Raw genomic sequence first — 55,693 nt, 5'->3', positions numbered from 1 at the left:
GGCGAAGACATTGCCAAAGCGCTCGAAGACGGCTGGTTGCCGATTCGCGAAGTGGCGCGCCAGACCGGCGTCAACGCCGTGACCCTGCGCGCCTGGGAGCGCCGCTATGGCCTGATCGTGCCCCAGCGCACGCCCAAGGGGCATCGGCTGTTCAGCGTCGAGCATGTTCAACGTATCCACGCCATTCTGACGTGGCTCAATCGCGGCGTGCCGGTCAGCCAGGTGAAAAGCCTGATCGACTCCGCGCAGGCCTTCCCCGACGCCGTTGAAAATGAATGGCATGCCTTGCGCCAGAACCTGGTGACCGCCATCAGCGAACTGGCCGAGCGCCGGGTCGACGACGCCTTCAACCAGGCCATGGCGCTGTACCCGCCGCGCACCTTGTGCGAGCAACTGATGCTGCCGCTGCTTCAGGAACTGGAGCAACGCTGGCAAGGCCAGTTCGGCGCGCAGATGGAGCGGGTGTTTTTCCTGTCCTGGCTGCGCAGCAAGTTCGGCGCACGCATTTACCACAACAACCGCCAGCTTCAAGGCGCGCCGCTGTTGCTGGTCAATCATTCGGACCTGCCCCTGGAGCCCCACCTGTGGCTCAGCGCCTGGCTGGCGAGCAGCGCCGACTGCCCGGTGGAAGTCTTCGATTGGCCGTTACCGGTGGGCGAGTTGGCCCTGGCGGTGGAGCACCTGCAACCCCGCGCAGTGTTGTTGTACTCAAGCAAGGCCCTCCACCTGTCGGCACTGGCCAAACTGTTCGGCGGCGTGAGTTGCCCAAAACTGATAACCGGACCAACGGTATGCATCCACAAGGCCGAGCTGGCCGTATTAACCCGTGACATCCCCGAATTGTTCGTGGCCGAAGACCCGTTGTCGGCTCATCAGTTACTGATCCAGCGTGGAATCGTTTAAATGCATTTGATCTGGCTGCGCACCGACCTGCGCCTACACGACAACACCGCCCTGGCCGCCGCGAGCCAGCGGGGCCCGATCGCGGCCGTGTACCTGATCACGCCCGAACAATGGCTGGCCCACGATGATGCCCCGTGCAAAGTGGACTTCTGGCTGCGCAACCTGGCGCACTTGAGCCAGGCGCTCGGTGCACTGAATATTCCGTTGCTGATCCGTACCTGCGCCACCTGGGACCAGGCGCCCGGTGTGCTGAGCAGACTGTGCCGCGAGTTGTCGGTGACATCGGTGCACGTCAACGAGGAATACGGCATTCACGAGAGTCGCCGTGATGCCGCCGTGGCCAAGACGCTGGAAGCCGACGGTGTGACATTCCACAGCTACCTGGACCAACTGTTTTTCCAACCCGGCAGCGTGTTGACCAAAACCGGCACCTATTTCCAGGTGTTCAGCCAGTTCCGCAAAGTCTGCTACACCCGCCTGCACAGCGCCTTGCCACGCTTGGTGGCCACGCCAAAGGCCCAGGCAAAAACCGCCATCCACAGCGACCCGGTGCCTGAAACCGTCGACGGCTTCGAACCGCCCAGCGACACCTTGCGCGCCCTCTGGCCGGCCGGTGAAGACGAAGCCCGCCGCCGCCTCGACGCCTTCGCCGACCAACAGATCAGCTACTACAAGGACGAACGCGACTTCCCGGCCAAGCCCGGCACCAGCCAGCTCTCGGCGTACCTGGCTGCTGGCGTGGTGTCGCCACGCCAATGCCTGCACGCTGCATTGCAGACCAATCAGGGTGAATTCGAAAGCGGCGATATGGGCGCCATCACCTGGATCAACGAACTGCTGTGGCGTGAGTTCTACAAGCACATCCTCGTGGGCTACCCACGGGTGTCGCGCCACCGTGCGTTCCGCCCCGAGACCGAAGCCGTGGCCTGGCGTAATGCCCCCAAGGACCTCGCCGCCTGGCAGGAGGCGCGCACCGGCTTGCCGATCATCGACGCCGCCATGCGCCAGTTGCTCGAAACCGGCTGGATGCATAACCGCCTGCGCATGGTGGTGGCGATGTTCCTGACCAAGAACCTGCTGATCGACTGGCGCGAAGGTGAGCGTTTCTTCATGCGCCACCTGATCGACGGCGACCTGGCGGCGAATAACGGCGGCTGGCAATGGAGCTCGTCCACCGGCACTGACTCGGCGCCTTACTTCCGCATCTTCAGCCCACTGAGCCAGTCGGAGAAATTCGACAGCGAAGGCGTTTTCATCAAGCGCTGGCTGCCAGAACTGGCCGCGCTGAATAAAAAGGAAGTGCACAACCCCGAGGCGGTCGGCGGCCTGTTCGGCGTGGCGGATTACCCGCGCGCAATCGTCGACCTGAAGAAATCACGGGAGCGGGCATTGGCGGCCTTCCGCAGCCTGCCTTCACGTGAAGCGGTCGGAGGTGCTCATGAGTGACTTCCTGCGCCGGTTTGCCCAGGCGTTTTCCACGCTGGACAAGCACAACCTGCACCTGCTCGACAGCCTGTACAGCCAGGACATCGCCTTCGCCGACCCACTGCATGAAGTGCACGGCCTGCCCGCGATGCATCGCTACTTTGCCGACCTGTACAGCAACGTCAGCCAGTTGCGCTTCGACTTCCACGGCTTCGACCAGGTGGCGGAAGGCGAAGGCTACCTGCGCTGGAAAATGAGTTTTTGTCACCCGCGCCTGGCCAATGGCAAGGTGATCCGGGTGGAAGGTTGTTCGCACCTGATGTGGCGCGACAAGGTGTACCGCCATCGCGATTATTTCGATGCCGGCGCGATGCTCTACGAACACTTGCCCGTGCTGGGCAGTGTGGTCAGCTGGCTGAAAAGGAGAATGGGATGAGCCTTACACCGCCCCGTCGTTATTGGCTGACCGGCGCCAGCAGTGGCATCGGTGCCGCGCTGGCCGTGGAACTGCTCAACAGCGGCGCCCACGTGGCGCTCAGCTCGCGCACCAAAGGCCCGCTGGAAGCCCTCGCCCAACGCTACCCGGGGCAGGTGTTGGTGGTGGCCGGCGACCTGACGAACAGCCAGACCGTGCGCGAAATCGGCGAGCGCATCGGCGCGGCCTGGGGCTCGCTCGACACGGTGATCCTCAACGCCGGCACCTGTGAATACGTGGACGCCCGGCAGTTTGACTCATCGATCATCGAGCACGTGGTGCGCACCAACCTGCTGGCCAGCAGTTACTGCATCGAAGCCGCGCTGCCCCTGTTGCGCGCCGGGCAAACGCCGCATTTGGTAGGCGTTGCCAGTGCCGTGACCTACCTGCCGATGCCGCGCGCCGAAGCCTATGGTGCGTCCAAGGCGGGGCTGCGTTACCTGTTTGAATCGCTGCGTATCAGCCTGTCGCCGGAAAACATCGACGTCACGGTGATCAGCCCGGGCTTTGTCGACACGCCACTGACCGAGCGCAATGACTTCCCCATGCCCCTGAGCTGGCCTGCCGGCAAGGCCGCGAGGCACATCTTTACCAAGCTGGAAAAACGCCCGCTGGAAATCGCCTTCCCGGCCCTTTTCATCGCCACGCTGTGGCCACTGTCGAAATTGCCCAACCGCGCGCAATTGATCATCGGCAAACGCATGCTGCGCAGCCCGCCGCCGCAGAAGGACGACCTGTGAAGATCGCGATTGTTGGCAGCGGGATTGCCGGGTTGACCAGTGCTTACCTGCTCAACCGTAACCACGACATCACGCTGTTCGAAGCGGGCGAGCGCATCGGCGGGCATACCCACACGGTCAACGTGACCGTGGAGGATAAAAGCTACGCGGTGGACACAGGCTTTATCGTGTTCAACGACTGGACCTATCCCAACTTCATTCGCCTGTTGGGGCAGATCGGGGTGACCTTCAAACCCACCGAGATGAGCTTTTCGGTGTGTGACCAGAACGAAGGCTTCGAGTACAACGGCAACAACCTCAACAGCCTGTTCGCCCAGCGCAGCAATATTTTGTCTCCGGGGTTCTGGGGCATGTTGCGCGACATCCTGCGCTTCAATCGCCAGGCGCCACTGGACCTGCAAGAGCAACGCATCAGTGCCGAGATGACCCTGGGCGATTACCTGCAGGCCGGAGGCTACGGTCCGCGATTTATCCGACATTACATCGTACCGATGGGCGCGGCGATCTGGTCGATGTCCCTGGCCGACATGCTGGGGTTTCCGTTGCAGTTCTTCGTACGCTTCTTCAAAAACCACGGCTTGCTCTCGGTGAACAATCGGCCGCAGTGGTGCGTGATCGACGGCGGCTCCAGCAGCTACATCGAACCGCTCACCCGCAGCTTTCGTGAACACGTTCGGCTCAATTGCCCTGTGCATAACGTGGAGCGCACAGAGGATGGCGTGGTTATCCACAGCCCGGCCGGCCGCGAAACCTTTGATCGGGTGGTGTTTGCCTGCCACAGCGACCAGGCCCTGGCGTTGCTCGCCGACCCAAGCCAGGCCGAACAGGAAATCCTGGGCGCCCTGCCCTACGCCGACAATGACGTGGTGCTGCACACCGACACCCGCCTGCTGCCGGACCGCAAACTGGCCTGGGCCAGCTGGAACTACCGGCTGACCGGCAGCGAGCAGACCCAGGCGGCCGTGACCTACGACATGAACATCTTGCAAGGCATCGACAGCGCCACCACCTTTTGCGTCAGCCTCAACCAGACGCCAATGATCAACCCGCTGAAGATCCTTGCCCGCTACACCTACGCACACCCGCAATACAGCCTGGCGGCCGTGGCTGCCCAAGCGCGCTGGCAAGAGTTGCACGGCACGCGCAATACCTTTTATTGCGGTGCCTACTGGGCCAACGGTTTCCACGAAGACGGCGTGACCAGCGCCTTGCGTGTGGCCGAAGCCTTTGGAGAGCGCCTGTGAACAGTGCCCTGTACAGCGGCTGGATCGCCCATCGGCGGTTCGCGCCCAAGGCCCATGCGTTTCGTTACCGCATCGGCCTGCTGTACCTGGATTTGAGCGAACAAGACGAAGTGCTCGGGCTCTCGCCCCTGGCCGGCGCGAGTCGCCTGGCGCCCTTCGGCTTTCGCCAGCAGGACTACCTGCGTGAATTGACGCGCCACGGCATGAGCTTGACCGATGCCGTGCGCCACGAAGTCGGCAAGGCACTGGGGCGTACACCCCAGGGCGTAATCTGCCTACTGACCCAGGCCCGCAGTTGGGGCCTGGCTTTTAACCCTGTGAGTTTCTTCTACTGTTTCGAGGCCGACGGACAACTGGCCGCGATCCTGTGTGAAGTGACCAACACCCCCTGGCGCGAGCGCTATCACTACGTGCTGCCCGCCCAGGCGCTGGGTTCCGATGAGCACCAGCATTTTGCCGTGGCCAAGGCTTTTCATGTGTCGCCGTTTTTGCCGCGCGAGCTGGAATACCGCATGAGCTTCAGCCCGCCCGCTGCCAAGCTGGGTGTGCACATGGCCGACTGGCAAGGCGACTTTAAAGTCTTCGACGCCACCCTGAACCTGCAAAAAGAAGCCCTGAGCCGCGCCAGTCTGCACCGCTACCTGTGGCGCTTTCCGTGGATGACCGCCAAGACCTGCCTGGCGATTTACTGGCAGGCCCTGCGCCTGTTGCTCAAACGCACACCGATTTTTTCCCACCGGGCCGCCGATGGCGCCTCTCGCACCGCAGTCGGGTATACCAAGGATCGCCGCCATGAAAACCCCTAGCTTATCGGTCAAGGCCAACCGCCTGAACGTCAACGGCATGACCACCGCGCTGCTGCGCAAGGCGGTACTGCGCCAACTCAGCCAGTTGCGCCATGGCCAGTTGGTGGTGATCGAGGACGGCGAACGCCAAGTGTTCGGTGCCCGGGAAGCGCACCTGTTGGGGGAAATCCAGATCCTCGATTCGGCCGTGTGGGGCCTGGTGGCGGCCAACGGCTCCATCGGTGCGGGCGAGGCGTTTATCCACGGTTATTGGAGCAGCCCGGACCTCACCGCCGTGGTGCGGGTGATGGTCAGCAACCTGGATGTTCTGGATGCGATGGAGGGCGGCCTGGCGCGACTGGCTCGCCCGTTCACCCAAGGCCTGCACTGGCTCAACCGCAACACGCGCAAGGGCTCACAGAAAAACATCGCCGCTCACTACGACCTGGGCAATGACCTGTTCGAAGAATTCCTCGACCCGACGATGATGTATTCGGCGGCGCAATTCCTGACCCCCGACGACACCCTGGAACAGGCGCAGTTGAACAAACTGGAGCGCATCTGCCAGAAGCTCGCGCTCAAACCGACTGACCACTTGCTGGAAATCGGCACCGGCTGGGGCAGCATGGCGCTGTATGCGGCCCAGCACTATGGCTGTAAGGTCACCACCACGACCTTGTCCAAGGAGCAGTTTGCCTACACCGAAAAACGCATCGACGCCCTGGGCCTGAACGACCAGGTGACCCTGTTGCTGCAAGACTATCGCGACCTCACCGGCCAATACGACAAGTTGGTTTCGATCGAGATGATCGAGGCCGTGGGCCACCGGTTTCTGCCGACCTACTTCAAGCAATGCGCGCACCTGCTCAAGGCCGACGGCCTGATGTTGCTGCAAGCCATCACCATTCGGGAACAGCGCTTCGAGCAGGCCAAGAACAGTGTCGACTTCATTCAGCGCTATATCTTCCCCGGTGGCGCCCTGCCGTGCGTGCAAAACATGCTGCACATCGTCAGTCGCGACACCGACATGAACCTGCTGCACATGGAGGATTTCGGCCTGCACTACGCGCGAACCCTGCGCCTGTGGCATGAGAACTTTCGCCGCGCCCACGGCCGCCTCGCCGAGTTGGGCTACGATGAGTACTTCCTGCGCTTGTGGGAGTTCTACTTGTGCTACTGCGAAGGGGGGTTCATGGAACGAACGATTGGTACCGCACAGTTGCTGCTGGCCAAGCCTGCGGCGATCAACCCGCCGCTGCTCGGGCGCTTCAGTGCTTAAACCGCTGGTCAATGCCGCGCTGTTCCAGTGCGGCTGGTTTGCCTGTGTACTCGGTGGCGACAGCCGCTGGCTGCTGGTGGGGTTCGCCGCGCTGGCCCTTCATTTGCTGTGGACAAGTTCCTGGGCCGAGGAAGGCCAAGTGATCCTCGCCGTGACCTTGCTCGGCACAGTGATCGACACCTCGTTGCGCACCTTTGGTGTGTTTCATTTCAGCCTGCCCGGGCCGCTGATTCCGTTCTGGCTGGTACTGCTGTGGGCATTGCTCGCGACTACCTTGCGCCATTGCCTGGCGTGGACCGCACGCCCTTGGTGGCGCGCCAGCGTGCTGGGCGCGGTGGCCGGGCCCTTGTCCTATTACGCAGGTAGCCAATTGGCCGGGGTGAGTTTCGGCTACGCCACGGCGCCTACGCTGATCGGCCTCGCGCTGCTGTGGGCCGTGGTGTTCCCGGTGCTGCATTGGGTTGCGCGGCAGCTGGGGCACTGACGTCTGTCAGAGCAATCACACGCGCCTGACGCGCTTGCCTTACACTGCGCGCCTATGACAGACATCCCCCACGTTCAGATCCCCGAACCCGCCGTCACCTGCTCGACGTGCGCGGCCTGCTGCTGCCAGCTGGAAGTGATGCTGATCACCGACACCGGCGTGCCGGAGCGCTATATCGATACCGACGATTGGGGCGGCGAAGTGATGTTGCGCCTGGACGATGGCTGGTGCGCGGCGCTGGATCGGGACACGATGATGTGCACGATCTATGAGCGACGGCCGCTGATTTGCCGGGAGTTCGAAATGGGGGCACCGGAGTGCCTGGAAGAGCGACAGGGCATTGCCACCGCTTACCGCTGATTGAAATACATCGTGTAGGAGCCCGGCTTGCCGGCGATGAGGCCCTTGAAACCACTGCAAGCCTCAAGGTTGCTATCGCCGGCAAGCCGGCTCCTACAAGGATTTGCGTGGTTACAGCGGCAAGGTGTAGTGCAGCGAGTAGCTCTCTACGCCGTCGTTGTTGCTGCTGATGCCCGCGTTGGAATAGTGCGTGGCGCGAATGCCCACTTCATGTCCACCGGCAAAGCGCAGGCCGAAGCCCAAGCGGTCTTCGAACTGGAAGGCCTGGCCGATGTTGTTGTCCTCGACCCGCGTGCGGGAGAACACCGCCACACCAATCCCTGCCTCGATGTACGGCTTGACCTTTTCCCCGGCAAACTCATACACAAACACCGGCGAGAACGACAGGCTGCTGACACTGGCGCGCTTGTCGCCGTCCCAGTAGGTGTAGGCGCCGCTCCAGTAACCGGTCAACCGCCCGGTATCGCTCTGCCACCAGCTTTTATCCCAATCCGACGTCAACCCCAACCGGTAGGTCATGGTTGAATCGCTGGTACTCCCCACCCCGAATTCAAGGCCAGCGGCCTGTGCCGAAACCGAGTGTCCCACCACGACGGCCGCAATCGCGGCCAAACAGAACAAGCGCTTCATAAGAAACAATCCTTTGAGAACGACGTTATTTGGTTTTGTGCAGGCTAACTCGCTATAGAAGCTGGCGTGTAGACAGAAGTTCAGCTTCTAACCCCGGTATTTCACGAATTTTTCACGAGCCAAAACTACGCACAACGCCGGGAGATTTCCATAGTGTCGGTAGGATATTTCTGAGGTGGTCGGCGTCGCCGCTGGTCCAGAACTGTGCAGGCTCTGGATGACCGGTGGCCAACAGGTCGCGCTCACTCAGCAAGCGCTTGAGCTGACGCGCCACGGCGGCGCCGGTGTCGATCAGGATGATGCTGGGGGGCAGCATCTGCGCCAGCAGCGGCTTGAGGAAGGGGTAATGGGTGCAGCCAAGAATAATGGTGTCGCAACCGGCGCTGAGCAGCGGCTCGACATAACCCTGCAACATCTGGCGTAACGCGGGGCTGCACAAGTCGCCGGTTTCAATCAGCTCCACCAGGCCCGGGCAGGGTTGGGTGATCACCCGCACGTCGGTGGCGAAGCGGTCGAGCAACGCGGCGAACTTGGCGCTTTGCAGGGTGCCGGTGGTCGCCAGTACACCGACCACACCGCTGCGGGTAGCGGCAGCGGCCGGCTTGACCGCAGGCTCCATGCCCACCAACGGCCAGTCGGGATAGTCCAGGCGCAAATCCCCAACGGCGGCGACGGTCGCGGTGTTGCAGGCGATCACAAACGCCTTGGCACCGTGGCCTCGGAAAAACTCCGCCACCAACCGCGAGCGCTCAAGAATATAACCTGGGGTTTTCTCGCCATAGGGGATATGCCCGCAGTCCGCCACATACAACAGCGATTCATGGGGCAACAGCTGCTGGATTTCGTCGAGCACCGTCAGCCCGCCGATGCCGGAATCGAACACACCGATGGGCGCGTCCTTAACCATGCTGCGCTCCACACACGCTGCAGCCGGGATCACGCTTGACACGCAATTCGCGAAAACGCGTGGTCAATGCATCAATCAACAGCAGCCGGCCTACCAGCGGCTCACCAAACCCGGCCAGCAGTTTCAACGCTTCCAGGGCTTGCAGGCTGCCGACCACGCCCACCAGCGGGCCGACCACGCCGGCCTCGCTGCAGGTCAGTTCGGTGTCGCTGCCGTGCCCATATAAACAGTGGTAGCACGGGCTCTCGGCGCGGCGCGGGTCGAATACCGACAACTGACCTTCAAGGCGAATCGCGGCGCCGCTGACCAAGGGTTTACCGGCCGCCACACACGCGGCATTCACGGATTCGCGGGTGGAGAAGTTGTCACTGCAATCAAGCACCACGTCCACCGCCGTGACGGCGGCGGCCAGGGAGTCGGCGTCCAGCGCGCCGCGATGGGCGACCAACGTGATCTCGGGGTTGATGCCCGCCAGGCGTTGCAATGCCGAGTCGACCTTGGTCTGCCCCACGCTGTGGGTGTCATGGATGATCTGGCGTTGCAGGTTGGTCAGGTCGACAGTATCGAAGTCCGCCAGGTGCAACTCACCCACGCCGGCGGCTGCCAGGTACAACGCCACCGGCGCGCCCAGGCCTCCGAGGCCGATGATCAGGGCACGGCCGTTTTTCAGGCGCAACTGGCCGTCGATGTCGACCTGCTGCAACAGGATCTGCCGGCTATAGCGCAACAGCTCCTGATCGGTCAGCACGGGCGGCGCCCCAGGGTGATGCGTTCGTGGCTGCCGAGGTCGATGCGGCTGTGGACCTCCTCAAAGCCTTCGCCCGACAACAAGTCACGCACGGCCGCAGCCTGGTCATAACCGTGTTCGAGCAACAACCAGCCACCGGCATTCAGGTGCGCGGGTGACTGCGTGATGATCAACCGCAGGTCGTCCAGGCCGTCATGGCCCGCGACCAGTGCGCTGGCCGGCTCAAAGCGCACATCGCCCGCCACCAAGTGCGGGTCGTTGGCGGCAATGTACGGCGGGTTGCTGATGATCAGGTCGTACGTACGGCCTTGCAAGGCACTGAACCAATGGCTGTTCAGCACCGTCGCGTTATTGAGGTGCAGCCGCTGGCGGTTGCGCTCGGCCAGGGCCACGGCTTCGAGCACGCGGTCGACCGCCGTTACCTGCCAGGCCGGACGCTCGCTGGCCAAGGCCAGGGCGATGGCGCCACTGCCGGTGCCCAGGTCAAGGACGTGGGTGGGCGTGGCCGGCAACAATTCCAGTGCCGCTTCCACCAGCAATTCGGTGTCCGGACGCGGGATCAGGGTGTGGGGCGCGACTTCCAGGTCGAGCTTCCAGAAACCTTGCTGGCCGAGAATATAGGCCACCGGCTCACCACCACGGCGGCGCTGCAGGTAACCGGCGAAGGTCAAGGCATCTTCGCTGCTGACGATTTTTTCCGGCCAGGTGTGCAGATAGCTGCGAGGCTTGCCCAGGGCGGCGGCCAGCAACAACTCGGCATCCAGGCGCGCGGTAGGCGAGTCTGGCAGGTCGGCGGCGCGCAACAGGCTGGCGATGATGGTCATTTATTCACCGATCGCTGCGAGTTGGTCGGCCTGGTATTCGGCGAGCAACGGCTCGATCACCGCTTCGACGCCACCGGCGAGGATCTCGTCCAGGGAATAAAGGGTGAGGTTGACCCGGTGGTCGGTGACCCGGCCTTGGGCAAAGTTGTAGGTACGGATGCGTTCGGAGCGGTCGCCCGACCCCACCAGCAACTTGCGCTCGCTGGCAATCGCATTGGCGGCGGCACTGGTCTGCTGGTCGTTGAGTTTGGCCGACAACCACGACATCGCCCGCGCACGGTTCTTGTGCTGGGAACGTTCTTCCTGGCATTCCACCACGATGCCCGACGGCAAGTGGGTGATGCGGATGGCGGAGTCGGTCTTGTTCACGTGCTGACCACCGGCGCCCGACGAGCGGTAAGTGTCGATGCGCAAGTCGGCCGGGTTGATCTCGATGGCTTCCTGTTCATCCGGCTCGGGCAACACGGCCACGGTACACGCGGAGGTGTGGATGCGGCCCTGGGATTCAGTCGCCGGCACACGCTGTACGCGGTGTGCGCCGGATTCGAACTTCAGCTTGCCGTAGACGTTGTCGCCTTCGACCCGCGCGATGACTTCTTTATAGCCGCCGTGCTCACCCTCGTTTTCCGAGAGGATTTCCACGCGCCAGCCGCGGCGCTCGGCGTAACGCGAATACATGCGGAACAGGTCGCCGGAGAAAATCGCCGCCTCGTCACCACCGGTGCCGGCGCGAATTTCGAGGAACACGTTGCGCCCGTCGTTAGGGTCCTTGGGCAACAGCATGCGCTGCAGGTCGCCTTCCAGCTCGGCGAGTTTTTCCTTGGCCTCGCGGACTTCTTCCACGGCCATTTCGCGCATATCTGGGTCGCTGTCCTTGAGCAGCGCCTGGGCGCCTTCGAGGTCGGCCTGCACTTTCAGCAGGTTTTTGTAGGTGGCGACAACCGGTTCGACTTCGGCGTATTCCTTGGAATAGGCGCGGAACTTGGTCTGATCGGCAATGACTTCGCCGTCGCCGAGCAAGGCGGTCAGTTCTTCGAAACGATCCTGGAGCACGTCCAGTTTATTGAGCAGTGACGCTTTCATTGCGATTTTTTATCCGAAGAGCTATCTGACGCGCCCTCACCGAGGGCAAAGAGTTCCTGGGCCATGGCCAGCGCATCGAGGCGGCCTTCGGCGGTAAGCTTTTTCAACTGTACGCTGGGGGCGTGGAGCAACTTGTTGGTCAAGCCACGGGCCAGCTGCATCAACACCTCTTCGGCGCTGCTGCCGTTGGCCAGCAAGCGCTGGGCCTTGCTCAACTCCTCGTCGCGCAGGCGTTCGCCCTGCTGACGATACGCCTTGAGCACGTCCACCGCCGCCAGTTCACGCAGGCGCACCATGAAGTCTTCGGCGCCGGTGCTGACCATTTCCTCGGCGGCCTGGGCAGCGCCCTGGCGGCTCTTGAGGTTTTCGGCGACCACCTCGTGCAGGTCGTCGACGCTGTAGAGGTAAACGTCGTCCAACTCGCCGACTTCTGGCTCGATATCCCGGGGAACGGCAATGTCCACCATGAAGATCGGTTTGTGCTTGCGCAGCTTCAGCGCACTCTCCACCGCGCCTTTGCCCAGGATCGGCAACTGGCTGGCGGTGGAGCTGATCACGATATCGCTGCGCACCAGCTCGGCCGGGATGTCCGACAGCAACACCGCATGGGCACCGAACTGTTCGGCCAGGATGCTCGCGCGCTCCAATGTACGGTTGGCGACCACGATGCGCTTCACACCCAGGTCATGCAGGTGACGGGCGACCAGGGTGATGGTTTCACCGGCGCCGATCAGCAGGGCCTGGCTGCGCTGCAGGTCGCTGAAAATCTGTTTGGCCAGGCTGACGGCGGCAAACGCCACGGACACCGGGTTCTCACCGATGGCGGTGTCGGTGCGCACTTGCTTGGCGGAATTGAATGTGGCCTGGAACAGGCGGCCCAGCAACGGCCCCACGGTACCGGCCTCGCGGGCCACGGCGTAGGCGGATTTCATCTGGCCCAGGATCTGCGGTTCGCCCAGCACCAGCGAGTCGAGCCCTGCGGCGACGCGCATCATGTGACGAACTGCCGCATCTTCTTCGTGCACATAAGCGCTGGCGCGCAGGTCGTCGAGGCTCAAATGGTGGTAATCGGCCAGCCAGCGCAGCACCCCATCCGCCGAAAGATGTTCCTGCTCTATATAGAGCTCGCTGCGATTGCAGGTCGAAAGGATCGCAGCTTCGCGGCTGTCGGTGAGCCGGCAGAGCTGCTGCAAGGCCTCAACCAACTGCTCTGGCGTGAACGCAACGCGCTCGCGCACGTCTACGGTAGCAGTCTTGTGGTTAATACCGAGTGCGAGGAAGGCCATTCAATATCGCTGATGATGTCGGGAAGCCGACAATTGTCCTACTTCGAATGATTCAGAACAACCACCGTAGGCTATTGTCCTAATGCCTTGTGTCTATAAAGGCACCAACTGAGACTCGGTTATGTTTGGCCGAAGGCTTGTGTCATGATGATCCGACCGCAGGTTAGTCGTCCTCTTCCTATATGAATAGATCTTCCGCGTTGCTCCTTGCTTTTGTCTTCCTCAGCGGCTGCCAGGCCTTGGCCCCCGTGTCGCCGGACGGTACGCCGCCGGTCGAAGACAGCACCCCCGCCCCTGAAAAGCCCAAGGTTTATTCCTCGTTCAAGGAAGAAACGATCTACAGCCTACTGACCGCGGAACTCGCCGGCCAGCGCAATCGTTTCGATATTGCCCTGGATAACTACGTGACCCAGGCCATCAATACCCAGGACCCGGGCATTTCGGAGCGCGCGTTTCGCATTGCCGAATACCTGGGAGCCGACCAGGCCGCGCTGGATACCTCGCTGATCTGGGCAAAAAACGCCCCGGACGACCTGGAAGCGCAGCGGGCGGCGGCGGTACAACTGGCACGTGCCGGGCGGTATGACGACTCCATGGTCTATATGGAGAAAGTCCTGCAGGGCAAGGGCGACACCCATTTCGATTTCCTCGCGCTGTCGGCCGCCGACACTGACCAGGACACACGCAATGGCCTGATGAAGAGTTTCGACCGCCTGCTGCAAAAGCATCCGAAGAACAGCCAGCTGATTTTCGGCAAGGCGCTGCTGCTACAACAGGATGACGAGGCCGACGCAGCACTGAAACTGTTGGAGCAGAACCCGCCGGAAGACGGCGAGATCGCGCCGATCCTGCTGCGTGCTCGCCTGCTGCAGAACCTCAATCGCGGCAAGGAAGCGGTGCCACTGCTGGAAAAAAGCATCAAGAAGTACCCCGATGACAAACGCCTGCGCCTGACGTACGCGCGCACGCTGGTCGAGCAGGACCGCATGGAGGACGCCAAAGTGCAGTTCGCCAACCTGGTCCAGCAATACCCGGACGACGACGAGCTGCGCTATTCCCTGGCACTGGTGTGCCTGGAAGCCAAGGCCTGGGACGAGGCCAAGGGGTACCTGGAAGAGTTGATCCAACGCGAAAGCCATGTGGACTCGGCGCACCTGAACCTCGGTCGTATCGCTGAAGAGCGTAATGACCCGCAGGCGGCTTTGCTCGAATACGCCCAGGTCGGCCCCGGCAATGACTATCTGCCGGCCCAGTTGCGCCAGGCTGACATTTTGATGAGCAACGGCCGCACCGACGAGGCGGAAAAACGCCTGGCCGCTGCACGCGATGCCGAGCCGGATTACGCGATCCAGCTGTACCTGATCCAGGCCGAAACGTTGTCGGCCAATAATCAGGGCGAACGCGCCTGGAAATTGCTGCAACAAGCCTTGCTGCAATACCCGGACGATTTGAACCTGCTCTATACCCGCGCCATGCAGGCGGAAAAGCGCAATGACCTGGCGCAGATGGAAAAAGACCTGCGCCTGATCATCAAGCGCGACCCGGACAACGCCATGGCGCTCAATGCCCTGGGCTACACGCTGTCGGATCGCACGACGCGCTACGCCGAAGCCAAGGTGCTGATCGAACAAGCCCACAAGCTGAACCCGGAAGACCCGGCCGTGCTCGACAGCCTGGGCTGGGTGAATTACCGCCTGGGCAACCTGGATGAAGCCGAACGCTTGCTGCGCCAGGCGCTGGAGCGCTTCCCCGACCAGGAAGTCGCCGCCCACCTGGGCGAAGTGCTGTGGGCCAACGGCAAGCAGCGCGAAGCACGCCAAATCTGGGAAAAATTCCTCAAGGAACAACCCGAAAGCCCCATCCTGCGCGGCACCATCAAGCGCCTGACCGGATCCGAGACCCTTTAAGCTTATGTTCTTGCGCCACGTTGTAGTCTTCAGTTTTATCGCCCTGCTCGCCGGTTGCGCGGGCATAGGCAGCCGTGAATCCGTTGAAGGCCAGGGCAACCCGGCGCAATGGAAACAGCACAAGGACCAGCTCAGCAGCATTGACGGCTGGCAGATCGAAGGCAAGGTCGGGGTTCGTGCGCCGAAGGATTCCGGCAGCGGCACCTTGTTCTGGCTGCAACGCCAGGACTACTACGACATTCGCCTGTCCGGCCCGCTGGGTCGGGGCGCCGCACGTCTGACCGGGCGCCCGGGCCAAGTGAGCCTCGAAGTGGCCAACCAGGGGCGCTACGAAGCGGCCTCGCCGGAAGCGCTGCTGGAAGAACAGATGGGCTGGAAGCTGCCGGTGTCTCACCTGGTCTGGTGGGTACGCGGCTTGCCTGCACCGGATAGCAAAAGTCGCCTTAGCCTCAACGGCGACAGTCGCCTGGCCACCCTGGAGCAGGATGGCTGGCAGGTCGAATACCTGAGCTACGTCGAGCAAGGCGGTTACTGGCTGCCCGAGCGTATCAAGCTGCATGGTACTGACCTTGACGTCACGCTGGTGATCAAGGACTGGCAACCACGCAAGCTGGGGCAATAACGTGACTGTAGAACGCTTGACCCTGCCCTCCCCCGCAAAACTCAATTTGATGCTGCACATTCTGGGTCGCCGTGAAGACGGCTACCACGAGCTGCAGACGCTGTTTCAGTTTCTCGACTACGGCGATGAGTTGACCTTCGCCGTGCGCGAGGACGGCGTGATCCAGCTGCACACCGAATTCGAAGGTGTGCCTCACGACAGCAATCTGATTGTGAGGGCGGCGAAAAAACTTCAGGCGCAATCCGGTTGTTCGCTCGGCATTGATATCTGGATCGATAAAATCTTGCCCATGGGCGGTGGTATCGGTGGCGGTAGCTCGAATGCCGCGACTACATTGCTGGGTCTCAATCATCTGTGGAAGCTGGGCTGGGACCCTGATCGCCTTGCGGCGCTGGGCCTTACGCTGGGGGCGGACGTCCCGGTTTTCGTGCGTGGGCACGCGGCTTTCGCCGAGGGCGTCGGGGAGAAACTCACCCCCGAATACCCCGAAGAGCCGTGGTATGTCGTGCTTGTGCCGCAAGTATCTGTAAGTACAGCAGAAATTTTTTCAGATCCGTTGTTGACACGTAACTCTTCTCCCATTAAAGTGCGCCCCGTTCCCAAGGGAAACAGTCGAAATGACTGCTTACCGGTTGTAGCAAGGCGTTATCCAGAGGTACGTAACGCATTGAATTTGTTAGGTAAATTTACCGAAGCAAAATTAACCGGAACTGGAAGTTGTGTGTTTGGGGGCTTCCCAAGCAAAGCTGAAGCTGATAAAGTCTCGGCCCTTCTTACAGAGACCCTTACAGGGTTTGTAGCAAAGGGAAGCAACGTTTCGATGTTGCATCGCAAGCTGCAAAGTCTGCTCTAAAAGGAACCGAGTGTTAGGCACTCGTTGCAACAGATACAGGGGCGTCGCCAAGCGGTAAGGCAGCAGGTTTTGATCCTGCCATGCGTTGGTTCGAATCCAGCCGCCCCTGCCATTTTCTAATACTCATCCAGGTTACCCTCAGCCTCTAGGTACTGCGCGTGTCCAAGATGATGGTCTTTACGGGGAATGCTAACCCCGATCTGGCTCGGCGTGTCGTACGTCAGCTGCATATCCCTCTCGGTGACATCTCTGTCGGTAAATTCTCCGACGGCGAAATTACAGCCGAGATCAATGAAAACGTCCGCGGTAAAGATGTCTTCATTATTCAGCCGACCTGCGCTCCGACCAACGATAACCTGATGGAACTCGTCGTGATGGCTGATGCCTTCCGCCGCTCCTCAGCGACTCGAATCACAGCTGTAATCCCTTACTTTGGTTATGCCCGTCAGGATCGCCGCCCGCGTTCCGCACGTGTGGCTATCAGCGCGAAAGTCGTTGCTGACATGCTGACCGTGGTAGGCATCGACCGTGTTCTCACGGTTGACCTGCACGCTGACCAAATCCAGGGGTTCTTCGATATTCCGGTAGATAACATCTACGGCTCCCCGGTATTGGTGGATGACATCGAAGACCAGCGCTTTGAAAACCTGATGATCGTGTCCCCGGACATTGGTGGCGTCGTGCGTGCACGGGCTGTTGCCAAATCCCTGGGCGTGGACCTCGGGATCATCGACAAACGCCGTGAAAAAGCCAATCACTCTGAAGTGATGCATATCATCGGTGATGTCGAAGGGCGTACCTGTATTCTGGTTGATGACATGGTCGACACCGCCGGCACCCTGTGCCACGCGGCAAAAGCCTTGAAAGAGCACGGTGCAGCAAAAGTCTTCGCCTACTGCACACACCCTGTGCTGTCGGGCCGAGCGATCGAGAACATCGAGAACTCCATGCTGGACGAACTGGTGGTGACCAACACCATCCCGTTGTCCGCAGCCGCTCAAGCCTGTTCGCGTATCCGTCAACTGGATATCGCACCGGTAGTTGCCGAGGCGGTCCGCCGCATCAGCAATGAAGAATCGATCAGCGCGATGTTCCGTTAAGGGTCAAACCTTCGGTACACCTCACTGACGAAAAGCGCCCCGCCCCAGCATTCTGTTGGGGCGGGGCTTTTTTGCCCATGTCGAGTACGGCGCTGGTCGCAAACGCCCCTCGATGATGGCTATTTTGGAGATACAAAATGACTGACTTTACTCTGAACGCCCAAGCGCGTACTGACCTGGGGAAAGGTGCGAGCCGCCGCCTGCGTCACGCCGCCAACATTCCAGCCGTTGTTTACGGTGGTAACAAGCCTGCTGAGTCCGTGACCATCCTGGCCAAGGAAATCGCCAAGCTGTTCGAAAACGAAGCTGCCTACAGCCACGTTATCGAGCTGAACGTCGACGGCACCAAGCAGAACGTCATCGTTAAAGCGATGCAGCGTCACCCGTCCAAGCAGTTCATCATGCACGCTGACTTCGTTCGCGTTGTTGCTGGCCAGAAGCTGACCGCTATCGTCCCTGTACACTTCATCGGTGAAGAAGCACCGATCAAGAAAGGCGGCGAGATTTCTCACGTTGTGAACGAAATCGAAGTGACCTGCCTGCCGAAAGACCTGCCTGAGTTCATCGAAGTCGACCTGTCGGCCGCTGAAGTTGGCGCCATCATCCACCTGTCCGACCTCAAGGCCCCTAAAGGCGTTGAGTTTGTTGCACTGGCTCACGGTGATGACAAAGCTGTTGCAAACGTACACGCTCCACGCGTTGCACCAGAAGCTGAAGAAGGCGCTGCAGAGTAATTCACTCTGTATTGCCGGAGCTTGAGGAAACATCGCGGACCGGAACGTAGCGAGAAAGCGGGCGATAACGCGACGTTTACTCTTGAGTAAATGAGCTACTGTTGTCCACTTTCGCCGCACCAAGGTCAGGCGATGTTATCCACAACTCCAAAGGAAGGGCCCCTGTCGTGACTGCCATTAAACTGATCGTTGGCCTGGGAAATCCAGGCGCCGAATACGAACAGACCCGGCATAACGCGGGGGCCCTTTTTGTTGAGCGTATCGCCCACGCGCAAGGTGTGAACCTTGCGGCCGATCGCAAATATTTTGGCCTGACCGGACGCTTCTCGCATCAGGGTCAGGATGTTCGTCTGCTGATTCCCACCACCTACATGAACCGCAGCGGCCAGGCTGTCGCGGCGCTTGCGGGCTTCTTCCGGATAAAGCCTGAAGAAATCCTGGTGGCCCATGACGAACTCGACCTGCCACCCGGTGTTGCCAAGCTCAAGCTCGGCGGCGGCCATGGTGGGCACAACGGATTGCGCGACATCATCGCGCAGCTGGGTAATCAGAATAATTTCTACCGTCTGCGGCTTGGCATTGGCCACCCGGGCGTTGCCAGTATGGTTTCAAATTTCGTCCTGGGTCGTGCGCCACGCGCCGAACAGGAAAAACTCGATGCCAGCATCGACTTTGCCCTCGGCGTGCTGCCGGATATCTTCGCCGGTGAATGGAACCGCGCGATGAAAAACCTGCACAGCCAGAAGGCCTGACTCTTACCGAGGGGAAACACCATGGGATTCAATTGCGGCATCGTCGGCCTGCCCAACGTCGGCAAATCCACCCTGTTCAACGCCCTGACCAAGTCAGGTATTGCGGCGGAGAACTTCCCCTTCTGCACCATCGAACCCAACAGCGGTATCGTGCCGATGCCGGATCCACGCCTGGACGCCCTGGCGGCCATCGTCAATCCGAAGCGCATCCTGCCAACCACCATGGAATTCGTCGACATCGCAGGCCTGGTCGCCGGCGCCTCGAAAGGTGAAGGCCTGGGCAACAAGTTCCTCGCCAACATCCGTGAGACCGATGCCATCGCTCACGTGGTCCGCTGCTTTGAAGACGAGAACGTGATTCACGTCTCCAACAGCGTCGACCCGAAACGCGACATCGAGATCATCGACCTGGAACTGATCTTCGCCGACCTCGACAGCTGCGAAAAACAACTGCAGAAAGTCGCGCGTAACGCCAAGGGCGGCGACAAGGACGCAGTGGTCCAGAAAGGCCTGCTGGAGCAACTGATCGCGCATTTCACCGAAGGCAAGCCTGCGCGCAGCCTGATGAAGAACATGGGCGCCGACGAGAAGGCCGTGATCAAGGGCTTCCACCTGCTGACCACCAAGCCGGTGATGTACATCGCCAACGTGGCCGAAGACGGCTTCGAGAACAATCCGCTGCTCGACGTGGTCAAGGCCATTGCCGATGAAGAAGGCGCGATCGTGGTGCCGGTGTGCAACAAAATCGAAGCGGAAATCGCCGAGCTCGAAGACGGCGAAGAAAAGGACATGTTCCTCGAAGCCCTGGGCCTGGAAGAGCCTGGCCTGAACCGTGTGATCCGCGCCGGTTACGAAATGCTCAACCTGCAGACCTACTTCACCGCCGGTGTGGAAGAAGTCCGTGCATGGACCGTCAAGGTCGGCGCAACCGCGCCACAGGCTGCCGGCGTAATCCACACCGACTTCGAAAAAGGCTTTATCCGTGCCGAAGTGATCGCATATAACGACTTCATTCAGTACAAGGGTGAAGCCGGTGCCAAGGAAGCCGGTAAATGGCGCTTGGAAGGTAAGGACTACATCGTTAAAGATGGCGATGTAATGCACTTCCGCTTCAACGTATAAGTGCCTTCCGCGGTTTTCCGCAAACAATAAGCCGATGCATTGCATCGGCTTTTTTGTGGGCGCTCGCCCCGCAAATAACTTTTATCGCAGTCATTACGTCCAACACTTCAGATTAATCCTGTTTTCTTCCGCGCTTTTTACGCCCCTCTTACATATGCATCTCATCCCTCCGGGAATAACTCTTACTTTTCTTACAGAATACTGCTCATTCCTCTCTTACAACCTCAACGAGAAACTTGGTAAGTTACCTTTATCGGCTGATATTGACAGAGCATCAGGCCAACAATGAAGTGACAGCGACAGTGGAGCACCCGCACTATGTCGGCCTTGTTTCAAATAGACACGCCAGTAGATCCACTCTTTATTGAAGGATCTGAAATTGAAGAAACCATCAATACTACTGCCGCCCTTAATATTGACATCCTCTTGATGGGCGAGACCGGTACCGGCAAGGACACCTTGGCGCAACGAGTCCATCATTTGTCGGGACGGCGCGGTAGCTTCATTGCTGTGAATTGCGCAGCCATCCCGGAAAGCCTTGCGGAAAGCCAACTGTTCGGCGTCAACAGCGGCGCCTTTACCGGTGCGATGCAATCACGGGCCGGTTTTGTGGAAGCTGCTCATCTGGGGACACTGTACCTTGATGAAATCGACAGCATGCCGCTAACTCTGCAAGCCAAGCTATTGCGGGTGCTGGAATCCCGCGGCGTAGAGCGCCTGGGCTCAACCCGCTTTATCCCCGTCGATATGCGAGTCATTGCATCGGCCCAACACTCGTTGCACACGATGGTCGAACAAGGCACCTTCAGGCGCGATCTGTACTTTCGCCTGAATGTCGTCAACATCCAACTCCCGGCCTTGCGGGACCGGCGCGAACGCATCATTCCGTTATTCCTGGAAATGATCCGGCAAGAAGCTGCCCATTTCGGTTGTTCGGCCCCGCCGCCGCCTAGCGGACTGCTGCAGCAATTGCTAAGCCATCCCTGGCAGGGCAACGTTCGCGAACTGCGTTCGACAGCCAAACGCTTCGTCCTGGGCTTACCGCTACTCTCCACCTCCTTGAACGTCAGGCAGGAATCCGTGATGAGCCTGAAAGAACGCCTGCGGCAGCTGGAAAAGGCACTGATCGAAGAGTCGTTGCTACGCCACGATTACTGTGTCGATAGCGCCGCAGCGGAGCTAAGCGTGGCCAAGCGCACGCTTTACTACAGAATGAAACAGCTGGATATATCCCTGGCTTAATGCGCTTTCAAACATTTAGAAACATCTGCCACTGAAACATTTGGAACGCCTTGTTGCTAAACACCACACAACTGGAGCCAGGCTCAAGGCGTTATTGAAATGCCAAGGCATAAATATGGCTTGGCCGACGGCGAACGTGTATCCCCTTCAAACATTGCAGCTGGAGTTTATTATGTCCATTCAAGGTTTATCCCCCCTCAATACCAACAGCTTCCTGCCCGGCTCTGGAACAAAACCTGGCACAGGAAATAGCAGTGATGATCTGCTGGATAAAGCGGAGGCCATTGCTCGGGAGGGTTTCGAGCTGAGCCTGAAAGCTAAACAAATCACCAACAAATATGCGGCAGCTAAAGAAGTTCGCTAATACAACCGCCTCCCCGATTTATCCGTCGGGGATGGCTTTCTTGTTCGCTGAAATAGCAACTTTTTATATCAGCCGCCCCAGGCAGGCTGCGTCAAATATCGACATAGCAGGCTTTACATGAAGATAGAAAAACTTGACTTTTCAGTGCGACAAAACGGCCTTGAAGAAGCCGTTAACACACCAAGTCATTCAGCGTCCAATACAGACGTCGACTTTTTCACCGCATCGCTGAACCGCTCAGGAGCGACTACCACTCGGGTAGACAATCCTCCAGGACCTTCGCTGCTGTCAGAGGCCGGACAACACGTCAAGGCCTTGGAAACCCGTCTTGCGCACGCACTCAAGTCAACCAACAAAGGCTCCGATCCAGACGATTTCAAGCAGTACCCACGTGAACTATCCAACGTCGTACTGACCTCCCAACTGTTGGTAAAAAGCCTGGGCAAAGCCACTCAATGCCTCGACAAAATCTGCAACTTGCAATAATGGCCATGAATAATTTCCTGCCTGTCGTGTTACTCCTGGCGGCTGCTCTGATGTTGGGTGGCTGCAGCGATCGTGTCGAACTTCATCGCCAACTTTCCGAGCAAGAGGCCAATGAGGTCATCGCAGAGTTGGCCGACAAACACATTCGCACGCAGAAAATCCCGGCCAAGGATGGCGTCACCGTCGCCGTCAATGCCGTCGACATCGGGCGCGCCGTACGCACGCTGGAAGCCGCCGGATTGCCTCGAGCGGCACGCACTACACTGGGTGACACGTTTCGCAAGGAGGGCGTCATTTCCACGCCGCTGGAAGAGCGCGCGCGCTACATCTATGCCCTGTCCCAAGAGCTTGAGGCCACCCTGTCCAATATTGACGGTGTGATCGTTGCGCGTGTGCACGTGGTGCTGCCGGAACGTATAGCACCGGGTGAACCGGTCCAACCCGCGTCCGCGTCGGTATTCATCAAACATGACCCGCGCCTGGACCCCGATAACATCCGTGCCCGCGTACGCAGGATGGTCGCGAGCAGTATCCCGGGCATGACCGCTGCGGTGGACAACCCGCAAAAGCTAAGCGTGATTTTCGTGACCGCCACTGCTTATCAGGAACAGCAACGCCTGACTTACTTCGGCCCGTTCCTGGTGCCCAACGATGACCTCCCGTTCTGGCGAACCAGCGTAACCCTTTTTCTGCTCAGCCTAGTGGCCGTCACCCTCGCGGCATCATTCCTGTTTGCACGACGCCAGCGTGCGCGGCAAGGGAGGCCTGTAGCTGGCGAATCAATTGGCCCTGCCCATGACGCCTAGCATCGATCAGTCGGCGAGCGAGCATTTGGCCTGGGCCCAATGGTGGGCGTTCCCCTGGAAGTACGCCCACGAAGACTGGCGAGATGACGCTCATCGTGCGATGGATGCGCTCCACTGTAGCGGGGGATGGGCCTCCTGCACGCTCCACGGTGTTGTCGCCTGCCTGCCTCCGGAGCCTCACACCACCGTGCTCCGCCTGGCCCTCGCCTCCACGGAACAACTCGATTTGGCGCTGACACTGGTTCACGACACCTTCAACCCGCAAGCCTCGTCAGCCTTGAGCGACAGTCATCAGCTGTGGTGCACACGACTTTCCAAGGCCCTGCCTCCTGCGCTGCCACTGCGCGATGCCGACCCGTTGCAATTGCTCTACAGCTGGGTAGCGACCTCCACCTGGCAACGCCTGCGATTGCGCTTTCCCCGTGGGCGCGTGCAAGAAGCAGAAAAAAAAAATCTCCGTCGAGGGAGCAACCAGCCAACTGAACACACTCTGGCAAGCCGTCGTCTGGCGGGTGACGACAACGGCAACCGACGCCATCCCCCTCGGCTCGAACGTGTAAGGAGAACGCCGATGCTATGCCGACACTCCCTTGAATTGCCCAGCGGCGCCTCTGGTTTGCCACGCAACCTGATCCTCCGTGAAGAGCTTAAGGACTGGGACCAGGCCAACCATATTTTACGCCACGCCAGTGCCCAGGCCGGCGAGCTGATAAGCCAGGCCGAAAGAAAATGTGAAGCGCTGCAGCAAGAGGCCTCGCTGCAGATCTGGCAGCGCGCAGATACCCAACTCAAGCAGTGGGAACTCGACCGTCAGGCGATGTGTGACAGCCTCGAACACTATGCGACCCGCATCACCCAGCAAGCGATGCGCAGCCTGCTTGACGACATCGCGCCTCCTCAAAGGCTGGCAGCCTTGCTCAAGCAACTACTGGCCAGCCAAGTCCAGGAAATCAACGCGACGCTGCTGTGTCATCCCCATGACGTTGAAGAGATCAAACAGTGCCTCAGCCTTCGCAATGCCACGTATTGGAAGCTTCACACCGACGAAGCAGTCCGGCCTCAGACACTCGTTTTGCAAACCGACGAGGGCGACTTCCGAATCAGTTGGAACTCACTGCTCGAAGCGTTCTTCAACACCAGTAAAGAGTACTTGGATTACGACCTGAAAGTACGCGAGCCAGCGTTTTCATAACGTCTTGCAAGCGGAGCTATCGCGCATTCAAACCCACCGGCATGAAGGAAAAACCATGGATTTTTTTAATGATCTGTCTCGCCAGTTGTTAAGGAACAGCGACGTCGCCCATAAGGCCTACACAGCGAATATCGCTGAAGTTTCAGCCAATGGTTCAGACACAGAGTTCTTCGAACTGGCCATGAAAAAAGCCACGACGCAGATGGCCTACCTGGAACACAACCGGGTGAATCACTTGCTGCTCAAAAGTGCCTTTGAGAGTTTCCAGTAAAAACGAAAGTGCTGGTCGGTGAGTGGCTCAGAGCCTGCGCGGGTCGTGCGATCAGGCCACTCTCTTCGGTTGCCTCCAGGCGCTGCTCAACCAACGCGGCACCTGGCGCTCCACTGCCGCGCGCCCTGTTCGGCCGGCCCTGAACCTCAAACCTATCTCGCTTCGCTCGCCGTCTTACTAATAAGAGAACACCTCATGTTTAACCCCCCCTCCCAGCACACAGGCTTGCGCGTTGACTCAACGCGCTTATCGTCAAAACGAACGGGATGGCGGTGCCTGGTCGCACTGCCCTGCTTGCTGATGCCCGTAGTCAGTACCTACGCCGCCATTCCTTCCGAATGGAAAAATACCGCTTACGCCTACGAGGCCCAACATAAACCGCTGCGAGAAGTGCTCGAAGACTTTGCGCAGACCTTTGGCACGCAACTGCAAGTGGAGGGGCTACTGGAGGGCAACGTCAACGGAAAGATTCGCGCCAACACCCCACAGTCATTGCTTGATCGGCTGGGGGTCGAACATCGCTTCCAGTGGTATCTGTACAACAACACGCTCTATATCAGCTCTCTGGATCAACAGGAATCTGCACGTTTGGAGGTTTCTTCCGAAACCATCGCGGACCTCAAAAAAGCACTCACGGATATTGGCCTGCTCGACAGCCGCTTCGGCTGGGGCGAACTCCCCGAAGATGGCGTCGTCCTGGTCTCCGGCCCGAGGAGCTATATCGAACAGATCAGGCATTTCAGCAGCCAACGCCGCTCACCGGAAGAAAAGCAAAGCGTGCTCAGCTACCCGCTGAAGTTTGCCAACGCAACGGATCGCCAAGTGGAATATCGCGGTGAAAAGCATGCCATTCCCGGCGTTGCTAGCATTTTACGCGGGTTGTTGGAGCCCCGCTCCACCTCGGCCCTTTCGGGGCTTGGCCAACGGCCCCCTGCACAACCCTCCCCCCTTGCGCCAAACATTCCCCGACTGAACAACCCACTGCTCGGGCAAATGATTGGTGTAAACGGCAACCCTGCGCAAATGGAGACAGGCGGCACGCTCACCCCACGCGCACCAGCCCCCTCCAGCCGGATTCGCGTCGAAGCTGACGTGCGCAACAACGCGGTGCTGATCTACGATTTGCCGGAGCGCCAAGCCCTGTACCGCGAGTTGATCGCTCAGCTCGATGTCGCCAGCAAGCTGATAGAGATCGATGCCATTATCCTCGACATCGAGCGCACGCAATTACGCGAGTTCGGCGTGAACTGGGGTTTCCAGAACAGTCGTTTCCGTGGCCTCGGCACCAACCAGGCCCCCGGCACCAGCTCTCAGTTATCGATTGAAAATCGTGATCGCTTCTACGCGGATATACGCGCACTTGAAGCCAAGGGACTGGCAACCATGGTCTCCAACCCCTCGGTCCTCACCCTGGAAAACCAGCCGGCGGTCATCGACTTCAACCGCACTCAGTACCTGACGCCCGGCAGAGAAAACGCAACCATTCTGCCGGTCACCGTGGGGACCAGCTTCCAGGTCGTACCGCGTGTCATCACCAGTCGCGGTGGTCACCAGATCCACTTGGCGGTGGATATTGAAGATGGGAATTTCGACGAGACCAACCCCACGCCAGGCCAGCTGGATGTGCGCCGAGGCAAGGTCAGCACCCAGGCAGTAATAGCCGAAAAACGCTCGCTGGTGGTGGGTGGATTCCATGTCACCGAAAGCACCGACAAGCAGAACAAGGTGCCTCTGCTGGGGGACATTCCGCTGCTGGGCAAGGCGTTGTTTTCCTCGACCGAACGACAGAACAATCGACGTGAGCGCCTGTTTATCCTCACCCCGCGCGTCATCGGCGACCAGTCCGACCCCTCGCGCTATTTGCCCCAGGCCGACCAAGCCGATCTGCAAGCGGCGCTCACACCGCTCGCCAGGCGCTACAGCCCTCACCAGCCGGTGATCAATCGCAACGACGTTATCAGCACCCTGGCGCACCTGGTCAGCGGGCAAGTCCCCCAGGCCTTCAAAGCGGCACCGATGCCACTAGGGCTGCGGACATTATGCAACACGCGCGAATTGCTGGCGCTGAACGAAAATCGCAGCCAATGGTATGCCGGCCCCGAGTACAACGTGGCAGTCGTGGTGCTGCGTAACCAGTTCAACCGCAATGTGCGTATAGACGAAAAAGAATGCAGCAACTCGCAGACACTGGCAGTCAGCGCGTGGCCGCGTGCCTGGCTCAAGCCCGGTGAGGAAGCCGAAGTCTTTATCGCGATGCGCCCGGTGGTAAAGGACGAACACCTCAGCGTACCCCGCCCTTCCTTGATCACTCCAGCTCAGAAGGCCAAGCCATGAATCGCCGCTTGTTGTGCATCACACTGATCAGTGCAGCGTTGTTCGTCACCGGTTGTACCCCCACGTGCAAGGGCGACTCCTGCTCACGCCCACAATCGACCAAGGACCAAATGGTGATCTGGTGGCCGCCACAGATGCGCGTCGAACCCGGCCCCAGTGGTGAGCGGGCGGACTACCAGACCATCTCGCTGGAGCGCTGAGCGCTCGCCAATGCCCGATGATCAACGCCAGGTAATCTTGAAAAATCGGGTGAGCGGCGCGGCCGCTCACCTGTCACTCGCTCCCGCTATCACGGTGTGTGCACCTCACGCCTCTCGCGCAGCCTTGCAAACCGGGTAATCACAACGCGTGTTGGAGCAGCGTTTCGCCCCTTGGCATTCGATGGCTGTTTTGCCTATCTGGATGCCCATGGCGCCCAGGTCAGCGCTGATCAAGCTCGGGGATTTCCAGCGTCTCACGCTTGGCCTCATCGTCCAGCTCACGCAAGGTGCGATAGATCAGCGCCACCGCCTGCAAGGTTTCGCGGGGAATGCTCGCACCCAACTCTTTTGTATAGATCGTGCGCGCCAGCCATATACACTGGATCACTGGTACCTCAGCGGCCTTGGCACGATCGATCAGCCTGCGAGCCTCGTCGTCCGTGCCCTTGCTCACCAGCAGCGGCAGCGGTGTTTTACCAGGGCGGTAATACAAGGCGACCGCATAGTGCGTCGGGTTGACCACCAGCATGTCCGCCTCCTCCAGCTTGGGCAGCTTTACCTTCGGTTCTTCCTGGGCCAATTGCTGCGCCAATGCGCGGCGCTGGCCCTTCACATGCGGGTCGCCCTCCATATCCTTGTACTCTTTGACGACCTCAACCTGGGTCATGCGCATGCGCTTGGCAAAAAAATGCCTCACCATCATCAGGTCGATAAGCGCCAGTATCAACAACAGGCCGAGGCAGGCATGCAGCAAGTGCCGAAACAGCACGATCAACGCCAGGATGTAACTTTGCAGGTCACTGTTGGCCAAGTTGATCAACGCCCCCAAAGAGGGCCAGACCACCAAATACACAGTCATCCCTATCAGAAACGCCTTGGCGATACTCATCAACAGGTTCATCAGCGATTGAGCAGAAAACATCTGCTTGATCTGGCTGACTGGGTTCAGGCGATTGAAGTCGGGCTTGAGGCTCTCTGGCGCAAACAATAATCCGAACTGCATCCAGCTGCTGATGAGCTTCACAGCAATCGCCACCCCTGCCATCAACACAGAGAATGAGAAAAACACAATCAGGCTTTCAACCAGCACCTCCTCCAGAGCCCGTGCAAACGGCTGATTCAGGTCCGAGATCGGCAATATCATCAACTGCTGGAACCGTTGCAGGCTGCTCTCGGCCGTGAACAGTGCGATTTCACTGATCGACGTCAGCACCAGTAACTTACCTACGTCCTGACTTTGGGCGACTTGGCCTTTCTTGCGTTGATCACGCAGCTTCTTGGCTGACGCCGGGTGCTTCTTTTCCCCTGAATCACTCACGGCAGTGACGCCTTGAAGAGCAGCCCCAGCGAATGCCTGAGGTCGCCCAGTTGGCTCATGCGCCCGACGATGAGGTCCTGCAACAACGCAAAGTACACCAGTAAAATGCCGATACCCGCCAGGCACTTGACGGGGGGCGCCAGCGTACTCACCTGTAGCTGCTGGCTGTAAATCCCCAGCAACGCGATACCGAATTCCAGCAACAGCAGCACCGCGATAAAAGGCGCGGCGTAGAGCATCATGTGGCTGAAAGTATCACCCAGCAACCCGACGAATACGCCCATGCCATTCGCCGCCGGCAGCGGAAACCATACGGTGGGCGGCCAGATCAGGTAGCTGTCCCAGATCACCTGGGTCAACGTTCCCAACCCCAGCGTGGCGATCAGCAGATAAATCGCCAACTGCTTGAACAAGTGCCCGATCGGCGTCGCATCCGGGCCCAGTGAAGGATTAAGCTGCCCCCCCGCCAAGGCTCCACGCTGGTTATCGAGCAGCGCTCCCACCGATTCGAACATCCAGAACGGCATCGACAGCAGCACGCCCAACAGGAGGCCCAGGGCCACTTCCTTGAGCACCAGTGCACCAAGCATCAAAGCGGAGTATTCCTCGACCGCCAATACGGCATGAATACCCGGCGCAGGCATCAATGCCATGACCATCACAATGGTGTGCCGTAGCATGCCGCGGATATGTTGAAAGCAGAACGCTGCCACCAAAATGGCACAGGGGTAGATGCGCGACATGCCGATCATCAGGCTGGGCAGGTACTCAAGATAAAGCAGCACAGGCAACGCCTCAGTTCAGGGCCGAGCGGCCAATCATGTCGAAGGTCAGGTTGATCAACTGGATCAGCTCAACCCCAATCCAGCGGCCGGTCAGGATCAGCGTGATACCCACGGCAACCAACTTGATACCAAAGGGCAGTGTCTGATCCTGTATTTGCATCAACGCCTGTACCAGGGACGTCAGCACACCCACCACCACCGCCACAATCAGCGGCGGCGCCGACAGGACGACCACCAACAGCATGCCCTGCTTGAACAACACGATCGGTTCCATAGGGCACTCAGAGGTAGGAAAGGAACAGGCTGTCGAGCAAGCGCGACCACCCCGACACCAGCACGAACAACAGCAACTTGAGCGGCAGTGAAATGGTCATCGGCGAGACCATTTGCATGCCCAGCGCCAGCAGCAGATTGGAGACAATCAGATCAATTACGATGAAGGGAATGTAGATCAGAAAACCGATCTCAAATCCCGCCTGCAATTGTGACAACACAAACGCCGGCACCAGCAGGATCAAGTCCTCGCGCCGCACGTCCTGCGCCATTTGCGCAGGCCAAAGACGTGCGGTGTTGTCCAGCAAGTGCGTCAACGTGTCCGGGTCCACATTGCGCAACATGAAGGCACGCAGCGGTTTGATGGCCTCGCTTCCCGTCTGCAAAAACGTTTGCACATTGCTCATGTCCAGGGGCGAGACCTTGATGCTTTCGGCAATCTCGTAGCCCACTGGAGCCATGATAAAGAGAGTTGCCGCAAGCGCGATGCCGTTGATGGCCATGCTCGGCGGCACCTGCTGCACACCGATGGCGTTGCGGGTAATCATCAGCACAATGACAATTTTCAAGAACGATGTGCAGACGATCAACAACAGGGGCATCAACGAAAGCGCCCCCAGAAACACCGCAAGAATGAGGGGATCCAGCCCCTGGATATTCATCGACCGAACATCACACGGGACAACTGCAACCCCAGGCGCCCATCAACTTCCACCAGTTGCCCCTGAGCAATCGAGCGGTCGCCATAATAGAGACCTGCCATGCCCGGGGCGTAACCGGCAATACCCAGCACTGCACCGGGCGCAAGGTTGCGCAGCTCACCCAAGGTGAGGTTGAGCGTTCCGCAGCGTACCGTCAGAGCCATGCTCAACTCATCGAAAGGCTCGTCACCGAATACATCCACCACCGGCTCATCCTTCTCATGCCCCGAGTAATGGGGAGCAGTAAAATTGTCGTCCACGGACGTCTCCTCGATAGCAGTAAGGGTCATGCACACCGCGCCATTGGCATCGTCAATACACCCCCGCAAGCACCGTCTGCCGGTGCGTACATAGCCCGTCCCGCTGGCCTGAAAAAAGCGCTGCTCAAGCAACAACACATCACCGGTGCGTAGCGCTTGTGCCTGCCTTACCGGCAATTGCAAACGCCCGAGCGTCACGGCAATCGCCAACTGAAACGACGCCGTCATCGGCTCTGCAGTCGGGCGCCACGGGCCGGACGCGTGTAACGCCAGGAAGCTTTCGGCAGCAAGCCACAGGTAGCCCACGACGCGAGATGCCCCCAGGCTCACAGTGATCTGGCAGCCGAACCCGACCGGGCGATCAACCTCCAGCAGTCGCACGGTGCCCAGCAGCGTTCGTACCTGCGGGCTCAGGTGGTGCTGGAATAACGCCCAAAACCAGGGATTTGAATTGTTACCCGCCTGGGCCAACGTGACCGGGCATTCGCCCAGCAAGCTAAGCAGCGGTCCGGCCTGCGCAAGCGCGAGCACACCACACTGGGTTTCAAGGCAGACGATGTCGCCTTCGGTGGGCGGCCGCCTGGGTTCCAAGCGCAGCTCACCGTCTTGCCCCGCCACTTGAAAGGGCATGCACAAGCCACGTCCCAATCGACGGTGAGCAGCAACGATGTCGCTCTTGATCCAGGGCAACACCAGCGACGGCACTATCATGTCAACCTTATGCAAGGTAAATGCAGGCTGACCGGCAGCCCCAGCGCCGCTGCCAAGCGGCCTTCACATCGTTGCCGTACACCACTGAGCCAGCGTGCCGTTGCGTCTTGCTCAGGTTCCAGCTCAATGGCCCAGGCGCCTTGTTCACGACGCACGCTGGCGTTGATCCGCCCAAGCCTGGGCAGGTACAACACCGCCTGAAGCGGCCACTGCCCCCCCATTTGCATACGAGGGAGCAATAGGTCTGTGAGGGCGCCAATCAAGGTGGCATCGGCAATCGGTTTCGCCTTCAGCAGAGACGGTCCCCTCCCTGCGCCCTCGTCCAGGCCCGCGAACAGCTGGGCGAATAATCGCCCTTGCTCCCAAGGCACGACACCGGCGCAGATGGGCTCACGGTCCTCGCGTATTTCACGTAGCCGTGGGTACTCAGTGGGCTTATTGGAAATCTGTTTCACGTTGGCTCCTGCGCCAGTAAAAGGGACAGCTCCTGGAGTTTTTCAACCTGCCGCAGGCGCTCGGTGACCTGTTTTTGGGCGCTGCCAACGCGGGTTGCCTTTTCTTCCTGCTGGCTCTGCAATGCTTCCAGCCGGGCTTTGTCTCGACGGGTATTGGCCGATAAAACACGCTCCTGTGCGCCCCAGGTTTTCAGGGCCTGCAAGGTCATTACCTGGCCCTGGTATTGGCTGAGCAGGTGAGCACTTTCCCGGGCCTCGTCCTGCCGGCTTTCTTCAAGCGTGTCGCTGGCCTGCTCTATTTGGGCAAGCAGCGTTTGCTGAGCTCGCTTCGCTTCACGCAGGCTACGTTCGGCTCGGTCTGCCCGGTGCCTGCGCAGGCGTCGAAGTGTCTCCACATCGCCTGGCAGCAGGTCAGAATGGGACATGTGCGGTCAGCTCCTGAATGTGCTCCAGCGTCATCGCCATGGGCGTGGGCTCACGCAAGTCCTGGCGCAGAAAAGCATCGACCGCCTGGCGGCTGTCCACCGCCAGGTCGGTCAGGGCATCAGTGCCAGGCTGGTATTCCCCCAGCTTGAGCATCAACTCGATCTGCTGGTAAGCCGACAACAAGCGTCGCAATGCGGTGCCGGCGCGAATGTCCGCCGGTGAGACAACGTTACTCAAGATTCGCGACAAGCTCGCCAGCACGTCCACTGCCGGATAGTGCCCGCGCTCGGCCAACTTGCGAGACAACACGATATGACCATCCAGCAGTGAGCGAACCTCATCAGCGACCGGATCGTTCATGGAGTCCTGTTCGATCAGTACCGTGTAGATCGCCGTGATCACCCCCTCATGGGTCAACCCGGCGCGCTCCACTAAACGGGGTAACAGGCTGTAGACCGACGGCGGAAGACCACCGCGGCCCAACGGTTCACCCGCCGCCAGACCGATTTCACGCTGCGCCCTGGCGAAACGGGTCAGTGAGTCGATCAGCAGCAACACCCGCAGCCCCTTGCGTCGAAAACCTTCGGCCAGGGCCGTAGCGGTGAATGCCGCACGCGCACGCTCCATGCTTGAGCGATCGGAGGTAGCGCACACCAATACCGCTTTGGCACGCAGTTGCTCATCCAACTCATGGTCCAGAAACTCACGCAACTCACGGCCCCGTTCACCGATCAGGCCGAACACGATCACATCGCACTCAACGTTACGGGCGATTTCGGCCAGCAAGGTGGTCTTCCCGCAACCCGCCCCGGCAAACAGCCCGACACGCTGGCCTTCACCCAACGTCAACAAGCCATCGATCGAACGGACTCCGGTGGCCAGCGCGCGGTGGATCCTCGGACGTTCAGTGGGCAACGGTGCTTCACACAGCACTGCACTCGTATCCGGCAAGTCCGTCTCGACAAAGGCACTGGCGCCCTCCCCCGTGATGGGCCGGCCGAAACCGTCCAACACCTGGCCCAGCAACGCGTCGCTGACCTTTACCCGATGCGCCACACCCAGGCGTTCAACGCTGGCCCCCACCCGCACGCCTTCCAGGTTACCCAGGGCACTGAGCACCGCATCCTGCTGATCGAAGCCAATGATTTCGGCGAGCATGCAATCACCCGGGGTTTTCTCGACCTGGCACAAGTCTCCAATACGCGCCAGGGGTAGACGGCACTGCAGTAGCATGCCATTGACGCGCTGGATGCGACCGCGCATCGTCACCGGCGCAAAAGCCGCCAGTGACTGAGCCTGGCGTTGCTGCCAGGCCTCTAGACGCGCTTGCAGTTCCAGGCTCACCAGCGCACCTCATACCGCTGAGCACCGTCAAATATCACTTTGCTGTTATCGATCGACACCAGGCGCAGTCCTTCCACCTCATCGCCCACGAACAACCGGGTCCCCTCTTCCAGAACCACATGGCCATTCGGCCCGCCGACGATCTGAACGATCTTGAAGGGCAACGCGCTGTCGCGCGCACGTACACGACTGAGTACCGGTACAGCGCTTTCGAACTGTTCTCCAAAACGGCTGAGCATCCGTGCCACCAGGTCCACATCGTCTTGGGAGACATCCCCACTGAGCGTCACCTGGCCATTGATGACTTGCAGGGAAACGCGCTGGCCCAGCTCACGCTCGCCCAGCATCTTCAACAACTGCTCGCGCACTTCAAACGGCGAGGCCAGTTCACGTTTCTGGACGGCCTGCGGCATCAGGGAAGCCTGGGCCTCGGGCTCCCCTGTAGAGGCCATGCCCACCAGAATGAAGATCACCGTTATCACCAGCACCACAGTAATCAGGCGCTTTTGTTGTGGAGGGGAAATGGACGATAAATTGAGGGTTGGCGTCGGCTCAGTGGCAGGAGCTGACGCCACGGGAGCCTGGGTAGGTGCCGGCGGCCAAGGCTCATCAGCCAAGGTGACACAGAGCCGTACACACCCCACGCAAAACACAGCGTTCGGTGCCAGGCTCGCAATCTGCGCCAAAACCTGCCCATCGGCGCCTTGCAACAGCCCCGCTTCAGCCTGTACCGACCAGTTCGCTCCGACCAGCAGCAGCCGAGCATGCTGCTGGGCAACACCAGGATCATTGAGCATCAGGTCGGCATCGGCATGGGCACCGATGCTCCACTGCTCACCGAACAGCGGCAGTGCAGCCCCTTGACACAAACCGTCCAAAACACGCAGTTCAAACATCACCGGCGCCTCGATCGATTAGTAAATACCCACCGGCTCATGCCTGTGCCCCACGCATCAAATCAACCTGAGCAAGGTCAAAACGCCCCAGTACTTTTACCTTGGAGCTGCTTCCCAGCTCCGCGAACGACAGCACCGGCACGTAGTTGAATTCTTCGAGCAGCAATGTCCGCAGCGGGCTGCGCAAGTCCTGGGCGACCAGCATCACACTTTTGAGTTTGGGCCGAACGGTAAAAGCCTGGTTGAGCAGGTTGATCAGGGCTGAGCTGTGCTCGTCGTCGAGCGCAAAGAAGACACCGGTCTGGGTCTGGCGCAGCGCGTCACGCAACGTGCTTTCGGTTTGAGGCGAGAGCAACCAGGCATGGAGGCCATCCGCTTCACTGTACTGATGCATGATCTGCGCTTTGAGGGCGATACGCGCGTAATCAGCCAGTGCCTCGGGTTCGCGCTCATGCTGGCCAAACTCGATCAGCGACTCCACGATCAGGCGCACGGCACGCAGTGGAACGCCTTCACTCGCCAGGCGTTGCAACACCGCCGAGAACCTCGAGAGAGGCATGATGCGCTGCAGCTCCTGAACGAGTTCCGGCTGGTTATGCTCCAGCCAACTGAGGATCGATTTGCTTTCCTGGATACCCAGGAACTGCGGCCCACTGAGCATCATGGCCTGCTTCATGCGTTGGAGTATCAGGTCCGTTGCAGTGAAGCGCTCCAACTGCGGGTCATCGAGCAGTGGATCATCCGGCGCCAGCCAGAGCCAGCCCTGCTCGTCACGTTCCGCCAGCCCAGGCACGCCGTGTTCGGGTACGACGGTGAACGCGTTACGGTCCACGGCCACCCGAGAAACGACCGAGGCTTTCACCATCGGCACCTCATGGACGCAAAAACGCATTTCATCATCCGCCAGCGCGGCATCGAGCTCGACCTCGAACGGGGGTAGCGTCAGACCAATGTTGGCCACTAGCGCGTTACGGGACTGGCGGATCCCGTGAATCAGGTCCGTCACCTCGGGGGTGCCTCGCAACACCGGCGAAAACTGCAACAGATAAGGCCGCGACGGATCGAACCCGCGCAAATCTTCGCTACCGTTCTCCTCGGGACGAACCGCCTCGGAAGCCTCGTTTGCCGGGCGCTCCTGGCGCTGACGTTGGCGCACCAGGTAATACCCCAGCGTACCGGTGATCAGCGAGATAAAGATAAACACCCCGGTCGGCATGCCGGGCACGACGGCAAACGCGAGCATGCCCACTGAGGCGATGATCCAGCTCTTGGGCTCACTGGTCATTTGCCGGGCGATTTCGGCGCCCATGTTGGTAATGCCCTTGCGCCCATCCGGCGCCACGCGGGTGATGATCATGCCCGCAGTCAGGGAAATCAGCAGCGCCGGAATCTGGGCAATCAAGCCATCACCGATGGTCAGTACCGAGTACAAGGCCATAGACTCGCCAGCGCTCAGGCCGTGCTGGAACATGCCCGTGGAGAAGCCGCCCAGCAGGTTGACCACCACAATGATCAAGCCGGCGATGGCATCCCCTTTGACGAATTTCATGGCCCCGTCCATAGCCCCGAACAACTGGCTTTCCCGAGACAATTGCTCACGCTTGTCCCGCGCCTGAATGCCGTCGATCAGGCCGGCACGCAAGTCGCTGTCGATGGACATCTGCTTGCCGGGCATCGCATCGAGGCTGAAACGCGCCGCGACTTCCGCGACCCGCTCCGAGCCCTTGGTAATCACCAGAAAGTTGACCAGGGTGAGGATCAGAAAGATCACCATCCCTACCGCCAGATTGCCACCCACCACGAAATTGCCAAACGCTTCGACGATGTCACCCGCGTCTTGCTCCAGCAGGATCAGGCGCGTGGTCGCAATCGAAAGCGCCAGGCGAAACATGGTGGTCAACAGCAGAATCGACGGAAACGACGAGAAAGCCAGCGGCCCGGGCAGGTACAACGCCAGCACGATCAACAGGCAGGAGATGCAGATGTTGAGCGCGATCAGGATATCCACCAGCCAGGTGGGCAACGGTACGATAAAAATGAAAACGATCGCCATGACCACCACGGCGCCCAAGACTTCGGCGCGCTGTGCCACTTTGAGCAGCACTGCATTGATGGTCGACAGCACGGTCACGCCAGCGCCCCTGCGCCGAAACGCTGGTTCTCCAATCGCTCGCTCTGGGTCAGTTGGTCCATGACCATCAGCAGGAGTTTCACGCTGTCCTTACGCACGCCCTCATCTGGCCAAACAGCCAGGGGCAACTGTCGGAAAGCAGGGTAAAGACTATTGAGGACCATCAGCCTCTGCGAAGGTTGCTCGCATCGAAGCTCACTCAGCAGGTCCGGGATTTCGTTCCCACCGAGGCCGGTGCTGGTACAGGCCAACAAGCGCTTGAGCAGAGTGACGGGGTCAAACTCGTCATTCAAACGCTGGACCAGGGCCTGGCAACTGGAAAATACGCCGCCCAATTGACTGCAACTTCCCAACCCCTTCAACAGCGAGCGCAATGCCGCCGGGGAAATCGAAGAGGCGCGGGCGGCCATGTCGTCGGCCAATGCCCCGCGCATCACATTCAAGCCGTTCAGGAACCGCTCGCCACCATATGCGTCCAGCAGCGCATGCAACATCACGGTCAGGGATTGGCGATTGACCACGCTGTTGTAATACAACTCGCGCATCGCCTGACGCTCCTTCGGGTCATCGGTGGCAGCCAGCAACGCCACAGCAATGTTGAGGCCCGCCTGGATTTCGCCTTTGAAGCCTTTCTCCAGATCGGCGAGGATCGTCCGCGCCATTTTGGTCTCGGAGGTGTGCACCTGCGCATCCGCCTGTTCGATCACATGCTTGAGCACCACGAATGCACGCGCCGGATCCCCGTCGGTGAGGTCGATCAATTTGCCGACGCTCAATTGCTGCTTCAGCAATTCTGCCCAGATGCGTCGGGAAACAGAGGCCAGTGACGCGTTGGCCGGGTGCCCCAGCTGGTCATACAGCTGGGCAATATGCTGGACAGCCGGAATTTGCACGCCGTTCGACCGCCTGCTCAACTCCCGCGCGGTATCCGCCAACGCCTGGCCAAAGATCGGAATCGACTCATTGCCTCCCGCAGGGGCAGACGGCGCGTGAGCATCTCGAAGACCCGGCTGATCCAGGTGCTGGATCGGTTGCACATCGTTGGAAGATTCGATTTTCATCGGCAGACCCGAACAGGAAGAGTGTGTCCCTGTGTGGCAAGCCACTGTGACCTGGTTCCATCAAAACTTGAGGACCCACCACAGTTGAAAAAACTTGCATGAGCCGTACGCGCCGATTGCAACGCCTTGCACAAATACGCGTCAATTCAAGATATATATGCATGTAAATCAATAGGTTATTCATTAATTCCGCTTGGCATAGCCAGTGCAAAAGGGGTTCCCGACGAAACCATTTCGTCAGCGTTCACCCAGAGGAATAAATCGTGAATATCCCTATTGAAGATTTAGCCCACCTTGTTGGCAGCTCGCCTCAATTCATGCTCCACCTGACAGACGACCAACAAAAAAAGCTGCGCCGCTTCATTCACAAACGCGTGCTCAACCCGGAAGATGCGGACGATCTTCTGCAACTGACCTACCTGGAAGCCTGGCGCAACCGCGAGCGCTTCTGCGGTAATGCCACCCTCAGCACCTGGATGTGCGGTATTGCGCAAAACTTGATCCGCAACCATTTCCGGCGCATGTATGCCAAACCCGTGCATTGCGAATTCGACGAAGCGTTGTGGCACGGCCAGGAGGACAGCCGGAATCTGGACTGGGAATTCGAGGTCAACCGACGCCTGGAGAAAACCCTGAGCGCCATCGACCATCTGCCGGCAGAGATGCGCAGGACGTTGTACGCCTCGCTGGAAACCGACGGCAGCTATCAGGACACTGCGGACGTACTGGACATTCCGATCGGCACCGTGCGCTCACGCCTGTCGCGGGCACGTGAACAACTTAAGCGCGCCACCCACAACACCATGAACCGATAAGCCGGACAACGCGCTGGGCGGCAGGGATATCTGCCCAAGCGCGTCACGCTATCGCAAACGTGCATAAAACCAATGCGAGAGCAGCGCCGCTCGTCGCTGTTTCGCCCGATTTTGCTTAAACAGTTGAAAGCGTAGATAAAAATTCAAAATAAACGCTTGACGCATTGTCGTTCTACGCGAATAATGCGCGCCACTTGGCTACATAGCTCAGTTGGTTAGAGCATAGCATTCATAATGCTGGGGTCCGGGGTTCAAGTCCCTGTGTAGCCACCAAGTACTAAAAACGGCTTACCGAAAGGTAAGCCGTTTTTTTATGCCTGGAGAAAAGTGCTGGGGCATACTCGCAGCGGACCACTCCCCACGACGCTGACTTGAGTCCCACAGGAAACCCGATTCATGAGCCTTGATGTGTTCGCCGTCATCATGCTGGGCGCTTTACTTCACGCCACCTGGAACGCGGTGGTCAAGGGTGGCGGCGACAAGCTGCTGACCACCTGCATGATCACTTCCATCGCATCACTGATCGCTCTGACGGCCCTTCCGCTTCTGCCACTGCCGGCACGGGAAAGCTGGCCGTTCATTGGCGCCTCGGTGATCCTGCAAGTCGCGTACTTCGTCCTGGTCGCCGCGACCTACCGCATTGCCGACATGAGCCAGACCTACCCGATCATGCGAGGCACCGCGCCCTTGCTGGTGGCCATCATCAGTGTATTCCTGCTGGCGGAATCACTGTCAGTGCCGGCTTGGGTCGGCATCGCGATCATTTCCTCCGGCATCTTGAGCATGGCCGTCGCCCCTTCGGCCGGGCATGGCAAAGGGTTGATGCTGGCGCTGGTCAACGCCGGTGTAATTGCCGGCTACACCCTCATCGACGGCTTGGGCGTGCGCAAGTCCGGAGCGCCGGCGGCGTACACACTGTGGATCTTCCTGCTGACCGGCATCCCCCTCGCCGCCTGGGCCCTGGCCGCCAGGCGAACGGCGTTCTGCGAATATTGCGTGCGCCACTGGCGCCAAGGCGTGGTCGGCGGCCTGGGCACCGTGGCGTCCTATGGCCTGGCACTCTGGGCGATGACAGCGGCCCCCATCGCCACCGTCTCAGCCCTTCGGGAAACATCCATCCTGTTTGGCGTAGTGATCTCGGCCCTGGTGCTCAAGGAACACCTGACGCGGGTGCGCGTGATTGCGGCCTGCATCATCGCCGCCGGGGCGATGGTGTTGCGACTGGGCTGAGCCTGCGCACCTGCGCCCGAAAAAAGACCCCATCTGTACGGCGACGCTCCGGAGTACCGCTGTTAGTGTCCAACCTCCCCCTACACGGAGTGCCCCCGATGAAACTGGACATCTACCAAGTCGACGCTTTCAGCAGCCACGCTTTCGGCGGCAACCCGGCAGCCGTCTGCCCGCTCACCGAGTGGCTGCCCAACGAACAACTGCACAACATCGCCGCCGAGAACAATCTCTCGGAAACCGCCTTCTTTGTGCCTCGCGGTGACGTCTACGAACTGCGCTGGTTCACCCCGGAAGTCGAGGTGGACCTGTGCGGCCACGCCACGCTCGCCGCCGCCTGGGTGCTGATCCACAAGCTGGCGGATGCACCCGAGGTGCTGCGCTTTGCCACCCGCAGCGGCGAACTTCGGGTCACGCGCACTGGCGACGAACTGGCCATGGATTTCCCGGCCAAGCAGCCCCAACCGTGTGAACCACCCGCCGGCCTGTTGAGCGCACTGGGGATTGAGAACGCCGACGTCTTCGCCACCGATGACTACATCGTGCTGCTCGACGATGAAGCACAGGTCGCCGCGTTGACGCCGGACTTCGCCCGCCTCAAGGGTTTGCCCAAGCGCGGGATCGCCGTGACCGCCAAAAGCACGCGATTCGATTTCATTTCCCGCTGGTTCGGCCCGAACGTGGGTGTCAATGAAGACCCGGTGACGGGCTCGGCCCACACCTCCCTCGCGCCATTCTGGGCCGAGCGCCTGGGCAAGCAGCAACTCACAGCTGAACAAGGCGGCCGGCGCCGTGGTCAACTGCGTTGCGCGCTCCAGGGCGACCGCGTGATTATCTCGGGCCATGCCGTGCTCTTCCTGCAAGGCACGATTTACCTGTAAAAGGCAGTACCCCAAGGACAACAGATCATTCTCAAAATGAACGGAGTTCAGCGCGTGTTTTCGATTTCTCGCCGGCAGTTGTCGGTCATTGCAGCCGCCCTCACCCTGGTAGCCTGCCATACCCCTGTCAACGATCAGCCACCGGCACCGGAACTGGGTTCGGGCTATCGCACCGACCTCACCACCCGCCATGCCGAGCGCCACATGGCCGCCGCCGCCAACCCGCTGGCGGCCGAAGCCGGGCGTGAAATGCTGCGCCAGGGCGGCTCGGCGATTGACGCCGCCATTGCGATGCAGGCGGTGTTGACCCTGGTGGAGCCACAGTCGTCAGGTATCGGTGGTGGCGCGTTCATCATGCTGTGGGACGGGAAAGCCGTGCACGCCTACGACGGCCGCGAAACCGCCCCCGCCGGCGCAACGGAACGTTTGTTCCTGAAGGCGGACGGCACGCCCATGGCGTTTCCCGACGCACAGATCGGCGGGCGTTCAGTGGGCACCCCCGGGGTACTGCGCGCGCTGGAAATGGCGCACCAGAGAACCGGGCACCTGCAATGGGCCAAACTGTTTGAGCCGGCGATTCGCTTGTCGGAGCAGGGTTTTGCCATTTCGCCGCGCTTGCACGCGCTGATCGCCGCTGACCGCTACATTCCCCAGTCGCCAGAAATGGCGGCGTATTTTCTGAACGCCGATGGCACGCCCAAGGCCACCGGTACGCTGCTGAAAAACCCGGCGCTGGCCGCCGTGTTCAGGCGCATTGCCGAAGATGGACCGGACGCGCTGTACCACGGGCCGATTGCCGATGAGATCGCGCGCAAGGTCCAGGGCCATCGCAACGCGGGTAGCCTGTCCCAGGCGGACCTCAAGGGCTACACCGCCAAGGAGCGTGCACCGCTGTGTACGGACTACAAACAGTGGAAGGTGTGCGGCATGCCGCCTCCGTCCTCCGGCGGGATCGCAGTCGCGCAAATCCTGGGCACCTTGCAAGCACTGGAAGCCCGCGACCCGCGCCTGGCCATCGCGCCGATGACGCCCGTCAAGAGCCCATCACCTGCCGGCCTTGAACCGACGCCTGAGGCCGTTCACCTGCTGGCCGAGGCCGGTCGCCTGGCGTTTGCCGACCGAGGCTTGTACGTGGCCGATGCTGACTTCGTGCCCGTGCCGGTCGCCGGACTCGTCGCACCGGGCTACCTGGCCCAGCGCGCCAGCCTGATCGGCGAACGCAGCATGGGTATCGCCAAGCCGGGCACACCTGCCGGCATCCAGGTGGCCTATGCACCCGACCGCTCGCCGCTGCGCATCTCCACCTCGCAAGTGGTGGCCGTGGATGACGAGGGCGGCGCCGTGTCGATGACCACCACAGTGGAAGCAGCGTTCGGCTCCCATGTGATGGTCCAGGGCTTTTTGCTCAACAACCAGATGACCGACTTTTCCTTCATCCCGCAAGAAAACGGCCAGCCGGTGGCCAACCGAGTCGAACCCGGCAAGCGCCCGCGTTCAGCCATGGCGCCGACGCTGGTGTTCGACCGCAAGAGTGGCGAGCTGCTGGCCACGGTGGGCTCACCCGGTGGTTCGCAGATCATCGAATACGTCAGCAAATCCCTGGTGGCGATGCTTGACTGGAAGCTCGACCCGCAAGCCGCCATCAGCCTGCCCAACTTCGGCAGTCGCAATGGGGCGACCGAGCTGGAACAAGGCCTGTTCAGTCCCGCACTGAAACAGACGCTCAAGGACAAGGGGCACGCGTTGAGCGAGATCGACATGACCAGTGGCATCCAGGCCATCGTTCGCACCCGTGATGCCCAGGGCAAGGCAACGCTGAGCGGCGGTGCCGACCCTCGGCGTGAAGGCGAAGCGGTCGGCGACTGACGGGTTAATCAACGGAGAACGTAACGTGCAGCACGCTACTAATCTCGGCGCCATCCCGGGTGTCGATCACGGTTTTTGTACGATCAATGACCCGCTGCGTCCGGAGGATGTGTTCATCTGCAAACAGGTGCACCGTGCCTCGGTGATCGAGTGGCAGGCGGGCCTGGAGGCCAACACGGTGGAAGCCGACGGCGTGTTTACCCGCGAGCATCCTGCCATCGCGGTGATCACGGCCGACTGCCTGCCGATCCTGATCGCCTCGAACAACGGAGAAAGGGTTGCGGCGGTGCATGGCGGCTGGAAGGGCCTGCGGGCCGGGATCATCGCCAATGCCGTACAGCGTTTTGTCGCCGAGGGGATTGCCGCTGGCCAGTTGCAGGTGGCCATTGGGCCTTCGATCAAACCGTGTTGCTATGAGGTGAGCGAAGGGTTCATTGCACAGTTACAGGCGAACCAAGGGCATTTGTGGCAGGACCGGAAGGCGCCATGGTGCGTTGAGCAGCCGACACCATTACTGTCACCCGAAATCACTCCGCCGTCGGCGCAACAGACGGGCAGTGCCTGGTTTGATTTGAGTGGGTATGGGTTGATCCTGCTGCAGGCAGCCGGGGTTTCCCGTGCGCAAATTGACGTGAGCGAGGTGTGTACCTACTGCACATCACCGGCATTCGCCAGCTACCGCCGAAGGACCCATCACCCGCAAGAGGCAAAGACATTGCTGTATTCGTGGATCGCTCGGACGGGCCGATGAAAGAGGGCTTACGGGCAACTGAGACAGGTCCTACTCATACCACCCGTACTCACGCGCCCTGTCATTTTTTGCGATGAAACGCCTCTTGAATACCTCCATCGCGCCTGCGACTTTCTAGCCCGCCCTTACTTGCCAGAGGCTACGTCATAGACGTAGAATTTCGCGTGCTAACGATCATCGAATCCCCGCTGTTCAGCAGACTATGGCCTGATTACTGGACAGAGGAGGAAAGAGGAATGTTCATGGCTTTTCTAGCCAATCATCCAGAGGCCGGAAAAGTCGTGCCAGGCTCCGGTGGTTGCCGAAAAGTACGCTGGAGCTTGGATGGCCGAGGCAAGAGCGGATCTGTGCGGGTGGTCTATACCACACAGTTGGCATGCGGGGCCCTGGTGGTACTACTGATTTATGGCAAAGGCGCAGCCGAGACTATTCCAGCGCACATCCTGTACAGAATCGCGAAGGAAATGAACCATGCCACTCACTGAAAAACAACTTAAGGAACGAGACGCCAAACGCAATATCGGCGAAGAATTACTGGCGGCCGTTCAGGATGTCAAAGCAGGATATTTCGGTGCTGCACACAAGGTTGAGATCACACAAGCTGCAGAAGCGAGAAGCAAAACAGGGCTGTCGCAACCCAAGTTTGCCGAGCTTCTAGGGGTCTCGGTCAGAACGCTTCAAGAATGGGAACAAGGGCGCCGCTCTCCCTCTGGAGCGGCGCGCTCACTGCTGCACATTGCGGCCAGCAGGCCGGATATTTTTCGAGAAGTCCTCGGTAACCCCTGACGACATATCGGGACTTCGGAAAACTCAGCGGCTAATCTTCAGGCCCTTGCGCCCCGCATGTCGCTCCAGCGCCAGCTCGATCAACCGGCTGACCAACTCGCTGTAGCTCATCCCCGCTGCCTGCCACAGCTTGGGGTACATGCTGATGCGGGTGAAGCCGGGCAGCGAGTTGATTTCGTTGATCAGCACTTCACCGTCTTCGGTGAGAAACACGTCCACACGCGCCAGGCCGGAACAGCCCAGCACTTCAAATGCCTCAATGGCGAGGCGACGGATTCGCTCACTGGCTTGCTGGCTGATGTCCGCCGGCACCACCACTTGGGCGGCCTGGGCATCGATGTATTTGCTGTCGTAGGAATAGAAACCACTGTTCACCACGATCTCGCCGCAGCCACTGGCGATGGGGTTGTCGTTGCCCAGCACGGCGCACTCGATTTCACGGCCCTGTACCGCCGATTCCACCAGCACTTTTTCATCAAAACCCAACGCCAGCTCGACGGCCGCCAGGTATTCGGCTTCGCTACCGACTTTGCTCACCCCCACCGACGAGCCTTGGTTGGCCGGTTTGACGAACATCGGCAAACCGAGCTTATCCACCGCCCTGTCAAAGGACGTGCGCGCCGCGTTGCCACGGGTCAGGGTGATGAACGGCGTGACGGCAATACCCGCATCGCGCAGCAGGCGCTTGCTGATGTCCTTGTCCATGCACACTGCCGAGCCCAGCACATCGGAGCCCACGAATGGCAGGTCGGCCATGCGCAGCAAACCTTGCAGGCAACCGTCTTCGCCCAGAGTGCCGTGGACGATCGGGAAGATCACGTCGATATGTTCGAGCAAGCCGTTGCCGGTGGTTTCCACCACCTGCTGGCTGGCTTTGCCGGGCACCACCGCCAATTCTCGGTTGGACTGGTTGAGGGCAATCAAGGCCGGGTTTTCCTGATTGATCAGGAAGTTCGAGGTGTCGTTGAGGTGCCAGTGGCCGGCCTTGTCGATACCGATCAGCACCGGCTCGAAACGTGTGCGATCGAGGGCGTCGACAATGTTGCGCGCCGATTGCAGCGAGACTTCGTGCTCGGCCGAACGGCCACCAAAAATAATACCTACCCGCACCTTGCTCATGACCCGGCCTCACTGTTGAAAGTAAGGCTTCTTACCATGGCAGGTCAGCGGCTCGCTACCAGGTGTGCGCCGAACAACACGTAACAGCCACCGGCGAAGCGGTCGAGCCACTTGCGCGAACGGCTGTAGAGACTGGCCATGCGCTCGCTGGAAAACACCAACGCCACGGCGCAGTACCAACTGAACGACAGGGTGGCCATGACGGTCACCGCCAGAGTCAACAACATCGGCGACGGCGAGGGCGGCATGGTCGATGCAAAAATTGTCGCGACAAACAACGCCGACTTGGGGTTGGACACGTTGCCGAGCAGCCCCAGGCGCCAGGCTGAAAACATCGAGCGCCGAGGCTCAACCGGCTGCTGGTCCGGGCCGGCGGCAGGCGCCGAGCGTTTGAAAAGCTTGAGTCCCAGGTAGATCAGGTAGCAGCCGCCGACAATCTTGAAGGCCAGGTACAGCATGGGCGCGGCGGTGAACAGCGACTTGATCCCCAAGCCCCCTGCCAGCCCCCACAGGATCGTTCCAGAAGCCACGCCAGCCGAAGCCGCCACACCATGGCGACGCGAACCGTTGGCGGCCAGTTGGGCAATATTGAAGAAGTTCGGCCCGGGGGTGACGACGGCAACGATCCAGAGCAAGCCCAGTGAAACCAGAGGGGCCAGGTAGGCAAGCTTGAAAAAATCCATGGGGCAGCTCCGTCAACGCAACACATAAGCGGTGATCATAGGCCCCGCCCCCACCCTGCACAATCGTACAAGACCCCGGCAGACAAGGAATGCAGACTGGGTTAACGTGTTTCCACCTCTATTTTGTGACAAGCCACCATGGGCACTCCCACTCGCACCCTCGACTGGCTGCACCGAGCGCCGCATGCCAGCGGCCTGGACCGCATCGAGGCGTACTTTGCCGGCTTCGCCTTCGACCCGCATCGCCATGACACCTACGCCATTGGGCGAACCTTGTCCGGCGTGCAGAGCTTTCACTACCGTGGTGACATGATCCACAGCGTGCCGGGCACCACCATGGTGCTTCACCCGGATGAAACCCACGACGGCCACGCCGGCAGCGAGGACGGTTTCAAGTACCGGATGATTTACGTCGAGCCGTCGCTGATCCAGCAGATCCTCGGCGGAAAGCCGTTGCCGTTCATCCCCAATGGCTTGTCCACCGACCCGAGGCTGTTTCGCGCCAGCGAAGTGCTGCTGCAAAACCTGGACAGCCCCATCGACCCTTTGCAGGAGCAGGACGCCCTGTTCGACCTGGCTCACGCACTGAGCAACGTCTCGGGAGGGATCGTAAGCCGCAAGAGCTTCGACTACGTGGCTGCCGAACGCGCCCGGGAATTTATCCACAGCGCCCTGGGCCGCAGCATCACCCTGGAAGAAATGGCCGACCACGCCGGCCGCGACCGCTGGGCCTTGTCGCGGGATTTTCGCCTGCTGTTCGGCACCAGCCCCTACCGTTACCTGACGATGCGCCGCCTGGACCTGGTGCGCAGCCTGTTGGCCCAAGGCCAATCGTTGGTGGATGCGGCGATGACGGCCGGCTTTACCGACCAGAGTCACATGACCCGGCAATTTCGCAGCACCTACGGCATGCCGCCGTCGCGCTGGGTGAAGATGCTCGGGCGCTGAAACACGCCCTCGTAGGCGCCGGCTTGCCGGCGATGAGGCCCGCGAAATGAGCGCTTGTCTCAAAGCTGCTATCGCCGGCAAGCCGGCTCCTACAATTGCGCTATCGGGATGGGTTTGGGACTGCGGGTCTGGAGCCTCAACGCTAACACCGCTCCCGTCAGGGCAATCGCCGCACTCCACCACAACGCGTGCTCGATCCCACCGGCATTGGCCACCGACACCAGCACCGCCAGCCCCAGCGCGCCGCCGATCTGCTGACTGGTAGACGCCATCCCCGCCGCCACGCCCTGCTCTCCCGGGCGAATGCCCAAACCGGCTGCCACCCACATCGCCGTCCATGTCATGCCTTGGCCAATGCTCAGGATAAAAATCCCTGGCAGCAGCGACCAGAACCCTACCCCCGTCGGCAACGCCCAGCACACCCAGGCGATGCCCACCGCGCCAGCCAGCTGCCCGCTCACCAGTGTGTTACGCAACCCCAGCGTTGCCAGCGAACGCTCCGCCAGCCAGATCCCGAACGTGCACACCAAGGTGGCTGGCAAGAACGCCAAGCCCGCCTGCAACACGCTGTAGCCATAGACCTGCTGGTAGTACAGCGCCAGGAAGTAGTACTGCACGCCAAAACTGCTCATGAACACCGCCGTCAGCACCATCGCCATGCGCAGTTCGCGATAGGCGAGCAAACGCAGCGGCATCAACGGGTCGTGCCCACGATGTTCGATCCAGGCGAACAGCCCCAGCAGCGCTACCGCCAAGGCCATGCAGCCCAGCGTCGACGGCGACGTCCAGCCCCACTCCGGGCCTTGCACCAGAGAGAACACCAACAAGGTGCCACCGAGCGTGACCGTCAGCGCGCCGCTGATATCGAAGTTGCGCCCAGGGGCCCGCTCGCCATCTGCCGGGATCCAATAACGCGCCCCCCATGCGCAACCACCCGCCAACGGCACGTTCACCAGAAACACCGCCTCCCAGCCCCACACCTGAGTGAGCACGCCACCCAACAACGCACCCAACGCCAAGCCGGCCGCCGATGCCGCGCTCCACACCGCGAACGCACGGTTACGCACAGGCCCTTCGGCATAGTGCGTGTTGATCAACGCCAAGGTCGCCGGAAACAGCAACGCCCCGCCGACGCCCTGCACCGCCCGCGCCAGCACCAGCAACATCGCGCTGCCGCCGAGCACCGCTGCCAGGGATGACAGCGCGTACAACGACTGCCCAACACGGTACAGCCGGCGCTTGCCCAGCAAGTCGGTAGCCCTGCCACCCAGCAGCAGAAACCCGCCAAACGCGACGGTGTAGGCACTCACCACCCACTGCAATTGTTGAGAAGAAAAGCCCAAGTGCGTGCCGATCTGCGGCAAGGCGACAAACACGATGGTGGCGTCGAGGGCGATGATCAGTTGCGCAGTGGCCAACAGCATCAGCATCCAGCCAGAGGGTTTAGAGGGCGACATCACAGCGTCCTGCCAGTTAATTAAGTGCGGCCAGTGTCTTTTATGCACCTCAGATGATAAATAGCGCTTTCACTCTTTCAGTAATGACTTAAATCATGGATCTGAATGCTGTTCGCCTATTAGTCCGCGTGGCCGAAACCCGCAGCTTCACGCGCGCGGCGGGTGACCTGGGGTTGACCCAGTCGGGTTTGTCCCGCGCCATTTCACGCCTGGAAAGCGAGCTGGGCGTGCGCTTGCTGCAACGCAACACCCGCAGCGTCAGCCTCACCCCCGACGGGCAACTGCTCTACGAGCGAAGCGCACCGTTATTGGCAGAACTGGCGGAAGCCGAGAAGCTGTTGCTCGACCGGCGCAGCAACCCGTCCGGCCTGTTGAAGATCAGCACGCCATCGTTGTTCGGGCGCAAGGTGGTGATGCCGGTGATCGGCGAGTTGACCTTGCGTTACCCCGAACTGCGCATCGAAGCGGTGATGACCGACCGCCTGGTCGACATCGTTGACGAAGGCTTCGACGCACTGTTGCGCACCGGCGAAATCCAGGACCAGCGCCTGATCGCCCGCACCCTGGCGCCGCTGCGTTGGATCACCGTCGCAGCCCCGTCCTACCTGGCGCGTTTTGGCACGCCGCACAGTGTTGGCGACCTGAAAGACCATCACTGCCTCACCGTGCGTAATTTGCGCAGCGGGCGCATGGTGGACTGGCAGTTCATGCTGGAGAACAAGGTGCAGGACGTGAGCGTCGAAGGGCGTTTGATCTTTGATCTTGGCGACGCGCTGGTGGACGCTGCCGTAGGCGGTTTCGGTATCGCCCAAGTCATGGATTTCGCGGTGCGCGATGACCTGGACGCCGGCCGCCTGGTGCCCGTACTGGAAGACGTTGCCGGACGTAGCCGGGCCATATCACTGGTTTATCCGCCGTCGCGGCAATACTCGCCGAAGCTGATGGCATTTGCCGACGCCCTCAGCCAGGCACGCTGGTAACCCTGTAGGAGCCGGCTTGCCGGCGATGACGTCACTGGAGGGCACCTGATACACCGAGGTACCTGCATCGCCGGCAAGCCGGCTCCTACAAAATGGGGTTAGGCGAGGGTTTTGCCGGTGATGGGCTCACCGATGCTCAGGAAATTTCCGCCCGCAATGTGGTGCAAGGTGCGTAACGGGTCCTGCCCTTCGAAATGCCAATGCCCCTCGCTGAACACGCGCTCGTCGGCATAGGCCGCGACCACTTCGCCCAGGAACAAGTCATAGGTCTGCTGGTTGTGGGGTTCAGGCAGCAGGCGGCATTCCAGCCAGGCCACGCAGCCTTCCAGCAACGGGGCTTTGGTGTGTTCACCGCTGAACACCTGCAAGCCGTAGGCGGCGAACTTATCGATATCGGCCCCGCTGGTATTGCCGACCGTCTGCACCAGGTCGGCCTGGGCCACGCACGGCACTTGCAGCACAAAGGTGCCGGCGCCTTCGAGCAATTGGCGGGTCCAGGTGGACTTGTCCAGCACCACCGCGACTTTGGGCGGCTCGAAATCCAGCGGCATGGCCCAGGCGGCGGCCATGATATTGCGCCGCCCCTCGTGCGCAGCGCTCACCAGCACGGTCGGCCCGTGGTTGAGCAAGCGGTAGGCCTTGGACAGCGGAACGGGGCGACGGTGGGTAGGGCTCATGGACGGTTGGCTCTTCAAGCAGGAAAGAAACCTACGATACCTGAGCCCTACGCTCAGCTCGACAGCTGATTGGCGAATTGCCCCACGGCGCTGACCACCTTTTGCGCACCGTCCTGGATCTCCACGATCACCGTGCCCGCTTCGGCCGCCAGGGCCAGACCCTGCTCGGCTTGCAAGCGACCATCGGTCATCAGGGCCACGGCATCGCGGGCCATGTCCTGGTTCTGGCGCACCACGCCGACAATCTCCTCGGTGGCTTTGCTGGTGCGCGAGGCCAACTGGCGAACCTCATCGGCCACCACCGCAAAACCGCGCCCCTGTTCACCGGCGCGGGCCGCTTCGATGGCCGCGTTGAGCGCCAGCAGGTTGGTCTGCTCGGCGATGCCGCTGATGGTCTTGACGATGGTGCCGATCACCTGGGATTGGTCGTTGAGCGCCTCGATCCCTTCGCCCGCCTGTTGCATATGCTTGGCCAGGTCACGCATCACATCCACCGCCTGGGTCACCACGGTGGTGCCGCGCTGGGCGCTGTTGTCGGTTTGCAGCGAGGTGCTGTAGGCGATATTGGCGGCCTCGGCAACCGCTTGTTCCCGGTTGACCTGGTCGGTGATCACCGTGGCGAACTTGACCACTTTGTACAACCGATCAGTCGCATCCATCACCGGGTTGTAGGTGGCTTCCAACCACACCGTGTGGCCACGGCTGTCGACACGCTTGAAACGCGCCGCCACGAACTCACCGGCGTTCAGGCGTTTCCAGAAGTTCTGGTACTCAACGCTGTTGGACTCTTCCGGATCGCAGAACATGCGGTGATGTTTGCCCTGGATCTGCGCCAGGCTGTAACCCATTCCGCCCAGGAAGCGATCATTGGCAGTCAGCACGTGACCACCCAGGTCGAACTCGATGACGGCGGTAGAGCGCACCAGTGCGGTGATCAGGTTTTCATGCTCGCGCGACGCCTCGATGGTGCGGGTCAGGTCGCTGGAGTAGATCGAGAAGTGCTTGATGCGCCCATCCGAGCTGCGCACCGGCTGTACGATCGATCGCAACCAGGCTTCCTGGCCATTGCCACGCATCAGGCGCACGGTGCCGGCGAAGTGTTCACCGCGCACCAGGGCATTCTTGAAGCGCTTCTGGAATTCGTCCTGGCGCACGTGCGCCGGCACGAGGTCTTCGATGGGGCGCCCCACAATGCTGCCGGACGGGTAAGCCAGCTCCTGCAGGAAATTGGCATTGGCCCACTCAACACGGCCATCGGCATCCAGCGTCAGGCACAGCATTTCGCTTTCCAGGCTCTCCTTGACCTGTTGCAAGCTGGACAACTCTTCGCGAAGAGCCGACAGCTCCTGCTTCAAACGGGTGTTGAACATGGGGCACCGATGGGTCTAATAGGGAGAAGGATCTGACCTGCATCGGCGCTGCCGGCGTTTTCTGAAGCGCTTTTTTTGCTGTATTCCACTGATTTTTTGGATCCATTAACCGCCGTTGTTTCGGCATACCCCCATCACTTGATATTCAAGGGTATTGAGCTTGCCGCTGGAGTCTTCGTAGGTCATGCGCGACGGCACCGGATTGCACGAACGGATCGGCGGCGTGACGTTGACCACCTTGGCAATGTCCAGCTTCATGCCGTAGCGGTACGCCTGCACCTCGGGCACCGGCTTGCCGACCCGGCTGGCATAGTCGGCCATCGCTTTTTCATTGCGCTCCATCATCAAGGCAAAGGTGCGGTCCCCACCGCCCTCGGCCATTGCGCCAAATGACAACACTGCAGCCAGTACACCCAGGCCAAGTTTATAAAAGTTCATTGCGGGTTCCTCGTCTGAAAGTTCAGTGCCAAGCGTAACCAGCGAACCCTGACGCGATGTTCACCAGAACATTACTTATTTGTTAGATGGACGTTAGTTTCCAGAATTGTAATGTTCGCGCCACTTCGCCGTTATCTGCAGTTTGCAACTATCAGCCCGGGCCAGATCAATAAAAACGCCCACTTCAATAAGAAGCTGAACACTGCCACTACCGAGGAGCGAAACATGAGCACTGTGTATTACACCCTTCCCTTTTCATTGATTGCCGCACTGCCCCTGGCCGCCGTGGCTGTGGAAGGCAAGCCAGAAGGCTTTATCGAAGGCAGCAGCCTGAATGTGCTGGCGCGCAATTTTTACTTCAACCGCGATGACCGCAAGGGCCAGTCCAGCCCTACCGGCAATGGCTATTCCGAAGCCTGGGCGCAGGGGTTGATCGGCAAGTTCGAGTCCGGTTTTACCCAAGGCACCGTGGGGTTTGGCCTGGACGCATTTGCCATGTACGGCCTCAAGCTCGATTCGGGCACTGGTCGCAGTGGCGGCAAGGGTTCGTTCGGCGTGCTGCCAGTAGAGAGCGAAAACCATCCGGAAACTGGCTACAGCAAGGTCGGTGGCGCCGCGAAACTGCGCGTGCTCGACACCGTGATCAAGGCTGGCGACGTGTTCCCAGTTACGCCGGTGGTGGCCTACGGCGACTCGCGCCTATTGCCCGAAAGCTTTCGTGGCGTGACCGCGCAAAACACCAGCATCGAAGGCTTGAGCCTGCAAGGCGGGCGTTTGAGCGGTATGAGCCAGCCCAATGAAAGTGGCATGAACAACGGCTTTGCAACGTTCTACGCAGGCAAGGTCGACTCGCCCTGGATCGGCTATTTCGGCGGCGATTACACGGTGAACAAGCACCTCAGCCTGAGCCTGTACAGCAGCCGTCTCAAGGACGCCTGGGATCAGTACTACCTGGGCAGCGCCGCCAACTACCCCCTGAACGAAGACATCTCGCTGTTCGGCGACGTCAACTATTACAAGGCCGTGGATGAGGGCAAGAAGCGGCTGGGCGAGTTCGACAACAGCATCTGGAGCGCCAGGGTCGGGGTGAAGGTCGGTGCCCACAGCGTGGCCGTGTCGCACCAGCGCAACAACGGCGATGACGACTTCGATTACCTGCGCCAGTCCGACTCGATCTTCCTCAACAACTCGATCCAGTACAGCGACTTCAACTCGCCCAAGGAACGTTCGTGGATGGTGCGCTATGACCTGGACATGCAGGCATTCGGCATTCCCGGCCTGTCGTTCATGACCCGCTACGGCAAGGGCACCGGCGCCGACTACAGCAACGCCAACGCGGTGTACATGCGCCGCGACGGGGCGGGCAACCCGTTGACCGATCAACGTCGTTGGGAACGTGATATCGAAGCCAAGTACGTGGTGCAAAGTGGCAACTTGAAAGACTTGTCGCTGCGTTTGCGTCAGGCCACGGTGCGTTCCAGTGCATTCGAGTCAGACCTGGAAGAAGTGCGCGTGATTGCCGAATACCCCATGACTATTCTCTGAGTCATTACATTCGTTCGCGCTTGACTAACATCTGTTCACAAATAGCCAGTTATCAAAACTGTAATATTGGCCTCACCTTCTCGTTAAGTTGAACTTCGTAGACTGGCCTCAAGTTGCAACACCGAGCACATTCATCTCTGAAGCTTTTGTGTAGCTCCTTTGGAAAGAGATGGATTTTTAACGCCCCACTGGGGCGTTTTTTTTGGCTGTTCACTTTAGTTGCGACCGATGGTCGCAGTTGACCCTGAAGTGACTTCACGGTTCAGAGTCTGCGGCTCCCCGGCAACACCCTCCATAAGGAAATGGATCCCCCTTCTCATCGCGAAAAAGGTCATTCCCCATGCGTATCCTTGTGGTTGAGGACGAGCAAAAAACCGCTGCCTACCTGCAGCAAGGTCTCAGTGAAAGCGGCTACGTGGTCGACTGCGCCGCCAACGGTATCGACGGCCTGCACCTGGCCGGGCAACACGCCTACGAACTGGTGATACTCGACGTCAACCTGCCCGGCAAGGATGGCTGGCACGTGCTGGAACAATTGCGCCGCAACGGCACCCAGCGCGTGATGATGCTCACCGCCCGTGGCCGCCTGGACGACAAGATCAAAGGCCTGGACATGGGCGCCGACGATTACCTGGTCAAGCCCTTCGAATTTCCCGAGTTGCTCGCGCGGGTGCGCACGCTGCTACGGCGCAGCGAACACATCCCGCAGCCGGAAGTGTTTTGCGTGTCGGACCTGGAACTGGACCCGCGCCGCCACCGCGCCTATCGCGGCACCCGGCGCATCGACCTGACCACCAAGGAGTTCGCCCTGCTCCAGGTGTTGATGCGCCAGGCCGGAGAAGTGCTGACCCGCACACAGATCATCTCGCTGGTGTGGGACATGAATTTCGACTGCGACACCAACGTGGTGGAGGTCTCCATCAGCCGCCTACGGGCCAAGGTGGACGACCAGAGCGAGGTCAAGCTGATCCACACCATCCGCGGCGTGGGCTACGTGCTGGAGGCGCGCCCATGAGGACCGGCAGCCTGTCGATGCGCCTGGGGCTGACCGTCAGCCTAATGGGCGCAGGCCTGGTGTTGCTGTTGGCGACCCTGGCTTACCTGGCCCTCACCTTCGAGCTGGAAAAACTCGCGCGCAAGGGCCTGGAGAGCAAGATGGAGCAGATCCAGCACAGCCTCTCCCAGGGCCTGGACACCCGCGCCATCCGCGCTCGCCCCCATTCGCTGATGGACCTGGTGATGGGCCATGACAATTTTTACCTGACCATCGTCGGCACCGCACCAGATAACAGCGTGCTGCTAAGCATCGGGGCCAAGCCCCAGGAGCCGTTGCTGACGGACTATGCGCACCGCGAGACCCTCGGCTATCTCAACTGGGAAGACAGTTACGGCAACCAGGTGCTCAGCGCCTCCAGCCTGATGCGCCTGGCCAGCGGTGAACGGGTGCGCGTGGTGCTGTCCCTGGACCGCATGGACGACCAGGCGTTGCTCAGTGCCTACCTGCGCGCCACGGTGATCGCCCTGCCGATGCTGCTGATCCTGATCGGCATGGGCGCCTGGTGGCTGGTACAACGGGGGTTGGCGCCGTTGAAGCAATTCAGCCAGATCGCGGCCAAGGTCACCACCCAGGACCTGACGCATCGTTTGTCCGTCGACAACCTGCCGCAGGAGCTGGGTGAGTTGGCGCAGGGCATCAACGTGATGCTCAAGCGCCTGGACGCCGGAGTGCAGCAACTCTCGCAATTCTCCGATGACCTCGCCCACGAACTGCGTGCGCCCCTGACCAACCTGATGGGCAAGGCCCAGGTGACGCTGTCGCGCCAGCGGCCGCCTGAGGAATACAAGGCGGTGCTCGAATCCAACACCGAAGAGCTGGAGCGCTTGGCGCGCATCGTCTCCGACATGCTGTTCCTGGCCCAGGTGAGCCACCCCGCCGCGCGGGCTTCGTTCACTGCTGTTTCACTGGCCGACGAAGCCCACCGGGTGATGGAGCTGTTCGCCCTGAGCGCCGAGGACAAGCAGCTGACCCTGACCTTGAGCGGCGATGCCCAGGTGCAAGGCGACCGCCTGATGATCCAGCGCGCCCTTTCCAACCTGCTGTCCAATGCGATCCGCCACACTCCGCAAGGCTCACACATTTCGTTGTTGGTGGAGGCCTATGGCAATCACGCTTCGGTGTCGGTGAGCAACCCGGGCCCGGGGATCGAAGCGCAACATTTGCCTCACCTGTTCGAACGTTTCTACCGTGTCGACAGCAGCCGCGCCCGCACCGAAGGCGGTACCGGTTTGGGGCTGGCCATCGTGCGTTCGATCATGAGCCTGCACCAGGGCCAGGCTGATGTGCGTAGCCTGCCCGGTGGCTTCACTTTGTTCCGGCTGGTCTTCCCCCTATAAATCAGACGCGCATCCTGTAGGAGCTGGCTTGCCAGCGATAGCATCACTGCGCCGCCACTGATACACCGAGGCGCCTGCATCGCCGGCAAGCCGGCTCCTACACAAGAACAACGCAATTCCCTGTGGGAGCTGGCTTGCCTGCGATGGCATCACTGCGCTGCCACTGATACACCGAGGCGCCTGCATCGCCGGCAAGCCGGCTCCTACACAAGAACAACGCAATTCCCTGTGGGAGCT

At 60.4% G+C, this 55,693-nt stretch carries 57 protein-coding genes, 2 tRNA genes and 2 pseudogenes (1 of these 61 only partly in view); 37 read left to right on the top strand and 24 right to left on the bottom strand.

Features of this window, described 5'->3' with window-relative positions:
• The 9 genes in view from AC07SU_RS06110 to AC07SU_RS06070 are tightly spaced (at most 54 nt apart) and all read left to right on the top strand, a layout consistent with a single transcriptional unit that may run on beyond the window.
• Positions 1–903, top strand: the 3' portion of a protein-coding gene (locus tag AC07SU_RS06110) for a MerR family transcriptional regulator (protein ID WP_494996518.1). Its footprint begins 27 nt before the window's first position; the window shows 903 of its 930 coding nt (coding positions 28–930); its start codon lies off the left edge, out of view; its stop codon occupies positions 901–903.
• Complete coding sequence (phrB, locus tag AC07SU_RS06105) at positions 904–2,349, top strand: deoxyribodipyrimidine photo-lyase (protein WP_494996517.1); 1,446 nt, start codon at positions 904–906, stop codon at positions 2,347–2,349.
• The gene (locus tag AC07SU_RS06100; RefSeq protein ID WP_494996516.1) at positions 2,342–2,764 is read left to right on the top strand and encodes a nuclear transport factor 2 family protein; all 423 of its coding nucleotides are present in this window, start codon (positions 2,342–2,344) and stop codon (positions 2,762–2,764) included. Before phrB ends, AC07SU_RS06100 begins: the two co-directional genes overlap by 8 nt.
• Positions 2,761–3,543 (top strand): SDR family NAD(P)-dependent oxidoreductase, encoded by a 783-nt coding sequence (locus tag AC07SU_RS06095; RefSeq protein WP_494996515.1) that lies wholly within the window; start codon positions 2,761–2,763, stop codon positions 3,541–3,543. The genes AC07SU_RS06100 and AC07SU_RS06095 overlap by 4 nt, the downstream gene beginning before the upstream one ends.
• Positions 3,540–4,787: an NAD(P)/FAD-dependent oxidoreductase gene (locus AC07SU_RS06090; protein ID WP_494996514.1), complete on the top strand. Its 1,248-nt coding sequence runs from the start codon at positions 3,540–3,542 to the stop codon at positions 4,785–4,787. The genes AC07SU_RS06095 and AC07SU_RS06090 overlap by 4 nt, the downstream gene beginning before the upstream one ends.
• On the top strand, positions 4,784–5,593 hold the full coding sequence (locus tag AC07SU_RS06085; RefSeq protein ID WP_494996513.1) for a DUF1365 domain-containing protein: 810 nt from the start codon (positions 4,784–4,786) through the stop codon (positions 5,591–5,593). The genes AC07SU_RS06090 and AC07SU_RS06085 overlap by 4 nt, the downstream gene beginning before the upstream one ends.
• Complete coding sequence (locus AC07SU_RS06080; RefSeq protein ID WP_176995185.1) at positions 5,580–6,851, top strand: SAM-dependent methyltransferase; 1,272 nt, start codon at positions 5,580–5,582, stop codon at positions 6,849–6,851. The genes AC07SU_RS06085 and AC07SU_RS06080 overlap by 14 nt, the downstream gene beginning before the upstream one ends.
• Complete coding sequence (locus AC07SU_RS06075; RefSeq protein WP_494996512.1) at positions 6,844–7,335, top strand: DUF2878 domain-containing protein; 492 nt, start codon at positions 6,844–6,846, stop codon at positions 7,333–7,335. The genes AC07SU_RS06080 and AC07SU_RS06075 overlap by 8 nt, the downstream gene beginning before the upstream one ends.
• Positions 7,336–7,389: 54 nt before the next feature.
• On the top strand, positions 7,390–7,695 hold the full coding sequence (locus AC07SU_RS06070; RefSeq protein WP_176995187.1) for a YkgJ family cysteine cluster protein: 306 nt from the start codon (positions 7,390–7,392) through the stop codon (positions 7,693–7,695).
• Positions 7,696–7,806: 111 nt separating this feature from the next.
• Here AC07SU_RS06070 and AC07SU_RS06065 read toward each other — a convergent pair whose 3' ends face one another.
• The 6 genes from AC07SU_RS06065 to hemA form a co-directional block, all read right to left on the bottom strand.
• Positions 7,807–8,325, bottom strand: coding sequence for an acyloxyacyl hydrolase (locus AC07SU_RS06065; RefSeq protein ID WP_176995188.1), 519 nt, complete (start codon positions 8,323–8,325; stop codon positions 7,807–7,809).
• Between the two features lie 112 nt (positions 8,326–8,437).
• Positions 8,438–9,232: a glutamate racemase gene (gene murI / locus AC07SU_RS06060; protein WP_494996511.1), complete on the bottom strand. Its 795-nt coding sequence runs from the start codon at positions 9,230–9,232 to the stop codon at positions 8,438–8,440.
• A complete protein-coding gene (locus AC07SU_RS06055) occupies positions 9,225–9,980 on the bottom strand; it encodes a molybdopterin-synthase adenylyltransferase MoeB (protein ID WP_494996510.1) in 756 nt (251 codons plus the stop codon). Before AC07SU_RS06055 ends, murI begins: the two co-directional genes overlap by 8 nt.
• Complete coding sequence (gene prmC, locus AC07SU_RS06050) at positions 9,974–10,804, bottom strand: peptide chain release factor N(5)-glutamine methyltransferase (protein WP_494996509.1); 831 nt, start codon at positions 10,802–10,804, stop codon at positions 9,974–9,976. Before prmC ends, AC07SU_RS06055 begins: the two co-directional genes overlap by 7 nt.
• On the bottom strand, positions 10,805–11,887 hold the full coding sequence (gene prfA, locus AC07SU_RS06045) for a peptide chain release factor 1 (RefSeq protein WP_176995192.1): 1,083 nt from the start codon (positions 11,885–11,887) through the stop codon (positions 10,805–10,807). It abuts the gene before it with no gap.
• Positions 11,884–13,173, bottom strand: coding sequence for a glutamyl-tRNA reductase (gene hemA, locus AC07SU_RS06040; protein WP_494996508.1), 1,290 nt, complete (start codon positions 13,171–13,173; stop codon positions 11,884–11,886). Before hemA ends, prfA begins: the two co-directional genes overlap by 4 nt.
• Before the next feature lie 182 nt (positions 13,174–13,355).
• Between hemA and AC07SU_RS06035 the strand changes: the two genes are divergently transcribed.
• The 16 genes from AC07SU_RS06035 to hrpT all read left to right on the top strand — a co-directional run bounded on the left by AC07SU_RS06035 (position 13,356) and on the right by hrpT (position 27,158).
• Positions 13,356–15,080, top strand: a complete 1,725-nt coding sequence (locus AC07SU_RS06035; protein WP_178919212.1) for a tetratricopeptide repeat protein — start codon at positions 13,356–13,358, stop codon at positions 15,078–15,080.
• Positions 15,081–15,084: 4 nt separating this feature from the next.
• Complete coding sequence (lolB, locus tag AC07SU_RS06030; RefSeq protein WP_176995195.1) at positions 15,085–15,702, top strand: lipoprotein insertase outer membrane protein LolB; 618 nt, start codon at positions 15,085–15,087, stop codon at positions 15,700–15,702.
• A 49-nt stretch (positions 15,703–15,751) separates the two neighbouring features.
• A complete protein-coding gene (gene ispE / locus AC07SU_RS06025) occupies positions 15,752–16,555 on the top strand; it encodes a 4-(cytidine 5'-diphospho)-2-C-methyl-D-erythritol kinase (protein ID WP_494996572.1) in 804 nt (267 codons plus the stop codon).
• Between the two features lie 37 nt (positions 16,556–16,592).
• A tRNA-Gln gene (locus tag AC07SU_RS06020) sits at positions 16,593–16,667 on the top strand.
• A gap of 46 nt (positions 16,668–16,713) precedes the next feature.
• Positions 16,714–17,655, top strand: coding sequence for a ribose-phosphate pyrophosphokinase (locus tag AC07SU_RS06015; protein ID WP_003208392.1), 942 nt, complete (start codon positions 16,714–16,716; stop codon positions 17,653–17,655).
• Positions 17,656–17,792: 137 nt separating this feature from the next.
• Positions 17,793–18,389 carry a 50S ribosomal protein L25/general stress protein Ctc gene (locus AC07SU_RS06010; protein WP_176995197.1) on the top strand — a complete coding sequence of 199 codons (597 nt, stop codon included), beginning with the start codon at positions 17,793–17,795 and terminating at the stop codon, positions 18,387–18,389.
• Between the two features lie 167 nt (positions 18,390–18,556).
• Positions 18,557–19,141 carry an aminoacyl-tRNA hydrolase gene (gene pth, locus AC07SU_RS06005; protein ID WP_003171596.1) on the top strand — a complete coding sequence of 195 codons (585 nt, stop codon included), beginning with the start codon at positions 18,557–18,559 and terminating at the stop codon, positions 19,139–19,141.
• Positions 19,142–19,162: 21 nt separating this feature from the next.
• A complete protein-coding gene (gene ychF / locus AC07SU_RS06000) occupies positions 19,163–20,263 on the top strand; it encodes a redox-regulated ATPase YchF (RefSeq protein ID WP_176995198.1) in 1,101 nt (366 codons plus the stop codon).
• Positions 20,264–20,581: 318 nt separating this feature from the next.
• Positions 20,582–21,505, top strand: coding sequence for a sigma 54-interacting transcriptional regulator (locus tag AC07SU_RS05995; protein ID WP_494996507.1), 924 nt, complete (start codon positions 20,582–20,584; stop codon positions 21,503–21,505).
• A 172-nt stretch (positions 21,506–21,677) separates the two neighbouring features.
• On the top strand, positions 21,678–21,869 hold the full coding sequence (locus tag AC07SU_RS05990) for a hypothetical protein (protein WP_176995200.1): 192 nt from the start codon (positions 21,678–21,680) through the stop codon (positions 21,867–21,869).
• Between the two features lie 117 nt (positions 21,870–21,986).
• Positions 21,987–22,355 carry an EscI/YscI/HrpB family type III secretion system inner rod protein gene (locus tag AC07SU_RS05985; protein WP_494996506.1) on the top strand — a complete coding sequence of 123 codons (369 nt, stop codon included), beginning with the start codon at positions 21,987–21,989 and terminating at the stop codon, positions 22,353–22,355.
• Positions 22,356–22,360: 5 nt separating this feature from the next.
• Positions 22,361–23,161 (top strand): type III secretion system inner membrane ring lipoprotein SctJ, encoded by an 801-nt coding sequence (sctJ, locus tag AC07SU_RS05980; RefSeq protein ID WP_494996505.1) that lies wholly within the window; start codon positions 22,361–22,363, stop codon positions 23,159–23,161.
• Complete coding sequence (sctL, locus tag AC07SU_RS05975) at positions 23,151–24,353, top strand: type III secretion system stator protein SctL (RefSeq protein ID WP_494996504.1); 1,203 nt, start codon at positions 23,151–23,153, stop codon at positions 24,351–24,353. The genes sctJ and sctL overlap by 11 nt, the downstream gene beginning before the upstream one ends.
• A 55-nt stretch (positions 24,354–24,408) precedes the next feature.
• Positions 24,409–24,624 carry a hypothetical protein gene (locus AC07SU_RS05970; RefSeq protein WP_176995204.1) on the top strand — a complete coding sequence of 72 codons (216 nt, stop codon included), beginning with the start codon at positions 24,409–24,411 and terminating at the stop codon, positions 24,622–24,624.
• A 195-nt stretch (positions 24,625–24,819) separates the two neighbouring features.
• On the top strand, positions 24,820–26,958 hold the full coding sequence (gene sctC, locus AC07SU_RS05965) for a type III secretion system outer membrane ring subunit SctC (RefSeq protein ID WP_494996503.1): 2,139 nt from the start codon (positions 24,820–24,822) through the stop codon (positions 26,956–26,958).
• Positions 26,955–27,158: an HrpT family type III secretion system protein gene (gene hrpT, locus AC07SU_RS05960; protein WP_176995206.1), complete on the top strand. Its 204-nt coding sequence runs from the start codon at positions 26,955–26,957 to the stop codon at positions 27,156–27,158. The genes sctC and hrpT overlap by 4 nt, the downstream gene beginning before the upstream one ends.
• Before the next feature lie 220 nt (positions 27,159–27,378).
• On the opposite strand, the gene sctU is transcribed toward hrpT, so the two are convergent.
• Genes sctU through AC07SU_RS05905 form a run of 11 tightly spaced genes read right to left on the bottom strand, consistent with a single transcriptional unit; the run spans position 27,379 to position 37,519 of the window.
• Positions 27,379–28,476, bottom strand: a complete 1,098-nt coding sequence (gene sctU / locus AC07SU_RS05955) for a type III secretion system export apparatus subunit SctU (RefSeq protein ID WP_176995207.1) — start codon at positions 28,474–28,476, stop codon at positions 27,379–27,381.
• A complete protein-coding gene (gene sctT / locus AC07SU_RS05950) occupies positions 28,473–29,261 on the bottom strand; it encodes a type III secretion system export apparatus subunit SctT (protein ID WP_494996502.1) in 789 nt (262 codons plus the stop codon). Before sctT ends, sctU begins: the two co-directional genes overlap by 4 nt.
• Positions 29,262–29,271: 10 nt before the next feature.
• Entirely contained in the window at positions 29,272–29,535 is a 264-nt protein-coding gene (gene sctS, locus AC07SU_RS05945) for a type III secretion system export apparatus subunit SctS (RefSeq protein ID WP_032886096.1), read from the bottom strand.
• A gap of 7 nt (positions 29,536–29,542) precedes the next feature.
• The gene (sctR, locus tag AC07SU_RS05940) at positions 29,543–30,196 is read right to left on the bottom strand and encodes a type III secretion system export apparatus subunit SctR (RefSeq protein ID WP_494996501.1); all 654 of its coding nucleotides are present in this window, start codon (positions 30,194–30,196) and stop codon (positions 29,543–29,545) included.
• Complete coding sequence (locus AC07SU_RS05935) at positions 30,193–31,206, bottom strand: FliM/FliN family flagellar motor switch protein (RefSeq protein WP_494996500.1); 1,014 nt, start codon at positions 31,204–31,206, stop codon at positions 30,193–30,195. Before AC07SU_RS05935 ends, sctR begins: the two co-directional genes overlap by 4 nt.
• Positions 31,203–31,661: a type III secretion system HrpP C-terminal domain-containing protein gene (locus tag AC07SU_RS05930; protein ID WP_494996499.1), complete on the bottom strand. Its 459-nt coding sequence runs from the start codon at positions 31,659–31,661 to the stop codon at positions 31,203–31,205. The genes AC07SU_RS05935 and AC07SU_RS05930 overlap by 4 nt, the downstream gene beginning before the upstream one ends.
• Entirely contained in the window at positions 31,658–32,086 is a 429-nt protein-coding gene (sctO, locus tag AC07SU_RS05925; RefSeq protein ID WP_494996498.1) for a type III secretion system stalk subunit SctO, read from the bottom strand. Before sctO ends, AC07SU_RS05930 begins: the two co-directional genes overlap by 4 nt.
• Positions 32,073–33,431: a FliI/YscN family ATPase gene (locus tag AC07SU_RS05920; RefSeq protein WP_494996497.1), complete on the bottom strand. Its 1,359-nt coding sequence runs from the start codon at positions 33,429–33,431 to the stop codon at positions 32,073–32,075. The genes sctO and AC07SU_RS05920 overlap by 14 nt, the downstream gene beginning before the upstream one ends.
• The gene (locus AC07SU_RS05915) at positions 33,428–34,327 is read right to left on the bottom strand and encodes an FHA domain-containing protein (protein WP_176995213.1); all 900 of its coding nucleotides are present in this window, start codon (positions 34,325–34,327) and stop codon (positions 33,428–33,430) included. Before AC07SU_RS05915 ends, AC07SU_RS05920 begins: the two co-directional genes overlap by 4 nt.
• A 37-nt stretch (positions 34,328–34,364) precedes the next feature.
• Positions 34,365–36,458 (bottom strand): type III secretion system export apparatus subunit SctV, encoded by a 2,094-nt coding sequence (gene sctV, locus AC07SU_RS05910; protein WP_494996496.1) that lies wholly within the window; start codon positions 36,456–36,458, stop codon positions 34,365–34,367.
• The gene (locus AC07SU_RS05905; protein WP_494996495.1) at positions 36,455–37,519 is read right to left on the bottom strand and encodes an HrpJ domain-containing protein; all 1,065 of its coding nucleotides are present in this window, start codon (positions 37,517–37,519) and stop codon (positions 36,455–36,457) included. The genes sctV and AC07SU_RS05905 overlap by 4 nt, the downstream gene beginning before the upstream one ends.
• Before the next feature lie 263 nt (positions 37,520–37,782).
• Here AC07SU_RS05905 and AC07SU_RS05900 point away from each other — a divergent pair, with 263 nt between their 5' ends.
• From AC07SU_RS05900 to AC07SU_RS05870, 7 genes are all read left to right on the top strand, one after another.
• A complete protein-coding gene (locus tag AC07SU_RS05900; protein WP_176995216.1) occupies positions 37,783–38,334 on the top strand; it encodes an RNA polymerase sigma factor in 552 nt (183 codons plus the stop codon).
• A 196-nt stretch (positions 38,335–38,530) separates the two neighbouring features.
• A tRNA-Met gene (locus AC07SU_RS05895) sits at positions 38,531–38,607 on the top strand.
• A gap of 123 nt (positions 38,608–38,730) precedes the next feature.
• Positions 38,731–39,564, top strand: a complete 834-nt coding sequence (locus AC07SU_RS05890; RefSeq protein ID WP_176995217.1) for an EamA family transporter — start codon at positions 38,731–38,733, stop codon at positions 39,562–39,564.
• 98 nt (positions 39,565–39,662) lie between these two features.
• Positions 39,663–40,442, top strand: coding sequence for a PhzF family phenazine biosynthesis protein (locus tag AC07SU_RS05885; protein ID WP_494996494.1), 780 nt, complete (start codon positions 39,663–39,665; stop codon positions 40,440–40,442).
• Between the two features lie 36 nt (positions 40,443–40,478).
• Complete coding sequence (gene ggt / locus AC07SU_RS05880; protein ID WP_494996493.1) at positions 40,479–42,308, top strand: gamma-glutamyltransferase; 1,830 nt, start codon at positions 40,479–40,481, stop codon at positions 42,306–42,308.
• A gap of 25 nt (positions 42,309–42,333) precedes the next feature.
• Entirely contained in the window at positions 42,334–43,059 is a 726-nt protein-coding gene (locus AC07SU_RS05875) for a purine nucleoside phosphorylase YfiH/LACC1 family protein (protein ID WP_494996571.1), read from the top strand.
• 471 nt (positions 43,060–43,530) lie between these two features.
• Positions 43,531–43,845 carry a helix-turn-helix domain-containing protein gene (locus AC07SU_RS05870; RefSeq protein ID WP_494996492.1) on the top strand — a complete coding sequence of 105 codons (315 nt, stop codon included), beginning with the start codon at positions 43,531–43,533 and terminating at the stop codon, positions 43,843–43,845.
• Positions 43,846–43,869: 24 nt separating this feature from the next.
• On the opposite strand, the gene ddlA is transcribed toward AC07SU_RS05870, so the two are convergent.
• Both ddlA and AC07SU_RS05860 read right to left on the bottom strand, forming a co-directional pair.
• Positions 43,870–44,964 carry a D-alanine--D-alanine ligase gene (gene ddlA / locus AC07SU_RS05865; RefSeq protein ID WP_494996491.1) on the bottom strand — a complete coding sequence of 365 codons (1,095 nt, stop codon included), beginning with the start codon at positions 44,962–44,964 and terminating at the stop codon, positions 43,870–43,872.
• A 44-nt stretch (positions 44,965–45,008) separates the two neighbouring features.
• Positions 45,009–45,647 carry a LysE family translocator gene (locus tag AC07SU_RS05860; RefSeq protein ID WP_176995222.1) on the bottom strand — a complete coding sequence of 213 codons (639 nt, stop codon included), beginning with the start codon at positions 45,645–45,647 and terminating at the stop codon, positions 45,009–45,011.
• 138 nt (positions 45,648–45,785) lie between these two features.
• On the opposite strand from AC07SU_RS05860, the gene AC07SU_RS05855 reads away from it, so the two are divergent.
• The gene (locus AC07SU_RS05855; protein ID WP_176995223.1) at positions 45,786–46,595 is read left to right on the top strand and encodes an AraC family transcriptional regulator; all 810 of its coding nucleotides are present in this window, start codon (positions 45,786–45,788) and stop codon (positions 46,593–46,595) included.
• Between the two features lie 89 nt (positions 46,596–46,684).
• On the opposite strand, the gene AC07SU_RS05850 is transcribed toward AC07SU_RS05855, so the two are convergent.
• On the bottom strand, positions 46,685–48,025 hold the full coding sequence (locus tag AC07SU_RS05850) for an MFS transporter (protein ID WP_494996570.1): 1,341 nt from the start codon (positions 48,023–48,025) through the stop codon (positions 46,685–46,687).
• Positions 48,026–48,147: 122 nt separating this feature from the next.
• Here AC07SU_RS05850 and AC07SU_RS05845 point away from each other — a divergent pair, with 122 nt between their 5' ends.
• Positions 48,148–49,032, top strand: coding sequence for a LysR family transcriptional regulator (locus tag AC07SU_RS05845; RefSeq protein WP_494996490.1), 885 nt, complete (start codon positions 48,148–48,150; stop codon positions 49,030–49,032).
• 98 nt (positions 49,033–49,130) lie between these two features.
• Here AC07SU_RS05845 and AC07SU_RS05840 read toward each other — a convergent pair whose 3' ends face one another.
• From AC07SU_RS05840 to AC07SU_RS05825, 4 genes and pseudogenes are all read right to left on the bottom strand, one after another.
• Entirely contained in the window at positions 49,131–49,709 is a 579-nt protein-coding gene (locus AC07SU_RS05840; protein WP_494996489.1) for a flavin reductase family protein, read from the bottom strand.
• Between the two features lie 53 nt (positions 49,710–49,762).
• A pseudogene (locus AC07SU_RS05835) lies at positions 49,763–50,194 on the bottom strand (methyl-accepting chemotaxis protein); the annotation flags it as partial.
• A 108-nt stretch (positions 50,195–50,302) separates the two neighbouring features.
• Positions 50,303–50,989: pseudogene (locus AC07SU_RS05830) on the bottom strand (PAS domain-containing protein); the annotation flags it as partial.
• 195 nt (positions 50,990–51,184) lie between these two features.
• Positions 51,185–51,517, bottom strand: a complete 333-nt coding sequence (locus AC07SU_RS05825) for a DUF2790 domain-containing protein (RefSeq protein WP_494996488.1) — start codon at positions 51,515–51,517, stop codon at positions 51,185–51,187.
• Positions 51,518–51,742: 225 nt separating this feature from the next.
• Here AC07SU_RS05825 and AC07SU_RS05820 point away from each other — a divergent pair, with 225 nt between their 5' ends.
• The 3 genes from AC07SU_RS05820 to AC07SU_RS05810 all read left to right on the top strand — a co-directional run bounded on the left by AC07SU_RS05820 (position 51,743) and on the right by AC07SU_RS05810 (position 55,456).
• Positions 51,743–53,062, top strand: a complete 1,320-nt coding sequence (locus tag AC07SU_RS05820; protein WP_494996487.1) for an OprD family porin — start codon at positions 51,743–51,745, stop codon at positions 53,060–53,062.
• 340 nt (positions 53,063–53,402) lie between these two features.
• Positions 53,403–54,077 carry a heavy metal response regulator transcription factor gene (locus AC07SU_RS05815; protein ID WP_176995229.1) on the top strand — a complete coding sequence of 225 codons (675 nt, stop codon included), beginning with the start codon at positions 53,403–53,405 and terminating at the stop codon, positions 54,075–54,077.
• A complete protein-coding gene (locus tag AC07SU_RS05810; protein WP_494996486.1) occupies positions 54,074–55,456 on the top strand; it encodes a heavy metal sensor histidine kinase in 1,383 nt (460 codons plus the stop codon). The genes AC07SU_RS05815 and AC07SU_RS05810 overlap by 4 nt, the downstream gene beginning before the upstream one ends.
• The last annotated feature ends 237 nt before the right edge of the window (positions 55,457–55,693 follow it).

Source organism: Pseudomonas sp. GW821-FHT05H12 (genome assembly GCF_059419385.1).
This window is presented reverse-complemented; position numbering and strand designations above follow the sequence as displayed.

What these genes read in the sequence shown, in the direction of transcription:
- ychF (WP_176995198.1), top strand. Translation starts at nt 19,163, where the DNA reads ATGGGATTCAATTGCGGCATCGTCGGCCTGCCCAACGTCGGCAAATCC.
- AC07SU_RS05850 (WP_494996570.1), bottom strand. Translation starts at nt 48,025, where the DNA reads ATGCTGATGCTGTTGGCCACTGCGCAACTGATCATCGCCCTCGACGCC.
- AC07SU_RS06095 (WP_494996515.1), top strand. Translation starts at nt 2,761, where the DNA reads ATGAGCCTTACACCGCCCCGTCGTTATTGGCTGACCGGCGCCAGCAGT.
- AC07SU_RS05825 (WP_494996488.1), bottom strand. Translation starts at nt 51,517, where the DNA reads ATGAACTTTTATAAACTTGGCCTGGGTGTACTGGCTGCAGTGTTGTCA.
- AC07SU_RS05860 (WP_176995222.1), bottom strand. Translation starts at nt 45,647, where the DNA reads ATGGATTTTTTCAAGCTTGCCTACCTGGCCCCTCTGGTTTCACTGGGC.
- AC07SU_RS06065 (WP_176995188.1), bottom strand. Translation starts at nt 8,325, where the DNA reads ATGAAGCGCTTGTTCTGTTTGGCCGCGATTGCGGCCGTCGTGGTGGGA.
- AC07SU_RS06070 (WP_176995187.1), top strand. Translation starts at nt 7,390, where the DNA reads ATGACAGACATCCCCCACGTTCAGATCCCCGAACCCGCCGTCACCTGC.
- murI (WP_494996511.1), bottom strand. Translation starts at nt 9,232, where the DNA reads ATGGTTAAGGACGCGCCCATCGGTGTGTTCGATTCCGGCATCGGCGGG.
- sctR (WP_494996501.1), bottom strand. Translation starts at nt 30,196, where the DNA reads ATGAATATCCAGGGGCTGGATCCCCTCATTCTTGCGGTGTTTCTGGGG.
- AC07SU_RS05845 (WP_494996490.1), top strand. Translation starts at nt 48,148, where the DNA reads ATGGATCTGAATGCTGTTCGCCTATTAGTCCGCGTGGCCGAAACCCGC.
- sctS (WP_032886096.1), bottom strand. Translation starts at nt 29,535, where the DNA reads ATGGAACCGATCGTGTTGTTCAAGCAGGGCATGCTGTTGGTGGTCGTC.
- prmC (WP_494996509.1), bottom strand. Translation starts at nt 10,804, where the DNA reads ATGACCATCATCGCCAGCCTGTTGCGCGCCGCCGACCTGCCAGACTCG.
- AC07SU_RS05905 (WP_494996495.1), bottom strand. Translation starts at nt 37,519, where the DNA reads ATGAAAATCGAATCTTCCAACGATGTGCAACCGATCCAGCACCTGGAT.
- AC07SU_RS06010 (WP_176995197.1), top strand. Translation starts at nt 17,793, where the DNA reads ATGACTGACTTTACTCTGAACGCCCAAGCGCGTACTGACCTGGGGAAA.
- sctJ (WP_494996505.1), top strand. Translation starts at nt 22,361, where the DNA reads ATGAATAATTTCCTGCCTGTCGTGTTACTCCTGGCGGCTGCTCTGATG.
- sctC (WP_494996503.1), top strand. Translation starts at nt 24,820, where the DNA reads ATGTTTAACCCCCCCTCCCAGCACACAGGCTTGCGCGTTGACTCAACG.
- lolB (WP_176995195.1), top strand. Translation starts at nt 15,085, where the DNA reads ATGTTCTTGCGCCACGTTGTAGTCTTCAGTTTTATCGCCCTGCTCGCC.
- ispE (WP_494996572.1), top strand. Translation starts at nt 15,752, where the DNA reads ATGCTGCACATTCTGGGTCGCCGTGAAGACGGCTACCACGAGCTGCAG.
- AC07SU_RS05935 (WP_494996500.1), bottom strand. Translation starts at nt 31,206, where the DNA reads ATGATAGTGCCGTCGCTGGTGTTGCCCTGGATCAAGAGCGACATCGTT.
- AC07SU_RS06100 (WP_494996516.1), top strand. Translation starts at nt 2,342, where the DNA reads ATGAGTGACTTCCTGCGCCGGTTTGCCCAGGCGTTTTCCACGCTGGAC.
- AC07SU_RS05855 (WP_176995223.1), top strand. Translation starts at nt 45,786, where the DNA reads ATGGGCACTCCCACTCGCACCCTCGACTGGCTGCACCGAGCGCCGCAT.
- phrB (WP_494996517.1), top strand. Translation starts at nt 904, where the DNA reads ATGCATTTGATCTGGCTGCGCACCGACCTGCGCCTACACGACAACACC.
- AC07SU_RS05995 (WP_494996507.1), top strand. Translation starts at nt 20,582, where the DNA reads ATGTCGGCCTTGTTTCAAATAGACACGCCAGTAGATCCACTCTTTATT.
- AC07SU_RS05890 (WP_176995217.1), top strand. Translation starts at nt 38,731, where the DNA reads ATGAGCCTTGATGTGTTCGCCGTCATCATGCTGGGCGCTTTACTTCAC.
- sctL (WP_494996504.1), top strand. Translation starts at nt 23,151, where the DNA reads ATGACGCCTAGCATCGATCAGTCGGCGAGCGAGCATTTGGCCTGGGCC.
- ggt (WP_494996493.1), top strand. Translation starts at nt 40,479, where the DNA reads ATGAACGGAGTTCAGCGCGTGTTTTCGATTTCTCGCCGGCAGTTGTCG.
- AC07SU_RS05815 (WP_176995229.1), top strand. Translation starts at nt 53,403, where the DNA reads ATGCGTATCCTTGTGGTTGAGGACGAGCAAAAAACCGCTGCCTACCTG.
- hemA (WP_494996508.1), bottom strand. Translation starts at nt 13,173, where the DNA reads ATGGCCTTCCTCGCACTCGGTATTAACCACAAGACTGCTACCGTAGAC.
- AC07SU_RS05915 (WP_176995213.1), bottom strand. Translation starts at nt 34,327, where the DNA reads ATGTTTGAACTGCGTGTTTTGGACGGTTTGTGTCAAGGGGCTGCACTG.
- AC07SU_RS05810 (WP_494996486.1), top strand. Translation starts at nt 54,074, where the DNA reads ATGAGGACCGGCAGCCTGTCGATGCGCCTGGGGCTGACCGTCAGCCTA.
- AC07SU_RS06080 (WP_176995185.1), top strand. Translation starts at nt 5,580, where the DNA reads ATGAAAACCCCTAGCTTATCGGTCAAGGCCAACCGCCTGAACGTCAAC.
- AC07SU_RS05970 (WP_176995204.1), top strand. Translation starts at nt 24,409, where the DNA reads ATGGATTTTTTTAATGATCTGTCTCGCCAGTTGTTAAGGAACAGCGAC.
- AC07SU_RS05985 (WP_494996506.1), top strand. Translation starts at nt 21,987, where the DNA reads ATGAAGATAGAAAAACTTGACTTTTCAGTGCGACAAAACGGCCTTGAA.
- AC07SU_RS05990 (WP_176995200.1), top strand. Translation starts at nt 21,678, where the DNA reads ATGTCCATTCAAGGTTTATCCCCCCTCAATACCAACAGCTTCCTGCCC.
- hrpT (WP_176995206.1), top strand. Translation starts at nt 26,955, where the DNA reads ATGAATCGCCGCTTGTTGTGCATCACACTGATCAGTGCAGCGTTGTTC.
- AC07SU_RS05840 (WP_494996489.1), bottom strand. Translation starts at nt 49,709, where the DNA reads ATGAGCCCTACCCACCGTCGCCCCGTTCCGCTGTCCAAGGCCTACCGC.
- AC07SU_RS05885 (WP_494996494.1), top strand. Translation starts at nt 39,663, where the DNA reads ATGAAACTGGACATCTACCAAGTCGACGCTTTCAGCAGCCACGCTTTC.
- AC07SU_RS05820 (WP_494996487.1), top strand. Translation starts at nt 51,743, where the DNA reads ATGAGCACTGTGTATTACACCCTTCCCTTTTCATTGATTGCCGCACTG.
- AC07SU_RS05870 (WP_494996492.1), top strand. Translation starts at nt 43,531, where the DNA reads ATGCCACTCACTGAAAAACAACTTAAGGAACGAGACGCCAAACGCAAT.
- sctO (WP_494996498.1), bottom strand. Translation starts at nt 32,086, where the DNA reads ATGTCCCATTCTGACCTGCTGCCAGGCGATGTGGAGACACTTCGACGC.
- prfA (WP_176995192.1), bottom strand. Translation starts at nt 11,887, where the DNA reads ATGAAAGCGTCACTGCTCAATAAACTGGACGTGCTCCAGGATCGTTTC.
- AC07SU_RS06035 (WP_178919212.1), top strand. Translation starts at nt 13,356, where the DNA reads ATGAATAGATCTTCCGCGTTGCTCCTTGCTTTTGTCTTCCTCAGCGGC.
- ddlA (WP_494996491.1), bottom strand. Translation starts at nt 44,964, where the DNA reads ATGAGCAAGGTGCGGGTAGGTATTATTTTTGGTGGCCGTTCGGCCGAG.